This window comes from Streptomyces sp. NPDC093544, assembly GCF_040683495.1.
Lineage (GTDB): Bacteria > Actinomycetota > Actinomycetes > Streptomycetales > Streptomycetaceae > Streptomyces.
Genome location: NZ_JBFBEA010000034.1, coordinates 1 through 57,671 on the forward strand (window position 1 = coordinate 1; position 57,671 = coordinate 57,671).

At 69.8% G+C, this 57,671-nt stretch carries 45 protein-coding genes and 2 tRNA genes (1 of these 47 running past the window's edge); 34 read left to right on the forward strand and 13 right to left on the reverse strand.

What is annotated here, in order from left to right:
* Positions 1 to 88: 88 nt before the first annotated feature.
* The 3 genes from AB0N66_RS36735 to AB0N66_RS36745 form a co-directional block, all read right to left on the reverse strand.
* Positions 89 to 316: a DUF3107 domain-containing protein gene (locus AB0N66_RS36735; protein ID WP_365443291.1), complete on the reverse strand. Its 228-nt coding sequence runs from the start codon at positions 314 to 316 to the stop codon at positions 89 to 91.
* Between the two features lie 231 nt (positions 317 to 547).
* Positions 548 to 1,189 carry a TetR/AcrR family transcriptional regulator gene (locus AB0N66_RS36740; RefSeq protein ID WP_365443293.1) on the reverse strand — a complete coding sequence of 214 codons (642 nt, stop codon included), beginning with the start codon at positions 1,187 to 1,189 and terminating at the stop codon, positions 548 to 550.
* A 291-nt stretch (positions 1,190 to 1,480) separates the two neighbouring features.
* On the reverse strand, positions 1,481 to 1,699 hold the full coding sequence (locus AB0N66_RS36745; RefSeq protein ID WP_365443295.1) for a hypothetical protein: 219 nt from the start codon (positions 1,697 to 1,699) through the stop codon (positions 1,481 to 1,483).
* Positions 1,700 to 2,028: 329 nt separating this feature from the next.
* On the opposite strand from AB0N66_RS36745, the gene AB0N66_RS36750 reads away from it, so the two are divergent.
* The 12 genes from AB0N66_RS36750 to moeZ all read left to right on the forward strand — a co-directional run bounded on the left by AB0N66_RS36750 (position 2,029) and on the right by moeZ (position 17,296).
* Entirely contained in the window at positions 2,029 to 3,054 is a 1,026-nt protein-coding gene (locus AB0N66_RS36750; protein WP_365443297.1) for an alpha/beta hydrolase, read from the forward strand.
* Between the two features lie 233 nt (positions 3,055 to 3,287).
* Complete coding sequence (locus tag AB0N66_RS36755) at positions 3,288 to 4,604, forward strand: DUF3152 domain-containing protein (protein WP_365443417.1); 1,317 nt, start codon at positions 3,288 to 3,290, stop codon at positions 4,602 to 4,604.
* A gap of 56 nt (positions 4,605 to 4,660) precedes the next feature.
* Positions 4,661 to 4,753 (forward strand): Ms4533A family Cys-rich leader peptide, encoded by a 93-nt coding sequence (locus AB0N66_RS36760; RefSeq protein WP_365443299.1) that lies wholly within the window; start codon positions 4,661 to 4,663, stop codon positions 4,751 to 4,753.
* A 229-nt stretch (positions 4,754 to 4,982) separates the two neighbouring features.
* Complete coding sequence (locus AB0N66_RS36765; RefSeq protein ID WP_365443300.1) at positions 4,983 to 6,701, forward strand: ABC transporter substrate-binding protein; 1,719 nt, start codon at positions 4,983 to 4,985, stop codon at positions 6,699 to 6,701.
* A 4-nt stretch (positions 6,702 to 6,705) separates the two neighbouring features.
* Positions 6,706 to 7,698, forward strand: coding sequence for an ABC transporter permease (locus tag AB0N66_RS36770; protein WP_365443302.1), 993 nt, complete (start codon positions 6,706 to 6,708; stop codon positions 7,696 to 7,698).
* Positions 7,695 to 8,759 carry an ABC transporter permease gene (locus tag AB0N66_RS36775; protein ID WP_365443304.1) on the forward strand — a complete coding sequence of 355 codons (1,065 nt, stop codon included), beginning with the start codon at positions 7,695 to 7,697 and terminating at the stop codon, positions 8,757 to 8,759. The genes AB0N66_RS36770 and AB0N66_RS36775 overlap by 4 nt, the downstream gene beginning before the upstream one ends.
* Before the next feature lie 77 nt (positions 8,760 to 8,836).
* Entirely contained in the window at positions 8,837 to 10,438 is a 1,602-nt protein-coding gene (locus AB0N66_RS36780; protein ID WP_365443419.1) for an ABC transporter ATP-binding protein, read from the forward strand.
* Between the two features lie 190 nt (positions 10,439 to 10,628).
* Positions 10,629 to 12,383 carry a DUF3492 domain-containing protein gene (locus AB0N66_RS36785; RefSeq protein WP_365443306.1) on the forward strand — a complete coding sequence of 585 codons (1,755 nt, stop codon included), beginning with the start codon at positions 10,629 to 10,631 and terminating at the stop codon, positions 12,381 to 12,383.
* Positions 12,383 to 13,807, forward strand: coding sequence for a hypothetical protein (locus AB0N66_RS36790; protein WP_365443308.1), 1,425 nt, complete (start codon positions 12,383 to 12,385; stop codon positions 13,805 to 13,807). The genes AB0N66_RS36785 and AB0N66_RS36790 overlap by 1 nt, the downstream gene beginning before the upstream one ends.
* 550 nt (positions 13,808 to 14,357) lie before the next feature.
* On the forward strand, positions 14,358 to 15,317 hold the full coding sequence (locus AB0N66_RS36795) for an NAD-dependent epimerase/dehydratase (RefSeq protein WP_365443310.1): 960 nt from the start codon (positions 14,358 to 14,360) through the stop codon (positions 15,315 to 15,317).
* Entirely contained in the window at positions 15,305 to 16,054 is a 750-nt protein-coding gene (locus AB0N66_RS36800; RefSeq protein WP_365443312.1) for a spherulation-specific family 4 protein, read from the forward strand. Before AB0N66_RS36795 ends, AB0N66_RS36800 begins: the two co-directional genes overlap by 13 nt.
* Before the next feature lie 63 nt (positions 16,055 to 16,117).
* On the forward strand, positions 16,118 to 17,296 hold the full coding sequence (gene moeZ, locus AB0N66_RS36805; RefSeq protein ID WP_365443314.1) for an adenylyltransferase/sulfurtransferase MoeZ: 1,179 nt from the start codon (positions 16,118 to 16,120) through the stop codon (positions 17,294 to 17,296).
* A gap of 62 nt (positions 17,297 to 17,358) precedes the next feature.
* Here moeZ and AB0N66_RS36810 read toward each other — a convergent pair whose 3' ends face one another.
* The 3 genes from AB0N66_RS36810 to AB0N66_RS36820 all read right to left on the reverse strand — a co-directional run bounded on the left by AB0N66_RS36810 (position 17,359) and on the right by AB0N66_RS36820 (position 23,557).
* Positions 17,359 to 18,912 (reverse strand): alpha/beta hydrolase, encoded by a 1,554-nt coding sequence (locus AB0N66_RS36810; protein ID WP_365443316.1) that lies wholly within the window; start codon positions 18,910 to 18,912, stop codon positions 17,359 to 17,361.
* A 116-nt stretch (positions 18,913 to 19,028) separates the two neighbouring features.
* Positions 19,029 to 20,573, reverse strand: coding sequence for an alpha/beta hydrolase (locus AB0N66_RS36815; protein ID WP_365443318.1), 1,545 nt, complete (start codon positions 20,571 to 20,573; stop codon positions 19,029 to 19,031).
* 119 nt (positions 20,574 to 20,692) lie between these two features.
* Complete coding sequence (locus AB0N66_RS36820) at positions 20,693 to 23,557, reverse strand: lysylphosphatidylglycerol synthase domain-containing protein (protein ID WP_365443320.1); 2,865 nt, start codon at positions 23,555 to 23,557, stop codon at positions 20,693 to 20,695.
* A 186-nt stretch (positions 23,558 to 23,743) separates the two neighbouring features.
* Here AB0N66_RS36820 and AB0N66_RS36825 point away from each other — a divergent pair, with 186 nt between their 5' ends.
* The 5 genes from AB0N66_RS36825 to nudC all read left to right on the forward strand — a co-directional run bounded on the left by AB0N66_RS36825 (position 23,744) and on the right by nudC (position 34,287).
* Entirely contained in the window at positions 23,744 to 24,109 is a 366-nt protein-coding gene (locus AB0N66_RS36825; RefSeq protein WP_365443322.1) for an MGMT family protein, read from the forward strand.
* 306 nt (positions 24,110 to 24,415) lie between these two features.
* Positions 24,416 to 27,967, forward strand: a complete 3,552-nt coding sequence (locus tag AB0N66_RS36830; RefSeq protein ID WP_365443324.1) for an ATP-dependent DNA helicase — start codon at positions 24,416 to 24,418, stop codon at positions 27,965 to 27,967.
* A 332-nt stretch (positions 27,968 to 28,299) separates the two neighbouring features.
* On the forward strand, positions 28,300 to 31,806 hold the full coding sequence (locus AB0N66_RS36835) for an ATP-dependent DNA helicase (RefSeq protein ID WP_365443326.1): 3,507 nt from the start codon (positions 28,300 to 28,302) through the stop codon (positions 31,804 to 31,806).
* Positions 31,807 to 31,816: 10 nt separating this feature from the next.
* On the forward strand, positions 31,817 to 33,229 hold the full coding sequence (locus AB0N66_RS36840) for a dipeptidase (RefSeq protein ID WP_365443328.1): 1,413 nt from the start codon (positions 31,817 to 31,819) through the stop codon (positions 33,227 to 33,229).
* Between the two features lie 110 nt (positions 33,230 to 33,339).
* The gene (gene nudC, locus AB0N66_RS36845) at positions 33,340 to 34,287 is read left to right on the forward strand and encodes an NAD(+) diphosphatase (protein ID WP_365443330.1); all 948 of its coding nucleotides are present in this window, start codon (positions 33,340 to 33,342) and stop codon (positions 34,285 to 34,287) included.
* A gap of 82 nt (positions 34,288 to 34,369) precedes the next feature.
* Here the strand turns inward: nudC and AB0N66_RS36850 are convergent, their stop codons facing one another.
* Positions 34,370 to 34,612, reverse strand: a complete 243-nt coding sequence (locus AB0N66_RS36850) for a mycoredoxin (RefSeq protein WP_365443332.1) — start codon at positions 34,610 to 34,612, stop codon at positions 34,370 to 34,372.
* Between the two features lie 183 nt (positions 34,613 to 34,795).
* On the opposite strand from AB0N66_RS36850, the gene AB0N66_RS36855 reads away from it, so the two are divergent.
* The 5 genes from AB0N66_RS36855 (at position 34,796) to AB0N66_RS36875 (ending at position 38,707) form a co-directional block, all read left to right on the forward strand.
* Positions 34,796 to 36,994 carry an ATP-dependent DNA helicase UvrD2 gene (locus tag AB0N66_RS36855; RefSeq protein WP_365443334.1) on the forward strand — a complete coding sequence of 733 codons (2,199 nt, stop codon included), beginning with the start codon at positions 34,796 to 34,798 and terminating at the stop codon, positions 36,992 to 36,994.
* A 162-nt stretch (positions 36,995 to 37,156) separates the two neighbouring features.
* A complete protein-coding gene (locus AB0N66_RS36860; RefSeq protein WP_365443336.1) occupies positions 37,157 to 37,480 on the forward strand; it encodes a hypothetical protein in 324 nt (107 codons plus the stop codon).
* 174 nt (positions 37,481 to 37,654) lie between these two features.
* The gene (locus AB0N66_RS36865) at positions 37,655 to 38,023 is read left to right on the forward strand and encodes a WhiB family transcriptional regulator (RefSeq protein ID WP_266832302.1); all 369 of its coding nucleotides are present in this window, start codon (positions 37,655 to 37,657) and stop codon (positions 38,021 to 38,023) included.
* Entirely contained in the window at positions 38,020 to 38,343 is a 324-nt protein-coding gene (locus AB0N66_RS36870; protein WP_365443338.1) for a hypothetical protein, read from the forward strand. The genes AB0N66_RS36865 and AB0N66_RS36870 overlap by 4 nt, the downstream gene beginning before the upstream one ends.
* Before the next feature lie 139 nt (positions 38,344 to 38,482).
* On the forward strand, positions 38,483 to 38,707 hold the full coding sequence (locus AB0N66_RS36875) for a hypothetical protein (RefSeq protein WP_365443340.1): 225 nt from the start codon (positions 38,483 to 38,485) through the stop codon (positions 38,705 to 38,707).
* Positions 38,708 to 38,718: 11 nt separating this feature from the next.
* Here the strand turns inward: AB0N66_RS36875 and AB0N66_RS36880 are convergent, their stop codons facing one another.
* Both AB0N66_RS36880 and AB0N66_RS36885 read right to left on the reverse strand, forming a co-directional pair.
* Positions 38,719 to 40,083 (reverse strand): AarF/ABC1/UbiB kinase family protein, encoded by a 1,365-nt coding sequence (locus AB0N66_RS36880; protein ID WP_365443342.1) that lies wholly within the window; start codon positions 40,081 to 40,083, stop codon positions 38,719 to 38,721.
* Positions 40,076 to 41,257: a TOMM precursor leader peptide-binding protein gene (locus tag AB0N66_RS36885; protein ID WP_365443344.1), complete on the reverse strand. Its 1,182-nt coding sequence runs from the start codon at positions 41,255 to 41,257 to the stop codon at positions 40,076 to 40,078. Before AB0N66_RS36885 ends, AB0N66_RS36880 begins: the two co-directional genes overlap by 8 nt.
* 218 nt (positions 41,258 to 41,475) lie before the next feature.
* Between AB0N66_RS36885 and AB0N66_RS36890 the strand changes: the two genes are divergently transcribed.
* From AB0N66_RS36890 to AB0N66_RS36905, 4 genes are all read left to right on the forward strand, one after another.
* Positions 41,476 to 42,072, forward strand: coding sequence for a M48 family metallopeptidase (locus tag AB0N66_RS36890; protein ID WP_365443345.1), 597 nt, complete (start codon positions 41,476 to 41,478; stop codon positions 42,070 to 42,072).
* A 146-nt stretch (positions 42,073 to 42,218) separates the two neighbouring features.
* Positions 42,219 to 43,934: a TerD family protein gene (locus AB0N66_RS36895; protein ID WP_365443347.1), complete on the forward strand. Its 1,716-nt coding sequence runs from the start codon at positions 42,219 to 42,221 to the stop codon at positions 43,932 to 43,934.
* An 11-nt stretch (positions 43,935 to 43,945) separates the two neighbouring features.
* Complete coding sequence (locus AB0N66_RS36900) at positions 43,946 to 44,626, forward strand: AIM24 family protein (protein ID WP_266832316.1); 681 nt, start codon at positions 43,946 to 43,948, stop codon at positions 44,624 to 44,626.
* Between the two features lie 16 nt (positions 44,627 to 44,642).
* Positions 44,643 to 45,398, forward strand: a complete 756-nt coding sequence (locus AB0N66_RS36905; protein WP_365443349.1) for an AIM24 family protein — start codon at positions 44,643 to 44,645, stop codon at positions 45,396 to 45,398.
* A 55-nt stretch (positions 45,399 to 45,453) separates the two neighbouring features.
* Here AB0N66_RS36905 and AB0N66_RS36910 read toward each other — a convergent pair whose 3' ends face one another.
* Both AB0N66_RS36910 and AB0N66_RS36915 read right to left on the reverse strand, forming a co-directional pair.
* Entirely contained in the window at positions 45,454 to 45,975 is a 522-nt protein-coding gene (locus tag AB0N66_RS36910; RefSeq protein ID WP_365443351.1) for an NUDIX hydrolase, read from the reverse strand.
* Entirely contained in the window at positions 45,972 to 47,429 is a 1,458-nt protein-coding gene (locus AB0N66_RS36915; protein WP_365443353.1) for a zinc-dependent metalloprotease, read from the reverse strand. Before AB0N66_RS36915 ends, AB0N66_RS36910 begins: the two co-directional genes overlap by 4 nt.
* Positions 47,430 to 47,620: 191 nt before the next feature.
* Between AB0N66_RS36915 and AB0N66_RS36920 the strand changes: the two genes are divergently transcribed.
* From AB0N66_RS36920 to AB0N66_RS36935, 4 genes are all read left to right on the forward strand, one after another.
* Positions 47,621 to 48,733: an SDR family oxidoreductase gene (locus AB0N66_RS36920; RefSeq protein WP_365443355.1), complete on the forward strand. Its 1,113-nt coding sequence runs from the start codon at positions 47,621 to 47,623 to the stop codon at positions 48,731 to 48,733.
* Positions 48,734 to 49,031: 298 nt separating this feature from the next.
* Complete coding sequence (locus AB0N66_RS36925; RefSeq protein ID WP_365443357.1) at positions 49,032 to 49,493, forward strand: molybdenum cofactor biosynthesis protein MoaE; 462 nt, start codon at positions 49,032 to 49,034, stop codon at positions 49,491 to 49,493.
* Positions 49,494 to 49,644: 151 nt separating this feature from the next.
* Positions 49,645 to 49,953, forward strand: a complete 309-nt coding sequence (locus AB0N66_RS36930) for a hypothetical protein (RefSeq protein WP_365443429.1) — start codon at positions 49,645 to 49,647, stop codon at positions 49,951 to 49,953.
* 87 nt (positions 49,954 to 50,040) lie between these two features.
* The gene (locus AB0N66_RS36935) at positions 50,041 to 51,135 is read left to right on the forward strand and encodes a PDZ domain-containing protein (protein WP_365443359.1); all 1,095 of its coding nucleotides are present in this window, start codon (positions 50,041 to 50,043) and stop codon (positions 51,133 to 51,135) included.
* A 24-nt stretch (positions 51,136 to 51,159) separates the two neighbouring features.
* Here the strand turns inward: AB0N66_RS36935 and AB0N66_RS36940 are convergent, their stop codons facing one another.
* Complete coding sequence (locus AB0N66_RS36940) at positions 51,160 to 51,702, reverse strand: PPA1309 family protein (RefSeq protein ID WP_365443361.1); 543 nt, start codon at positions 51,700 to 51,702, stop codon at positions 51,160 to 51,162.
* Positions 51,703 to 51,866: 164 nt separating this feature from the next.
* Here AB0N66_RS36940 and AB0N66_RS36945 point away from each other — a divergent pair, with 164 nt between their 5' ends.
* From AB0N66_RS36945 to AB0N66_RS36960, 4 genes are all read left to right on the forward strand, one after another.
* On the forward strand, positions 51,867 to 54,809 hold the full coding sequence (locus AB0N66_RS36945; RefSeq protein WP_365443421.1) for a UPF0182 family protein: 2,943 nt from the start codon (positions 51,867 to 51,869) through the stop codon (positions 54,807 to 54,809).
* A 43-nt stretch (positions 54,810 to 54,852) separates the two neighbouring features.
* Positions 54,853 to 54,926 (forward strand) — tRNA-Met (locus AB0N66_RS36950).
* A gap of 229 nt (positions 54,927 to 55,155) precedes the next feature.
* Positions 55,156 to 56,970: a tetratricopeptide repeat protein gene (locus tag AB0N66_RS36955; protein ID WP_365443363.1), complete on the forward strand. Its 1,815-nt coding sequence runs from the start codon at positions 55,156 to 55,158 to the stop codon at positions 56,968 to 56,970.
* A 189-nt stretch (positions 56,971 to 57,159) separates the two neighbouring features.
* Positions 57,160 to 57,233 (forward strand) — tRNA-Met (locus tag AB0N66_RS36960).
* A gap of 72 nt (positions 57,234 to 57,305) precedes the next feature.
* Here AB0N66_RS36960 and AB0N66_RS36965 read toward each other — a convergent pair.
* Positions 57,306 to 57,671: the 3' portion of a Fur family transcriptional regulator gene (locus AB0N66_RS36965; RefSeq protein WP_365443365.1), read on the reverse strand. The gene runs 51 nt beyond the window's last position; the window shows 366 of its 417 coding nt (coding positions 52-417); its start codon lies beyond the right edge, outside the window — the gene reads right to left on this strand; its stop codon occupies positions 57,306 to 57,308.

The window sequence follows — 57,671 nt, forward strand, 5'->3', positions numbered from 1 at the left end:
CCCGAACACGCGGGCACCGCACGGTAACCGCGGGGGGTGGGGCCGGGTGGCGCTGCCACCGGGCCCCTCCTCCGTCTGTTCGCCAGACCTACAGCGCGCTGAATCCCACCTTGCGCTGGGTGGGCTCGCCGAGCTCCACGTACGCGAGGCGGTCGGCCGGAACCAGGACCTTGCGGCCGTGGTCGTCCACGAGGCTCAGCAGCTGCGACTTGCCGGCCAGCGCGTCGGACACCGCGCGCTCGACCTCTTCCGGGGTCTGACCGCTCTCCAGAACGATCTCGCGGGGCGCGTGCTGCACGCCGATCTTGACCTCCACGGCTTTGTCCCTCCGACGGTCAGTGATGTGCGCGTGTGTCCGCGCCGTACGCAGCACACATTAGCCCGGTGAGGGGATGCGCATGCTCCGCCCAAGAACGCCAGGAGCGAACAGCGGGCGGGAACAAACGGGCGGCCGATGGTGACCGGCGCGAACGGGTCGGTGATGATCCGTCCGCGCGGGTCGGTCGTGATCCGTGCGCGCGGCTCAGTGGTGACCTGTTCGCACGGATCAGTGGTTATCCGTGCTGTGCAGTGGGAAACCCGCGATGCCCCGCCAGGCCAGCGAGGCCAGCAGCTGGACCGCATGCTCGCGCGGGACGCTGCGGTCGCTGTGCAGCCAGGACCGGGCCACCACCTGGGCCAGGCCGCCCAGGCCGGAGGCGAGGAGCATCGACTCGTCACGTGACAGGCCGGTGTCCTCCGCGATGACCTCGCAGATCGCCTCGGCGCACTGGTGCGTGACCTTGTCCACGCGCTCGCGGACCGCGGGTTCGTTCGTCAGGTCCGACTCGAAGACCAGCCGGAAGGCGCCGCCGTCGTCCTCGACGTACGCGAAGTAGGCGTCCATCGTCGCGTGTACACGCAGCTTGTTGTCCGTGGTGGACGCGAGTGCCGTCCGTACGGACTGGAGCAGGGACTCGCAGTGCTGGTCCAGCAGGGCGAGGTACAGGTCGAGCTTGCCCGGGAAGTGCTGGTAGAGGACCGGCTTGCTGACGCCCGCTCGCTCGGCGATGTCGTCCATGGCGGCCGAGTGGTACCCCTGCGCAACGAATACTTCCTGGGCGGCGCCGAGGAGCTGGTTGCGTCGGGCACGGCGCGGCAGGCGAGTGCCCCGCGGGCGCGCCGCCTCTGTCTGCTCGATGGCTGTCACGCCGCCTCCCAAAATTGTCCACATGCGGTGAGCGCCGCGCCGCCATCGTACTTTTCGGTAACCGTGGTGTGCGCGGTGCGAGCGCACAATTTCACGTACCGGACGCCGAGCGATAACGGCACACACAGTGCCGAACGGGGGCGAGGCGGGCGCTTCGAGCTCTCGGTGGCCTGATGACCGGCCTGATGACCGGCCTGATGGCTGGGCTGATCAGCGGCTCCCTTCCGGGACGGCCGCGTCAAGGGTGGCCGTGGTGACAGTGCCGGCGGTGGCCGGGTCACCGGCGGGCCGTCACCGGTAGTCGTCCTCGTCGAGTGCTACGACCCTGGCCTGCTCGGCGAGGTCCCCCTCGTCCGCGTTGGCGGGGTCCCCGACCGTCGTCAGGTCGTCCTCCTGCGGTTCCAGGCCCGTGCGCTGTTCAGCCGCGTCGGCCTCGGGGTCCTCTGGGCCGAGCTCCTCGGGCTCGTCCTCGTTCGCGAAGGTCTCGGGGTCTGTGGGGTCCACTGTCATGATTCCTCTTCCCGAGCGGTGCGGGTGTTCCCGAGCGGTGCGGGTGGTCCCGACCCGGTGCGCGTGCGCTCCGGGTCGAGATGCGCCCTCGTGCGAGATTCCCTCCCGTACGAGATACGAGTGCCCTCGTCTGAGCCTAGGAGACACTCGATCGGGGCGCGATGCGATCGATTCGCCACTTGCTCGCGATCCGGCACGGCGAATATCGGCGATCTGTGACGCCGAATGTGGCCGATCGGTGGCGCCGAATGTGGACGATCCGTGACGCCGGACGGATCTGTGACGGCGAACACACGAACCACTGCGTGATCGTCTCGTAACATTGCCGCATGTCTTCGACCGAGCTGCCCTCCGTGCTGGCCGCCACTGTCACACCGAAGGTCGGTGCCGTCAGGGTCGCGGCGGGTGAGCGGCTGAGGTCGGTCGGCCTGCCCGGGATCACGCTGACGGTGCGGTCGAGGCCGCCCGTCCGTGCGGGACTGCCGCCCGCGTTGTACGTGCATGGCCTCGGCGGTTCCTCGCAGAACTGGTCGGCGCTGATGCCGCTGCTCGACGACCTCGTGGACAGCGAGGCCCTCGATCTGCCCGGCTTCGGGGACTCGCCGCCGCCGGACGACGGGGACTACTCGGTCACCGGGCACGCGCGCGCGGTCATCCGTTACCTCGACGCGTCCGGCCGCGGGCCCGTGCACCTCTTCGGGAACTCGCTCGGCGGCGCCATCACCACGCGCGTCGCGGCCGTACGGCCCGATCTCGTCCGCACCCTGACGCTGGTCGCGCCCGCGCTGCCCGAGCTCCGGGCGCAGCGCACCGCGTGGCCGACCGTGATGATCGCGCTGCCCGGGGTGGCGGGGCTGTTCACCAAGCTCACCAAGGACTGGAGCGCCGAGCAGCGTGTAAGCGGGGTTCTGGCGCTCTGCTACGGGGATCCCGGCATGGTGACGCCCGAGGGGCTCCGCGAGGCGGTCGAGGAGATGGAGCGGCGGCTCGCCCTTCCGTACTTCTGGGACGCCATGGCGCGGTCGGCGCGCGGCATCGTGAACGCGTACACGCTGGGCGGCCAGCACGGGCTGTGGCGCCAGGCCGAGCGGGTCCTCGCGCCGACGCTCCTCATCTACGGAGGCCGAGATCAGCTCGTCGCCTACCGCATGGCCCAGCGCGCCGCCCGCGCCTTCCGCGACTCCCGGCTGCTGACGCTCCCGGACGCGGGGCATGTCCCGATGATGGAGTACCCGCAGACGGTGGCCACGGCCTTCCGTGAACTCCTCACGGACTCCGGCGAGTTGACTTCGGCGTTGGCTCCATCGGGCCCATCGGCTTCATCGTCGTCGTCCGCCGCCGGTGCGGGGAGCTGAGGCGGGTCGTGGGACGTCATAGCCGTCGGGGGCGGGCCGACAACAGCGTCGACAAGACCAAGAAGGTCGACGACGCCAAAAACGTCAACGACAACGTCAACAACAACGTCAGCAGCGTCGACAAGGTCGGCAACAGGGATGCCTCGGAGCTGGCCGGTGTGCCGGTGGCAGGTCCCGGTGCGGCCGGCGGTGCGAGTGCGGGGGCGGCTTCGGCGCAGGGTGCGGTGGGTCCGATGCCTCCGATGGGCAGGGCACCGGCTCGCGGGATCCCGCGTCTCCCGGACGGGACTCCGGCGCATGGTGTGCCCCGTTTCCCGGACGGGACTCCGGCGCATGGTGTGCCCCGTTTCCCGGACGGGACCCCGGCACACGGTGTGCCCCGTTTCCCCGACGGGACGCCCGCGCACGGTGTCCCCCAGGTGCGCGGAGGTCACCCCGAGCCGCGTGAACCGGGCGGTGCCTGGGGGCAGTTGAGGGGTGGCGTTCCGCAGGGTGGCGGTCCGCCCGGGCATTCCGGCCCACGGATACCACCACAGCGCCAGACGGTCGCGCCGGGCCTCCTGCAGGACCACGTCAACGCCTTCGACGGCGCCTTCGGCGAGGACGACGACGTCTTCGCGCCCCGCACCGGCGCCCCGCGTCGCGGCGACCCCTACAGCTCCGTCACCGACTGGGACGACTGGGACACGGACGCCGACGAGAAGCGGCTGCCGGAGGGCGAGGAGCCGGGGAAGGGCAAGAGCGGCAAGGGGCGGACGTTCACCGGGATCGCGGCGGCCGCCGTCACCACCGTGCTCGCCGTCATCGTGGCCGGCCAGGTGGCAAGCGGGCGTGAGGACGCCGGGAGCGAGGACACCGGCGTACGCGCGCAGTCCGCCAGTGGTGGCGGCACCGGACTCCTCGACGTCCCGGTGTCACCGGCTCCGTCGGTGACACCGAGCGCGGCGCCGCTGACGTACGCCCAGAAGATGGCGAAGAAATACGCGCTCGGCGCGACCCTCGACGGATCGGGGGAGTTCGACGCGGTCCCCGGGCTTGCCAAGGCACCCGGCAAGGGACAGAAGTTCACGTATCGCGTCGACGTGGAGCAGGGGCTCGGTCTCGACGCCACGCTCTTCGCGCAGGCCGTGCAGAAAACGCTGAACGACGACCGGAGCTGGGCCCACAACGGCAGCCGTACCTTTGAGCGGATTTCCTCCGGGGAGCCCGATTTCGTGATTACTCTGGCGAGCCCGGGCACCACCGCCGAATGGTGTGCCATGTCCGGCCTCGATACGACCGAGGACAATGTGTCCTGCGACTCGGCGTCGACCGAGCGCGTCATGATCAACGCATACCGCTGGGCGCAGGGCTCCGAGACCTACGGTGACCAAATGCAGGCATACCGGCAGATGCTGATCAATCATGAGATCGGTCACCGGCTCGGCTACAGCCACGTCACCTGCGACAAGGACGGCGAACTCGCCCCCGTGATGCAGCAGCAGACCAAATTCCTCGACCACGACGGGATCCACTGCAAGGCCAACCCCTGGCCCTATCCCGGGAGTTGATCTACGCCCCAGGCGTCACATTGACATGCGGCGAAAGTTCGTTCATATTTTTGCGCATGTCGCCTCGTCACGTCTCTGCTCGCGCCGCCATTGAGCTGGCGCTCATCGGCGTGACCGCGCTCTGCGTGGCCGACATTCTCTGTCGCTGACGCCCGCTTCTGTCGCGCGCGTCGGTGCTCTTTCCTTCTCCGGATCCCGGAGGACCTTCTCCGGGATCCGGAGGGGATCCCGGACACGGACCGGTAAATCACTGATGGCACACCGGTAAACAGGTGTCCCTGAAATTCGGCGCGCCGCAGAGGCGATCTCCGCGGCTTTTCCTGCCCGTGGCGACGTCGTCGTGCGGCATTTTCCGAATTACCTGAGGGGTCTGTTTCCATGCGTCATCCGTCCGTCATAGCGCGCCGAGTGGCCGCCGTATCCGTCAGCCTCGCCGTGGCAGCGGGTGCCGCAGCCTGCGGGCCTGAGGACAACGATGCCAACGCGGGAAGCGGCGACGCCAAGCCGCAGAAGGGCGGCACGCTCAACGTCCTGAACTCGAACCCGCAGGACGACTTCGACCCCGCGCGGCTCTACACCTCCGGCGGCGGCAACGTCCCGTCCCTCGTCTTCCGTACGCTCACCACACGCAACCGCGAGGACGGGGCCGCAGGCGCCCAGGTCGTCCCCGACCTCGCCACGGACACGGGCCGCCCGAGCGAGAACGCGACCGTGTGGACGTACACCCTCAAGAAGGGCCTCAAGTACGAGGACGGCACGGCGATCACGTCCGCCGACATCAAGTACGGCATCGAGCGCTCCTTTGCCGCCGAACTCTCCGGTGGCGCCCCTTACTTGAGAGACTGGCTGATCGGCGGCGCCGACTACGAGGGGCCCTACAAGGACAAGAAGGGCCTCGACTCGATCGAGACGCCGGACGATCTGACCATCGTCTTCCACCTCAACAAGCCCGAGGGCGAGTTCCCGTATCTCGCCACGCAGACGCAGTTCGCGCCGGTTCCGGAGGCCAAGGACACCGGCACGAAGTACGAGGAGCACCCGGTCTCCTCGGGGCCGTACAAGGTCGTCTCGAACGAGAACGACGGCGAGCGGCTGGTTCTGGAGCGCAACGAGTACTGGTCCGCCTCGACCGACGCCGAGCGCAAGGCCTATCCGGACAAGATCGACGTGCAGTCGGGGATCGACTCGTCGGTCATCAACCAGCGGCTGTCCTCGTCCCAGGGCACGGACGCCGCCGCCGTCACCACGGACACCAACCTCGGCCCGGCCGAACTCGCCAAGGTCAGCGGCGACAAGGAACTCGCCGCACGCGTCGGCACCGGGCACTTCGGCTACACCAACTACATCGCCTTCAACCCGAAGGTGAAGCCGTTCGACGACCCGAAGGTGCGCGAGGCGATCTCGTACGCCATCGACCGTACGTCGGTGATCAACGCGGCGGGTGGTTCTTCGCTGGCCGAGGCCGCGACGACGTACCTGCCGAACCAGGAGTCCTTCGGCTACACGGCGTACGACCACTTCCCGGCCGGCGCTTCGGGCAACCCGGAGAAGGCCAAGGAGCTGCTGAAGGAGGCCGGTTACGAGAACGGGCTCACGGTGACGCTCACGCACTCCAACGCCCAGGACTTCGAGACCAGCCCAGAGATCGCGACCGCGATCCAGGACGCTCTGAAGAAGGCCGGGATCACCGTCAAGCTCGACGGTCTCGAGGACAACGACTACAGCGACAAGATCCACAGCGTCAAGACCGAGCCCGGCTTCTTCCTCGCCCACTGGGGTGCCGACTGGCCCTCCGGCGGTCCCTTCCTCGCCCCGATCTTTGACGGGCGGCAGATCGTCGAGGACGGCGCCAACTTCAACACCGGTCTCCTCAATGACAAGTCGGTCAATGACGAGATTGACGCGATCAACAAGTTGACCGACCTTGACGAGGCCGCCAAGCGCTGGGGTGCACTCGACAAGAAGATCGGCGAGCAGGCGCTGACCGTGCCGCTGTTCCACCCGGTCTACAAGCGGCTGTACGGCAAGGACATCAAGAACGTCGTGATCAGCGACTGGACCGGTGTGCTGGACATCTCCCAGGTCGCGGTGAAGTAGCGCCGTGAGTGACGTACTTGTCGCTTCCAAGGTCCCCGGGACGGACGCATCCGTCCCGGGGGTTTCGGGGGCTCGTCAGTTCTGGCGGCGGCTGCGTACGCGGCGTGCCGCCCTCGTCGCGGCCGCCGTCGTCGCGCTGCTCGTCCTGGTCGCGCTCGCCGCACCGCTGCTCACGGCGATCGAGGGCCAGGACCCGACCACCTTCCACCCTGGTCTGGTGGACTCCGCCCGTGGCGGCGTGCCGGTCGGCACGCTGGGCGGCGTCAGCGGTGACCACTGGCTCGGCGTCGAACCGCAGACCGGCCGTGATCTCTTCGCACGGCTCGTGTACGGCGCCCGCGTCTCCCTCGGAGTCGCGTTCGCGGCGACCGTGGTGCAGGTCTTCATCGGTGTCGTGGTCGGTGTCGCGGCCGGCCTCGGCAATCAATGGGTTGATCAACTATTGAGCCGCATCACGGACATCATCGTCGCGATGCCGTTGATGATCATGTCCCTTGCGCTGCTCGCGATCGTGCCCAGCAGCTTCCCGAGGCCCTTGCTGGTCGCGCTCATCATCGGCCTGGTCGCCTGGGGCTCGACCGCGAAGATCGTGCGCGCGCATACGTTGACACTCAAGAAGCTCGACTACGTGGCGGCCGCCCGGCTCAGCGGCTGGGGCTCCTGGCGCGTCGCCCGCCGTGAGCTGCTGCCCGCGCTTGCCGCGCCCGTCATCACGTACGCGGCCCTGCTCGTCCCCCTGAACATCACCGTCGAGGCGGCGCTCAGCTTCCTCGGTGTCGGCGTGAAGCCGCCGACTCCTTCCTGGGGGCAGATGTTGACCGCGGCGGACGTCTGGTACCAGGCGGCGCCGCAGTATCTGCTGCTTCCCGCGGGGTCGCTGTTCATCACCGTGCTGGCGCTGACCGTCCTCGGCGACGGGGTGCGCACCGCCCTCGACCCGCGCGCGGCCTCGCGGCTGCGCGTGGGCACGGGGCGCAAGCGGGAGGCCAAGGCATGAGCGGCCTCAGCGGTTTCGGGGGCTTCACGGCGCTGCGCGGCTTCAAGGGGTTGTCCCTGGGGGGCAGTGGTCTCCTGGGCTTCGTCGTACGCCGCCTGGTCGGTGCCGTCGTCACCCTGCTCGCGATCTCCGTGATCATCTACCTCGTCTTCTACGTCGCCCCCGGCAACGTCGCGCAGATCACCTGCGGTCCGCGCTGTTCGCCCGCCCAAGTGCAGCAGGTCGCCGAGCAGTTGAAGCTCGACGACCCGCTCTACCTGCGCTACTGGCACTTCCTTGAGGGCATCTTCGTCGGCCATGACTACTCGACGGGTACGTCGGTGGAGCACTGCGACGCACCCTGCCTCGGGCTCTCGTACCAGAGCGACGAGCAGGTCACCCAGCTGATCTGGGCGAAGCTGCCCGTCACCTTCTCGCTGGTGATCGGCGCGACGGTGCTTTGGCTGATCCTCGGCGTCGGCACGGGCGTGCTGTCCGCCTGGCGGCGCGGCCGGATCACCGAGCGCGTACTGACCGGCATCACGCTCGCCGGTACGGCCACGCCGGTCTTCGTCATCGGCCTGGTGCTGATGATCGTCGTGTGCGGGCAGCTCCAGTGGCTGCCCTTCCCGCAGTACGTGCCCTTCACCGATGAGCCCGAGCAGTGGGCGTGGAACCTGTTGCTGCCCTGGCTGGCCTTCGCGCTGATCGAGGCCGCCAAGTACGCCCGCCTGACCCGGGCGTCGATGCTGGAGACGCTCACCGAGGACCATGTGCGCACCTTCCGCGCGTACGGAGTGCGCGAGCGCTCGATCATCGGGCGGCACGCCCTGCGGGGCGCCCTCGCGCCGGTCATCGCGCTGACAGCCAACGACTTCGGGTCGTCGATCGGCGGCGCCGTACTCACCGAGACGATGTTCGGACTGCCCGGCCTCGGGCGCGAACTCGTCCACGCGGTGAACGTCGTCGACCTGCCGGTGGTCGTCGGCATGGTCCTGGTCACCGGCTTCTTCGTGGTCCTGGCCAACGCCGTCGCGGACGTGCTGTTCGCGGTGGCCGACCGACGGGTGGTGCTGTCGTGAGTTCTGATGTCAGTCATGGCGACAGTCATGGCGACAGTCATGGCGATGGTTATGGCGATGGTTATGGCGACAGCCTTGTGGAAGTCAGCGGCCTCACGGTCGAGTTCGGGGGCCTGCGCGCCGTCGACGGGCTTTCCTTCCGGCTGGAGAAGGGTACGGCGCTCGGTCTGGTCGGTGAGTCCGGCTCCGGCAAGTCCACGGTCGCGTCCGCCCTGCTGGGGCTGCACCGGGGCACGGGGGCGCGCGTCGGCGGCGCGGTGCGCGTGGCCGGCGTGGACGTCCAGGCGGCCTCCGACGACGGACTGCGGCGGCTGCGCGGTGGCAAGGCCGCGATGGTCTTCCAGGATCCGCTGTCGTCCCTCGACCCGTACTACGCCGTCGGTGACCAGATCGCCGAGGTGTTCCGGGTGCACGCGAAGGCCTCCCGGCGTGCGGCACGCGCGCGTGCCGTTGAGGTGCTCGACCGGGTCGGCATCGCGGACGCCGCGCGCAGGGCGCGTTCCCGGCCGCACGAGTTCAGCGGCGGTATGCGCCAACGCGCGCTCATCGCGATGGCGTTGGCGTGCGAGCCGGAGCTGCTGATCGCGGACGAGCCGACGACCGCCCTCGACGTGACCGTGCAGGCCCAGATCCTCGACCTTCTGCACACGTTGCGGGAGGAGACAGGTATGGGGCTGCTGCTCGTCACGCACGACGTGGGCGTCGCCGCCGAGAGCGTCGACGAGGTGCTGGTGATGCGGCACGGTCGCGCCGTCGAACACGGGGCGGTCGGCACCGTTCTGAGGGCGCCGAAGGAGGCGTACACGCGGGAACTGCTGAGCGCGGTGCCCAGTGTGGACGCGGCGCGGGTGGCGGAGGGGGCAGTTGAGGGTTCCGGCTCGGACGACGAGGTGGTCCTCGAAGCCGTCGGACTGCGGCGCGAATTCGGCCGGGGGACGCGGCGGTTCACAGCCGTGGACGACGTGTCGCTCACGATTCGGCGGGGGGAGACCCTCGGCGTCGTGGGGGAGAGCGGCAGCGGCAAGACGACGCTGGGGCGGATGCTGGTGGGGCTCCTGGAGCCGACGTCCGGGTCTGTCCGGTACGAGGGCCGTGAACAGACCGGGGTGAGTCCCGCCGTACAGATGGTCTTCCAGGATCCGGTGTCCTCGCTCAATCCCCGGCGCAGTGTGGGGGAGTCCATCGCTGACCCTCTTCGCGCGCGTGGAGAACGGGACGAGGGGCGCATTCGGGGGCGTGTACGGGAGTTGCTGGAGCGCGTGGGGCTCGAAGGGGCGCACTACGACCGCTATCCGCACGAGTTCAGCGGCGGACAGCGCCAGCGCGTCGGCATCGCGCGGGCGCTCGCGGCCGAGCCGCACGCCATCGTGTGCGACGAACCGGTTTCCGCGCTCGATGTCACCACCCAGGCCCAAGTGGTCGCCCTGCTCGCCGAACTGCAACGGGAACTCGGGCTCGCCCTGGTTTTCGTGGCGCACGACCTCGCCGTCGTACGTCAGGTCAGCGACCGGGTGGCCGTGATGCGGCGCGGGCGCATCGTCGAATACGGACCCGCCGATGAGGTGTACGAGTCCCCGCGGGACCCGTACACGAAACAGCTGTTGGCCGCCGTACCGGTACTCGATCCGGAGGTCGCGGCGCAGCGCCGAACCGCCCGCCGGGCACTGGCCGCGGTCTAGCGAAACGTAACTGCTTGATCCCTTAGCGCGACGGAACGCGACGTGCACGGGAAAGTTACGACCGTTCACCCCTTTTGGTGGCGCGATGGACAACCGTCCGTCGCGCCACCGCCATATCCGCATACGTTCGTCCCGCTGCGAGTCGCCGGGTCAACGGCGGCTCCCTATAGGGGAGATCGGGGGTGCACACGTGCGCATCGGACTGCTTACGGAGGGTGGCTATCCGTATGTGAGCGGTGACGCCAGGCTCTGGTGCGACCGGCTCGTACGCGGGCTCGGGCAGCACGAGTTCGACATCTACGCGCTCAGTCGTAGCGAGCGCCAGGAGGACGAGGGCTGGATCGAGCTGCCGCCGCAGGTCAGCCGGGTACGGACGGCGCCGCTGTGGATGGCTGAGGACGACGGCGTGGTGTACGGGCGGCGGGCGCGGCGGCGGTTCGCCGAGGCGTACGGGGAGTTGGCCGCGGCGGTGTGCGAGGGGTCGGGGGCGGCGGTTGCCGACACGGGGACTTCTGGCGGCGCGGGGTCCTCTGGCGGCGCCGGTGCTCCTGCCGAAGCTGAGGCGGACCGTTTCGGCAGCGCGCTGTACGAGCTCGCCGAACTCGCTCGCGACGAGGGCGGCCTGATCGGGGCGCTTCGCTCCGAGGGGGCCGTGCGTGCGCTGGAGCGCGCGTGTCGCGCACCCGGCTCACTCCGTACCGCACGCGCCGCACGTGTGCCCGATCTGCTCGCGGTCGCCGCCCATTTCGAACGGGCGCTGCGCCCCTTGTCCCTCGACTGGTACGAGGGTGACGGGCTCGACTCGGTCGACCTGTGCCACGCGACCGCCGGCGGTACGGCGGCCCTGCCCGGCCTCCTCGCGCGGCACTTCTCCGGGGTGCCCCTGCTCGTGACGGAGTACGGCGTGCAGCTGCGGGCGCACTACCTCGCGTCCGCCTCCGTCGGTGACGCTCCCGCCGTGCGGGCGCTGCTCGCCGCGTTCCACGGCAGGCTCACCGGCGAGGTGTACCGGGCGGCCGCTCTCCTCACGCCCGGGAACACACACGCCCGCCGCTGGCAGGAGCGGTGCGGCGCCGACCGCACCAAACTGCGCACCGTCTACCCCGGCATGGAGGCCTCCCGCTTCGCGGAGGTGGGGGAGAACACGGAGGCCGCCGGGTACGCGGACCCCGACACGCTGGTGTGGGTCGGCCGTATCGAACCCGCCAAGGACCTGATCTCGCTGCTGCACTCCTTCGCGGATATCCGCAAGGAGGAGCCGAAGACGCGGCTGCGGATCGTCGGAGCGCCCGCCGACGGAACGGAGGGCGCGACCTACCTGGCCCACTGCAAGGCATTGGCCGCCCAGCTCTTCCCCGACGAGGCGGAGGGCGTCCACGCGGTCGGCGACAACCCGGTGTCGTTCGAGGAGATCGGCGGCCCGGAGGTCCCCAGCCTCCCGGAGGCATACGCCTCCGGGGCCGTGATCGTCCTGTCCAGCGTCGTGGAAGGCTTCCCGATCAGCCTCGTGGAAGCCATGTTCTGCGGTCGCGCCACCGTCTCCACGGATGTGGGCGCGGTCGTCGAGGTCATCGGCGGTACGGGGCTTGTGGTGCCGCCGCGCAATCCGCGGGCGCTCGCCGAGGCGTGCGTGGCGCTGCTGCGCGACCCCGAGCGCCGTGAGCGCCTCGGCGCGGCCGCCCGCGCACGCGCCCTCGAACTGTTCACCGTCGAGCAGAACATCGCGGCATTTCACAGCATTTACCTGGATATCGTCTCGCACTCCCCGATGCGGCGCGTCGTTGTGGACGAGGCGGGTGCGCCGCTCCCCTTCGGAGTTCCTGCGGAGGCCCACGTGCCCGGCCGCTGGACCGAGGCCCGCCTGATGCCCACGGGCCGACCGCGCTGGGCGGCGGGCGCTCCGGTGCGCGCGACGGTTTCCGTCCCCGCCGGGGAGGGCGCGTGATGAACGAACTCGGAGAGCTGGACCGGCCGGGGCGGCCGAGCAGCCCCGGCGCCTGGGACGCGCGGTCGGAGGAGTGGCTTGTGACGGGGGTTGGCGAGATGGACGTACGGATTGAGAGCGAGGAGAGGGAGGCGGCGTCGGAGGCGGAGGCGACTCCGGGAGGGACGCGCGGGGCGCACGGGGGTGTGGAGGGCACGGACGCGGATGCGAGGGGAGTGCGCGAGGGCGCGGGTGGCGTGAGCGAGCCTTTTGATGAGACTCGTGAGCCTCTTGAGGGGGTTCGTGAGGCGCTTGAGGAGGTTCGTGAGGCGCTCGGTGGGGCGCGCGACGGAGAAAGCGGCGCCGCACGCAAAGCCAGTGGCCGGCGCGGAGCCGTGGACCCGGTAAAAGCTCTGATGCACCGGCACCGGGAGCTCTGTGAACGGGCCGTGGACCCGCTGGAGATCGCGGCGGGCCTTGAGACGCACGGGGTGACCGACCGGACCGCCGCACGGTTCCGGCACCGGGACGTGTTCTCGCTCGCCGAGGAGTTGTACGCGCGCGTGCCCCGGGACGGGGAGCCCACGCAGCGCTCCGCGCCCGCCGGGCGTTCGGGGGTGCGCGCCGACTGGGCCGCGCTCGCCCTGCTGCCGGGCGCCCTGTGCGCGGCAGCCGTGATCGGGGTGCGGATCACCGAAGGGCAGCCGCGGATGGTGGTCGCCGCGGTCGGCACCCTCGCCCTGGCGCTCGGCCTGCGCGTCGCCCTCCGCCGTGGCCCCCTGAGTGTCACTCACCACACGACGAGCGGCACCCGCGCGTGGACATGCTGGCTGATCGCGTACGCCCTTCTCGGCGACGGACTGTTGAGCGCCGGTGTCGAAGGTGGCCCCGACGGCCCATGGCCGCTGGCCACCGCACCCGTCCTTGCCCTCGCCCTGGCCTGCGCCCCGGCCGCCTGGTGCGCCCACCTCTTCGCCGTACGCGCCGGCCGCAGGCTCACCGCCAGCCGCGGCCTGGAGGAGTTCGCCGCCTCCGTACAGCCCCTGCTCCTCGGGGTGTTCGGGCTCTTCCTCTGCGCCCTCGGCGGGCTGCTCGCACTGTGCGGGGCCGCGCTCGACGAGCCTGCCGCGTACGCCGGAGCCGGTGCCCTCGGCGCGCTGCTCCTGCTCGCCCGGCTGCTCGCGGCGCGGGGCTTCACCCACGCCCCGGCCGTCGTCCTCGCCGCCGCGGGCGCCGTCGAGGCGACCGCCCTGGCCACCGTCTTCGCGGGCCGCCTCCCGGGCTGCGCGTTCCTGTCCGTGCCCGTCGACACCGTCGTCGCCGCCTGGGGACCGGGCGGCGTTCCTGCCTTGGTGTGCGGTGCGGCCACCCTCGTCCTCCTGATCCACTCCACCCGCACTCTGACCCGGGCCTCGGCCCACGCCCTGCCCTGCGGGGCGGCATGAGCCGCCGACGGCGCGGCGAGCGCCCTGCCCCGACGACCGGCTCACGGGCAGACCGGAGCCTCGGCCCGCGGGCAGACGCGAGGACCGGCTGGCGTGCGGATCTGAAGGCTGGCTCAGCGGCAGACCTGAGGACCGGCGCGCAGGTACCCCCGAGGACCGGCTCACGGGCAGACCGGAGCGTCTGCCCGCGGGCAGACGCGAGGACCGGCTGGCGTGCGGATCTGAAGGCTGGCTCAGCGGCAGACCTGAGGACCGGCGCGCAGGTACCCCCGAAGACTGGCTCGCGGGCCGACCTGAACGTCGGCTCGCGCGCAGCCCCGAAGACCGGCGCACCGCAATCGGTGCCGTGTGCCGCGACCCGAAACCTGGCTCACGGTGCCCCCCACCGCTGTGAGCCGCGCCCGGCGGACGGGGCTCGTCCCCCGTTCCGGGCCTATCGCTCCCGCGGGGCCGACACCGCGGGCCCTCTCCCTGACTCACGGCATCACCTCGAAGGAGAACGCAAGATGATCACCTCCCGAACCGGAGAATCCGCCCCGGGAGCTGCCCGATGAGGGTCCTGCTGATCGGAGCCAACGGATACCTCGGCCGCTTCGTCGCCGACAGGCTGCTCGCCGACCCGGCCGTGCAGCTCACCGCGCTCGGCCGGGGCGACGACGCCGACGTACGGTTCGACCTCGCGTCCGGCAGCCCCGGCGCGCTCACCCGCTTCCTGGACGCGGTGCACCCCGGAGTCGTCGTCAACTGCGCCGGCGCCACCCGGGGCGGCGCACGTGAACTCACCCGGCACAACACCGTCGCCGTCGCCACCGTCTGCGAGGCCCTGCGCCGCAGCGGCTGCGGCGCACGACTGGTGCAGCTCGGCTGCGGCGCCGAGTACGGACCCAGTCAGCCCGGCTCCTCCACGGCCGAGGACGCCGTGCCACGCCCGGGTGGCCCGTACGGCGTGAGCAAGCTCGCCGCCACCGAACTCGTCCTCGGCTCCGGCCTGGACGCCGTCGTACTGCGGGTCTTCTCGCCCGCGGGGCCCAGTACCCCGGCGGGCTCCCCGCTCGGCCGCCTCGCCGAGGCCCTGCGCCGCGCCATGCAGTCCGGCGACGGCGAACTCAAACTCGGCGGACTCGGCGTCCAGCGCGACTTCATCGACGTCCGCGATGTCGCCCGTGCCGTCCACGCCGCCTCGCTCTCCGCCGCCCAGGGCGTCATCAACATCGGCTCGGGCCGTGCCGTACGCCTCCGTGACGCCGCCGCCGTCCTCGCCCGCGTCGCCGGCTACGGCGGCGCACTGCACGAACTCGACGGACCACCCAGCCCCATCAGGCCGACCATCGGCCACCCCCGCCCCGAACCGGACCACGCGGCCCCGGTCGCGTACCCCTATCCGGACGGCTGCGGCAGCTGGCAGCAGGCCGACGTGCGCACCGCACGTGACCGGCTCGGCTGGCGGCCCCGGATCAGCCTCGAAGAATCCCTCGCAGACATCTGGATGGAGGCGGCATGCCGTATCTGACCAGCACCGTAACGGGCACCGCGAGCACTGACTTAGGCCTGGGCTTCGGCATCCCCGGCTATGCGCACCCCCTCGTCGCTCCCATGGAATGGGGCGAACTCACCCGCCCCGGCACCCCCTTGCACTGGGTCGTCCTGAACGTGGCCGACGGTCCCGGCAGCCGCCCCGACCCGCACTGCCTGGAGGCCGCCGGACGGCTGCGCAACGCGGGCGTCCGGGTGCTCGGGAACCTGGACACCACATATGGCACACGCACCTTCGGCGAGCTGGTCTCCGACGCGCACCGGTATCTCGACTGGTACCAGGTCGACGGGTTCCTGCTCGACCGCTGCCCCACCGAGCGCGCAGCCCTCCCCGAGGTCCGCCGCACGGTCACCACACTCCGCGCGCTCCTCGACGGGGCACACATCGTGCTGGGCCACGGCAGCCACCCGTATCCCGGGTATGCCGAGAACGCCGACCAGTTGGTGACCTTCGCCGGCCCCTGGAGCGACTACCGCTGGTCGCAGGTCGCCGAGTGGACCGCCGACTATCCGCCCGAGCGCTTCTGCCACTTCGTGCACGGCGTACCGCGCGGCCATCTCGAAGAGGCGCTGCGCATCGCCCGCTGGCAGGGCGCCTCGACGATCTACTTCACCGACCGCACGGACCGCGGCGGCCGCGTCGACCCCTGGGAGAACCTGCCCGGCTACTGGGACGAAATCGTCTCGCGGATCGGAACGGGTGTCTCGGAATGAAGAAGGGCGTGGCAGTGTTACCGGGAGAGCATCTGTAGTGATTGACCGACCAACGGAGTCCCCGTGTCGCTGCCACCCCTGGTCGAGCCCGCCGGCGAGCTCACCGTAGACGAGGTCCGCAGGTACTCCCGCCACCTGATCATCCCCGATGTGGGCATGGACGGGCAGAAGCGGCTGAAGAACGCCAAAGTGCTCTGTGTGGGCGCCGGCGGCCTCGGATCGCCGGCGCTGATGTACTTGGCCGCCGCGGGCGTGGGCACGCTCGGCATCGTGGAGTTCGACGAGGTCGACGAGTCGAACCTGCAGCGCCAGATCATCCACAGTCAGGCGGACATCGGCCGCTCCAAGGCCCAGTCGGCCCGCGACTCCGTCCTCGGCATCAACCCGTACGTGAACGTGGTCCTGCACGAAGTGCGGCTCGAAGCCGAGAACGTGATGGACATCTTCAGCCAGTACGACCTGATCGTCGACGGCACGGACAACTTCGCGACCCGCTACCTGGTCAACGACGCGGCGGTGCTCCTCAACAAGCCGTACGTATGGGGCTCGATCTACCGCTTCGACGGCCAGGCCTCCGTCTTCTGGTCCGAGCACGGCCCCTGCTACCGCTGCCTCTACCCGGAGCCCCCGCCCCCCGGCATGGTCCCCTCCTGCGCCGAGGGCGGCGTCCTTGGCGTGCTGTGCGCGTCCATCGGCTCCATCCAGGTCAACGAGGCGATCAAGCTCCTCGCGGGTATCGGTGAGCCGCTGGTCGGCCGCCTGATGATCTACGACGCCCTGGAGATGCAGTACCGCCAGGTCAAGGTCCGCAAGGACCCGGACTGCGCGGTCTGCGGTGAGAACCCGACCGTCACCGAGCTCATCGACTACGAGGCCTTCTGCGGCGTCGTGTCCGAGGAGGCCCAGGAGGCGGCCGCCGGTTCGACGATCACTCCCAAGCAGCTCAAGGAGTGGATCGACGACGGCGAGAACATCGAGATCATCGACGTCCGCGAGATCAACGAGTACGAGATCGTCTCGATCCCCGGCGCCAAGCTGATCCCGAAGAACGAGTTCCTCATGGGCACCGCCCTGGAGACCCTTCCGCAGGACAAGAAGATCGTCCTGCACTGCAAGACGGGTGTCCGCAGCGCGGAAGTCCTCGCCGTCCTGAAGTCCGCGGGCTTCGCTGACGCGGTGCATGTCGGCGGCGGCGTGATCGGCTGGGTCAACCAGATCGAGCCGGACAAGCCGGTGTACTGAGCAGTTGGTCTTCCGATGGCGGGGGTTGCGGGCACCGAGGGTGTCCGCAACCCCCGCCATCGTCATGAACAGACCTTGCCGTCCTTCGGCACCGTCCCGTTCAGCAGGTAGCTGTTCACCGTGGAGTCGACGCAGTCGCTCCCGCTCCCGTACGCCCCATGTCCCTCGCCCTTCCAGGTGAGCTCCACGCCGACGCCCTTGCCCAGCTCGTCGGCCATCTTGCGGGCGCCCTCGTACGGCGTCGCCGGGTCCCCGGTGTTGCCGACGACCAGGACGGGCTCGGCTCCCGGCGCGCTGACCTCCGGGTTGTCGTACTGACCGGCCACCGGCCAGTCGTGGCACCAGCCCGCCGTGTCCCAGCCCAGGAAGTCGCCGAAGACGGGCGAGATCTTCTCGAACTCGGCCAGCTGCTGCTTCGTCTCCTCGGGAGTCGGCCGCTGCTTGTCGTCCAAGCACGATATGACCCGTTGTGAATGCGTCGTCGTGCCGTAGTTCCCCGAGGAGTCACGGTCGTTGTATCCGTCGGCCAGCGCCAGCAGCTCCGAGCCGTCCCCGTCCTCGGCCGCGTTCAGAGCGCTGGTCAGTGTCGGCCAGCCCTGCTCGCTGTAGAGCGGCAGGACGATCCCGGTCAGAGCCAGTGTCTGGTTGAGCTCGCGTCCGGATGAGGCCGGCAGCGGATTCGCGTCGATCCGCTCCAGCAGGTCCGTGATCTTCTGGGAGCCCTGCTTGGGGTCCTGGCCCGTGGACGTGAGGTAGTTGTCCAGGGCGCGCTGGAAGCCCAGAGCCTGGTTCTTGGCATGGCCCACGGTGTCGGCGCTCGGGTCGACGACGGCGTCCAGCACCAGGCGTCCCACGTTCTTGGGGAACAAGTGTGCGTAGACGCCGCCGAGTTCGGTGCCGTACGAGATGCCGAAGTAGTGCATCTTCTGGTCGCCGAGGACCTGACGCATCAGGTCCATGTCGCGGGCCGTGTCGGTCGTCGAGACGTGTGACAGCAGCTTGCCGGCTGCCTTCTCGCAGCCCTTGCCGAAGTCGGTGGCGTCCTTGAAGTACGCCGTCTCCTCAGCCGCGTCGTCCGGTGTGGCGTCCACCGACTCGGCGGCCTGGATCTCCTTGTCGCTGCGGCAGCGCACGCCCTCACTGGCGCCGACCCCGCGCGGGTCCCAGCTCACCAGGTCGTACCGGTCGTGGAGCTGGCCGACGGCGCTCTCGTACGCGGGCATCGTCGAGACGCCCGAGCCGCCGGGACCACCGAAGTTGAAGAGGAGTGAGCCGATGCGGTCGCTCTGGTCGCCGCTCGCCTTCGAGCGGATCAGCGCCAGGCCGATCGTCTCGCCGTCCGGCTTCGCGTAATCCAGCGGCACCTTGAGCGTCGCGCACTGCCAGCTGCTGCCCGGCGCGGGGGAGTCCGAAGTGGCCTTGCAGCGGCCCCAGTCGAGCTTCTGCGAGGTGAGTGAGGCGGGCAGCCCGGACGGTGTGGAGGAAGAAGGCGCGGCGGCCGACGGGCTGTCGCTGTTCTTCCCCTCGTCCTCGCTGTCACCGGACGAGCCTCCGCTACAGCCGGCCACCAGCAACGCGGCGGCGGCCGCGGCCGTCCACCGTGCGAATCGCGTCATGAGCTTCCCCCCTTGCCCGTGATCCGCCGGAAGTCGCGGATCACATGCAGGCAATATTAGGCGCCCACGGACTGCGACCGTCGCGCCCTGTGGATAACCCTTTGACCTGCGGCTTTCTAGGAGCAGACGGTTCCCGCCGACGGCACGGTCCCCTCCAGCAGATAGCCGTTCACCGCGCTCTGCACGCACTTGTTCCCGCTGTCGTACGCGCCGTGCCCCTGCCCCTTGTACGTCAGCTCGACACCGACTCCCTTGCCCAGTGCGTCCACCATTTTCTTCGCCCCCTCGTACGGCGTCGCCGGGTCGCCGGTGTTTCCGACGACGAGGATCGGCGCCGCACCGGAAGCGCTGACGTCGGGGTGGTCGGCGGCGCCCGCCACCGCCCAGTCGGTGCAGCTGACCATCCCCCAGGCCAGATAGTCGCCGAACAACGGCGAGGCGGCCCGGAACTCCGGAAGCTTCGACTCCACATAGTCGGAGGTGTACCGCGGCTTGTCGTCCGCGCAGTTGATGGAGACGTTCGCCGCGGTGATGTTGCTGTACTGCCCGTTCTGGTTGCGCCCGTTCATCGAGTCCGACAGCAGCATCAGCACCTTGCCGTCACCGTCGTACGCCTGCTCCAGGCCTTCGGTCAGGTACTCCCAGAAGTCCTTGGAATACAGCGCCTGCGCGATGCCGTTGGTCGCGGCGGTCTGAGTGAGCTGACGCGGGAAGACACCAGGGATCGGCTTGCTGTCGAGGTCCGCAAGGAGCTTCGCGATGCGGTCCTTGACGTCCTGCGCGGTGTCGCCGATCGGGCAGTCCTCGGTCTTCGAGGTGCAGTCGTCGGCGAAGTTGTCGAGCGCGAGCTGGAAACCCTCCGCCTGCCCCAACGAGCCCTGTTCCGACGTCTGCGTCGGGTCGACGACCGCGTCGAACACCGCCCGTCCCACGTTCTTGGGGAACAAGTGTGCGTAGACGCCGCCGAGTTCGGTGCCGTACGAGATGCCGAAGTAGTGCAGCTTGTCGTCGCCGAGCGCCTGACGCATCAGGTCCATGTCCCGGGCCGCGTCGGTGGTGCGCAGGTGCGGGAGGGTCCTGCCGGAGTTCTTCTCGCAGGCCGCGTTGAAACTCTTGGTGTTCTCCAGCAGTTTCTGCTGCTCGGCGGTGTCGTCCGGCGTGGCGTCCTGCTGGAAGTACTCGTCGAGCTGGTCGTCGCTCTCGCATTTCACGCCGGCGCTGCGGCCGACCCCGCGCGGGTCGAAGCTCACCAGGTCGTAGCGGGTGCGCAGCTTCGCGTAGTCCTCGCCGAAGGCGGGCAGCGTGGTGACGCCGGAGCCGCCGGGGCCCCCGAAGTTGAAGACGAGGGAGCCGACGCGCTTGCTCTGGTCGCCGCTCGTCGTCGCCCGGATCAGCGCGAGGCCGATCGTGTCGCCCTTGGGCTCGGCCCAGTCGAGGGGTGCCTTCAAAGTGGCGCACTGCCACTGCGTACCGCCCGGAAGAGGCGAGGGAGCATCCCCGCCGCCCTCGGACTCTGACGGCGCCGGGCAGTCCTTCCAGCTCAGCTTCTGGGCCGTCAGATCCTCGTCCTTGGAGTCGTCGCCGCAGCCCGTCATCAAGGAGGACAACAGAACTGCGGTGAAGGTCAGGGCGGCGGCGCGCAGCTGGGAAGGGTTCGGCATGCTCCCCATCCTGCGGTCGTGCGAGGCGGGGCGCTCGGGGCGCGAGCCGTGTGGGTGAGGACGCGCTGTGTCGCACGCGAGATGGCCCGTACGGTGCGCCGTGATCCGCCTGACAAGCTCTAGAGCGCGCCCTTGCGCGTCAGGTGGTTGAAGAACAGCCACCCCGGCAGCACCGGAATCCACAGAGTCAGCAGCCGGTACAGGAGTACGGCGGGTGCCGCGACCTCCTTAGGGAGGCCGACGGCGATCAGACCGACCGTGAGGGTCGCCTCGACCGCGCCGACGCCTCCGGGGGTCGGCGCCGCCGAACCGAGCGCGTTACCCGCGAGGAAAACGACGGCGACGCTGGCGAGGCTGAGGGTGTGCGTCTCCTCGTGGCCGAACGCGCGGATCGACGCGTCCAGGCACATCACGAAGCAGGCGGTGAGCAGCAGCATGCCGCCGATGCCGGTGATCAGCTTCTGCGGCCGCTGCAGCACGTCGAGCATGCGAGGGATGACGCCCGCGAACAGCGACCTCACGCGCGTGGAGACGAATTTGCGCAGGAACGGCACCGACGTGACCACGAGAACCAGTACGGCGACGGTGAGCAGACCGGCGATGACCGTGCGGGACGGCGACAGGGACGGTGTCTTCTCGGTTCCGGTCAGGTAGCCGAAGGAGAGGAGCATCAGGACGTGGCAGCCGAGTCCGAACAGCTGCGACGCGCCGACGCTGGCCACCGCGAGCCCGGGCCGCACTCCGGCGCGTTGTAGGAAGCGCGTGTTCAGGGCCACACCGCCGACCGCGGCGGGCGCCACGATCTTCACGAACGAGCCCGCCACCTGGGCTGCCACGGTGCGCAGGAACGGGACACGCTCGGGCACGAACCCGAGCAGACTCATCGCGGCCGCGAAGTAGCTCAGCGCCGAGAACAGCACCGCCGCGGCGACCCAGCCCCATTCGGCGCTGTCGAAGAGGGTGCCGAACTCGATATGGGTGAGCTGCGTCAGCAGGAAGTACGCGCCGATCGCGCCAGCGATGAAACTGAGCAGAGTGCGTGGCCGGATCCGCTCCAGGCGGACGGGTTCGACCGGTGCCTGCGGCCTGATCAGCAGCACCTGGTGGCGGATCTGGGTGAGCAGATCCTCCTCGCGCGCCTCGTCCAGTGCATCGTCGATCGCCCGCTTCTCGGCCCGCTGCTCCGCCCGTACGGCCTTCTTGTCCGGCTTTTCCAGTACGGGCGCGGTGTGTTCCTTGGCTTCCTCGGCGCGGGCGAGTCTGTCCAGCCGGGAGGCCTCCAGAACCGCATCGCGCTCGCGTTGGGCGCGCTCCCTGGCGAGTTTGCGCAGCGTCGCGCGCGTGGCGCGCGAAAGCGCGATGGGCTGGAGCATTGGCAGACAGTCGGCGACGGTGTCCGGGCCGAGTACGCCGACCGCCGAGGCCACCGCGCGCTCGGCGCCCACGCGAAGCCCCAGCGTGGTGACCAGCTGAGCGACGTCCACGCGCAGCAGCAGGTCGCCGGCGGCGATCTCGCCGCCGCGCAGATCGGTGAGGATCACCGTGCCGGAACGATCCACCAGAATCGCGTCACCCGCGAGCCGGCGATGCGCGATGCGCCGGGACTGCAGCGCCTGTACCTGATGCCAGGTGTCGCGCAGGAGGTCGTCGGTGATGAGCTCGTCAGGCAGGGAGTCGAGGGTGCGGCCACCGGTGTGCTCGTAGACGAGCATCACGGCGTCCGGGCCGAGTTCGGAGGTCGCGATCAGCTTGGGCGCGTTGGCCCCGGCCGCGATGGCCGCGTACGCGAGGAGGGCCTCCTGCTCGAGGGCTTGGCGCAAGGACTGGAGGCTGCGGCGTGTGGTGATGCCGCGCAACGTGAGCCGTCGCCACACTCGGTAGAAGAAACCCTGTGCCTGCTGCTCGCGGTCGACCACCGTGACGTCCAGTGGTCGGCCGTCCTCCAGGGTGACGAAGTAGCGTCGGCCGCGGTCGCCGTTCTCCGTGGCGACCTCATGCGCCTCCTCGCGGGCCGCCGTCACCGGGTGGAAGCCGACGTGCCGCAGTCCCGCCATCAGCGTCCGCCCGGTGGGCCGCACGTTCGGCGAGCCGACCGCGTACAGCGTCCCGTACGCGACGGTCCAGCCGATCAGCACCGTCAGGATGATCGAGAACGGCGTCGTATAGCCGGTGACCAGCATCGAGAAGGCGTCCAGGAGCAGCACCACCCACAGCACCGCGCGCCAGCGGGGTCGGCGGGACATGCCGACGGCCGTCATGTACGCGATGACCGGCGCGAGATAGCCGTGCACCGGGTCGGTGAGAGCGTGGATGTCGCCCGGTGAGGGCTGGGTGAGCGCCTCCTGGATGGAGTTCGGGGCGGCCTTCGCGACCCACAGGTCGGTGGCGAGTGTCACGCCGTGCGCGAGGACCGCGGCGAGGACGCCGTCGGCGATGCGCAGCCCGTCCCGCTTGATCAGCCGTTCGATCGCGAACGCGACCGGCACCAGGAGGATCGCGATGCTCGACGCCAGACCCGCGATCTTGATCAGTAGATCGGGTGCCTGGCCCGTGCCCTTGTTGATGTCCTGTTCGAGCCCGGATGTGGTGCCGTGCGCGAACGCGGCGATGGCGAGCAGCAGGACGATCGCGAGGATCCCGACCAGGAGGCGCATCAGATCGGAGGGACGGTGCACGCGCGCGGGGAGCAGCGGTTCGTCGCCCTCGACCTCGTCGTTGTGGACTTCGTCCACGCAGTCGGCGTCCCGCTCGACCTGCTTCTTCTCGTCGTCGTACGTCTTTTTGAATGTCTTGGGGGCGAGATCGTCGTCCGTCTTGGTGAGGGGCTCCGCGTGCGAGTTGGTACCGGGCGCTTCGTCAGCCTTGGACGCGGGCTCGGTCGTCTTCTCGGCCGAGTCCTTCCCGTCGGCTTCGCCGGTGTCCGGGCGCGACGAGGCCGCGGAGGTGCTCTCCGCGTTTTCGGGGTGCACGCCCTGCTGCCTCATGGACTCTTCTTGATCTCGTATCACCGGTCACCGCCCGCACGATGGTGGCATGCCCCACCGACACACGGGGGCATCAGGGTGCAAATGCGGGGGCGCACAGTCTCCCCCAGGCACCGCCTCGGAGCGAGGAATACGCACAGTCTTCACCGCGTCACATTGTCGGTGGGGTGGTGCAGGATGGGGCGGATGAGCGAGGAGAGCCTTCCGGCGGACGACCTGCCGGAGTACGCGGAGCGGGTCCTTGAGGTCGCCGAGCTGATCCCGCCCGGGCGCGTGATGACGTACGGGGACGTCGCCGAGTGGCTGGAGGAGGGCGGGCCGCGCCAGGTGGGCCGTGTGATGGCCCTCTACGGGGGAGCGGTTCCGTGGTGGCGTGTCATACGCGCGGACGGTGTGCTCCTCCCGGGCCACGAATTCGAGGCGCTGGCCCACTACCGCGCGGAGGGGACTCCCCTGAAGGAGGCGAGCAGGTCGTCCGAGGGGCATCTGCCGCGCGTCGACATGAGACGGGCGCGATGGGACGGCGGCGAACGCGCGGAGAGTCACACCTGACAGCTTCCGGTATCGGACGGGCGGAGGGGGAACCTGTGGCCCGTACGGGGGAAGCGAGGCACTTCCGTGACATGACGTACGTTCGAGGAACGGGGGACGCACGGGGTCTACGGGAAGAAGGGGAAGCCCTCCTTCCACAGTGCTCACCGGCGTAGCGTCGTCGACGCGCATCCCTCTCACCCCGCGGCCACCGCCCCGAACACTCGGCAGTCCGCCCACCCGTCGCCCGATCACCACCCCCGTAACGACGGCGCTCAGCGTCGACAGTGACGATCCCCAGCACAACCACCAGGACCGGCGAACCACGTGAGCTCCTCTTCCTCCACCAGGCGCCCGTCGCACCCACATGTGCGACAGGGGACCCGCGGTGCGTACCGACTGATGCGTACCCCGCCGGTCCGAGTGGATCCCCCTCGTCTGGACGCAGGACAGCGCTCGGTGGTTGACCACAAGGGCGGACCACTGCTCGTTCTCGCAGGTCCGGGCACTGGGAAGACGACCACGCTGGTCGAGTCCGTGGCCGCCCGGATCGCCCGCGGCGGCGATCCGGAACGGATTCTGGTGCTGACCTTCAGCAGGAAGGCGGCCGTCGAACTGCGCGACCGCATGGCGCTGCGCATAGGCGCCGCGCACGCCCCGCGGGCGACCACCTTCCACTCCTTCTGCTACGCACTTGTCCGTGCCCACCAGGACAGCGAGCTGTTCGTGGAACCCCTCCGGCTGCTGTCGGGTCCGGAACAGGACGTGGCGGTGCGCGAGCTGCTCGCGGGGCAGCCCGATCTTGAGCGCCTGGGTCTCGCGCATGTGCGCTGGCCGGACGATCTGCGTGCCTGCCTGACCACACGAGGCTTCGCCGACGAGGTCCGCGCGGTCCTGGCCCGCAGCCGCGAGCTGGGCCTGAGCCCTGATGCCCTGGACGCCTTCGCCGCCCGCATCGGCCGCCCCGACTGGGGCGCCGCCGCAGCCTTCCTTGCCGAGTACCTCGACGTTCTCGACATGCAAGGAGTGCTCGACTACGCGGAACTCGTCCACCGCGCGGTGCTGCTCGCCGGGCGCCCCGGTGTCGCCGAACGCCTGGCCGCGCAGTACGACGCCGTCTACGTGGACGAGTACCAGGACACCGACCCGGCGCAGGTACGACTGCTGCGGGCCCTCGGGGGCGGTGGCCGCACCCTCGTCGCCTTCGGCGACCCCGACCAGTCGATCTACACCTTCCGTGGCGCCGATGTGAACGGCATCCTGGACTTCCCCGACGCCTTCCCGCGCGTGGACGGCCGCCCGGCGCCGGTCGAGGTCCTCAGGACGTCCCGCCGCTCGGGCGCCGCCTTGCTGGCAGCCACCCGGCTGCTCACCCAGCGCATGCCGCTGACCCGCCTTCCGGCGGAGAAGGTCCGGGCCCACCGTGAGCTGTCCCCGGTTCGGGACGGCGGCCGGATCGAGGTCTACACGTACCCGACGTCCGGCACGGAGCTGGACAACATCGCCGACATCGTGCGCCGTGCCCATCTGGAGGACGGCGTCCCCTGGAGCGAGATGGCCGTCCTGGTGCGCGCCGGCTCCCGCACGATCCCGACGATCCGACGTGCGCTCACCGCGGCCGGGGTGCCACTCGACATCGACGGCAACGATCTGCCGCTGCGGCACGAGCCGGCGGTCGCACCGCTGCTGACGGCGTTGCGGGCGGTGGCTCGGGCGGAGCTTGGTGCGGACACCGGCTCCGGCGCCGAGATCGACGTACCCGTCGAGATCGACGTACCCGCCGGGGGCGCCGCAGGAGACTTGCCTGCGGAAGAAGGCGTACTCGCAGAAGAAGCTGCGGGAGACGTACCTGCGCAACCAGGTGCATCTGCGGAGGAAGCCTCAGGTGACGTACCTGCGCAGGAAGACGCATCCATAGAGGAAGCCGAGAGCGCCGGCTCGCGCGAGCGTCATGAGCCCCAAGAGGCGGCTGTATCGGCCGAGCCGGAGCCGGAACCGCAGACCCCATGGCTCGACACCGAAACCGCCCTCACCCTGCTCGCCTCACCCCTCGCCAGCATGGACGCCTCCGACCTGCGGCGTTTGGGCCGCGCACTGCGCGAGGAGGAGCGCGCCGCCGGCAACCACGTGCCGCCGCCCTCCGACGAACTGCTCGCCCGCGCGCTGGCCGAGCCTGAGCGGCTCGTCGCGCACGACCCGGCATACGCCCGCGGAGCCCAGCGCCTCGGTGCGCTGTTGCGGAAGGCACGGGAGCGCCTCGCGGGCGGTGGGACGGCCGAGGAGGCGCTCTGGGACCTGTGGGAGGGCACACCGTGGCCACAGCGTCTGGAGCGGGCTGCCAGGCGCGGCGGCGCGGCCGGGCGCAACGCCGACCGCGACCTCGACGCCGTGTGCGCGCTGTTCGCGACCGCGACCCGCGCCGAGGAGCGCACAGGCGGCCGCGGCGCCCTCAACTTCCTGGAGGAGATCGAGGCCCAGGACATCGCCGCAGACACGCTCACCCGCAGGGCCGTACGTCCCGACGCCGTGCGTCTGATGACCGCGCACCGCTCCAAGGGCCTGGAGTGGCGCCTCGTCGTCGTGGCGGGCGTCCAGGAGGGGCTGTGGCCGGACCTGCGTCGCCGCGGGTCTCTTCTGGAGGCCGACCGCATCGGACGCGACGGCCTAGCCGAACCCCTCACGCCCGGAGCGCTCCTCTCCGAAGAGCGCCGTTTGTTCTACGTGGCCGCCACGCGCGCGCGTGAACGCCTCGTCGTCACCGCGGTGAAGGCCCCCGCCGACGACGGAGACCATCCCTCCCGCTTCCTCACCGAACTCGGCGTCGAGCCCAAGGACGTCACCGGGCGCCCGCGCCGCCCGCTGTCCGTTGCCGCGCTGGTCGCCGAACTGCGCGCCACGACCGTCGATCCTCGTGTCTCGGACACCCTCAGGCAGGCCGCCGCCCACCGCCTGGCCAAGCTCGCCGCGCTCGGCGACGAGGACGGCCGCCCTCTGGTGCCGTCCGCGCACCCCTACCGCTGGTGGGGCCTGTACGAGCCGACCGAGAGCAAGATCCCGCTGCGCAACCGCGACCAGCCCGTCGTGCTCTCCGGAAGCGCTCTCGACCAGCTTGCCAACACCTGCGCCCTGCAGTGGTTCCTGGGGCGCGAGGTGAAGGCCGACGCGCCGGCGACCGCCGCCCAGGGCTTCGGCAACGTGGTGCACGTCCTCGCCGACGAGGTCGCCTCCGGACGTACCCCGGCCGACCTGACCGTCCTCATGGAGCGCCTCGACTCCGTGTGGAACGCGCTCGCCTTCGACGCGCCGTGGAAGTCCGCGCAGGAGAAGGAGCACGCGCGCGCGGCGCTCGAACGCTTCCTGAAGTGGCATGTGATGGACCGCACCGGACGTACGCCGGTGGCCAGTGAGCACGACTTCGACGTGACTCTCGAAGCGGGCGACTACGAAGTACGCATTCGCGGCTCCATGGACCGCGTCGAGGCGGACGCCGAAGGCCGTGCCTACGTGGTCGACTTCAAGACCGGCAAGCAGGCACCGAGCGCCGCCGAGGTGGCGCACCACCCGCAACTCGCCGTCTACCAGCTCGCCATCAGCGAGGGTGCCGCCGACGACGCCTTCGACGGTGTACGGCCCGAGCCCGGCGGCGCGGAACTCGTCCAGCTGCGCCAGGGCGCCGCCAAGAAGAACGGTGGCGAGACCCTCCCCAAGGTGCAGGCCCAGGAGCCTCTGGAGGGCGAGTGGGTCGGCGACCTGCTCGCCACCGCCGCGGGCAAGGTCCTCGACGAGCGGTTCTCGCCCACGACCGGTCAGCACTGCACGCACTGCGCCTTCCGGGCGTCGTGCAGCGCGCGGCCCGAGGGGCGGCACGTGGTCGAGTGACGGGGGCGTCGAGCAGTGGCGCGGGTGTGGTCAGATGACGCGGACGCCGAACAGCGACGCTGGTGTGGTCAGATGACGCGGACGCCGAGCAGCGACGCTGGTGTGGTCAGATGACGCGGACGCCGAGCAGGGACGGATGCGTGGTCGAGTGGTGCGTGTGCGGTCAGGTGACGCGTGCGCGGTCAGGTGACGCGTTCGTGGTGAGTGACGCGTGCGTGGTCACGTGGTGCGTCGTGCGTGACGTATCGCACCACCCGTGCTGACCAGCGCATCCTTCGGCCCCACCGCCGATGTGGCCCCCGCTGTCAGTGGGCGCCGCTAGCCTCTCTGACGTGCCAGCCCGTATCACCGACCCCGAGCAGCTCAAAGAGCTCCTGGGCATCCCGTTCACCCCGGAGCAGACGGCCTGCATCACCGCACCGCCCGCCCCGCAGGTGATCGTGGCCGGAGCCGGTTCGGGCAAGACCACGGTGATGGCGGCGCGCGTGGTGTGGCTGGTCGGCACCGGACAGGTCGCCCCCGAGCAGGTCCTCGGCCTGACGTTCACCAACAAGGCTGCCGGTGAACTCGCCGAGCGAGTCCGCAAGGCGCTGATCAAGGCGGGCGTCACAGACCCGGACGCGATCGACCCGGACAACCCGCCGGGCGAGCCGGTCATCTCCACGTACCACGCCTTCGCGGGCCGCCTGCTGACCGACCACGGCCTGCGTATCGGGCTCGAACCGACGTCCCGCCTGCTGGCCGACGCCACCCGCTACCAGCTCGCCGCACGCGTGCTGCGCGAGGCACCGGGACCCTACCCGGCGCTCACCCGCTCCTTCCCGGACCTGGTCGGCGACCTCCTCACGCTCGACTCCGAACTCGCCGAGCACCTTGTACGCCCCGAGGACCTGCGCAGGTACGACGCCGAACTGCTGCGCTCCCTGGAGGGTGCAAAACTCACCAACGCCGACCTCCGCAAGGTCCCCGACGCGGCGGCGGCCAGGCGCGAACTCGCCGAACTGGTGGGCCGCTACCGGGCGGCCAAGCGCGAACGCGATCTCCTCGACTTCGGTGACCAGATCGCTCTGTCCGCCACCCTGGCCCGCACCCGCCCCGAGGTCGGAAACATCCTGCGCGACGAGTTCCGCGTGGTCCTGCTTGACGAGTACCAGGACACGTCCGTGGCCCAGCGCGTCCTGCTCGCCGGTCTCTTCGGCGCCGGCACGGGGCACCCGGTGACCGCGGTCGGCGATCCCTGCCAGGCGATCTACGGCTGGCGTGGCGCCTCCGTCGCCAACCTCGACGACTTCCCCGAGCACTTCGCGCACCCCGACGGGCGCCTCGCGACCCGCCAGGCACTCAGCGAGAACCGCCGAAGCGGGGGGCGCCTCCTGGACCTCGCCAACGGCCTCGCCGAGCCCCTGCGCGCCATGCACGCGGGCGTGGAGGCACTCCGTCCCGCCCCCGGAGCCGAGCGCGACGGCCTGGTCCGCTGCGCGCTGCTGCGGACCCACGCCGAGGAGATCGACTGGCTCGGCGACTCGATCGCCCATCTCGTACGAACCGGAAAGGCGCCAGGCGAGATCGCGGTGCTGTGCCGTACGGCGACCGACTTCGCCGAGATCCAGGGCGCCCTCGTCGCCCGTGACATCCCCGTGGAGGTGGTCGGCCTCTCCGGGCTGCTGAACCTCCCTGAGGTCGCCGACCTCGTCGCCGTCTGCGAGGTCCTCCAGGACCCCGGCGCCAACGCCTCCCTCGTACGCCTGCTCACCGGCCCCCGCTGGCGCATCGGCCCGCGCGACCTTGCCCTCCTGGGGAGGCGCGCCCGCCTTCTCGTGACCCACGCGCGCGTGGGCGCCGACGACGACCCGGACCGCCGGCTCGCCGCGGCCGTCGAGGGGGTCGACCCGGCCGAGGTGATATCGCTCGCGGACGCGCTCGACACGTTCCTGGAGATGCCCATCGAGGCAGAAGGGGACGACGACGGACTGCCCTTCTCACCGGACGCGCGCGTGCGTTTCGCGCGGCTCGCCGCCGAGCTGCGCGAGCTGCGCCGCTCGCTCGCGGACCCACTGATGGACGTCCTGCACCGGGTGCTCGCCGTCACCGGCCTTGAGGTCGAACTCTCCGCGTCCCCGCACGCGCTGGCCGCCCGGCGACGCGAGACGCTGTCGAACTTCCTGGACGTCGCCGCGTCCTTCGCCGCGGGCGACGGAGAGGCGAGCCTGTTGGCCTTCCTCGGTTTCCTGCGGACCGCGGCGCAGTACGAGAAAGGCCTCGACAACGCCCTCCCCGGCGGCGAGAACACCGTCAAGGTGCTCACCGCGCACAAGTCCAAGGGCTTGGAATGGGACGTCGTCGTGGTCCCCGGCCTGGTCACCGGCACCTTCCCCAGCACCCAGGGCCGCGAGAAATGGACCGCCCAGGGCAAGGTCCTGCCGCACGAGCTGCGCGGAGACGCCGACACCCTGCCCGACATCGAAGCCTGGGACGCCAGGGGCATCAAGGCCTTCCACGAGGCCATGAAGGACCACCAGCACACCGAGGAACTCCGCCTCGGCTATGTCACCTTCACCCGCCCCCGCTCACTCCTGATCGGCTCCGGCCACTGGTGGGGGCCCTCCCAGAAGAAGCCACGCGGCCCCTCGGACTTCCTGCACGCCCTGTACGAGCACTGCGCGGCCGGACACGGAGACATCGAGGCCTGGGCGGACGAACCCGCCGAGGACGACGAGAACCCCGCCCTCCACGACGCGTCCGCCGATCACGCCTGGCCGCTTCCGCTCGACGACGCGGCACTCGCCCGCCGCCGCGCGGCCGCCGAGACCGTACTCGCCCACCTGGAGCGGGTCGCGTCCCACGAGGAGGTCCATCCAGGGGTCGCCGCCCACGAAGTGTCCTCGTCCTCGTACGAGGACCCTGAGTGGCCGCCTCCGCCCGAGGACGACGAACCGCCCGACCTCGACCTTCAGGAGGGGGACGGTGCCGACTGGGACTCCTGGACGGCGGACCGCCCGAAGGTTCCGCACCAGGCACAGGCCCCCGAGGCCCGTCCTCACCCCGAGGGCCCGGAGCGCCTCACGCCCGAGGAATCCCGCACGCTCGCCTCCTGGGACCGAGACCTGGACGCGCTCACCGGAGAGCTCCTGCGCGCCCGCGCCGGCGTCACGGACGTACCCCTGCCCTCATCGCTCACCGCGTCGCAGGTGCTGCGCCTGGCGGCCGACCCGGACGGATTCGCGCAGGAGCTGGCCCGCCCCATGCCGCGCCCTCCCCAGCCCGCCGCGCGCCGCGGCACCCGCTTCCACGCGTGGGTGGAGTCCCGCTTCGAAGCGCTGCGACTGCCCATGCTGGAGCCCGAGGAGCTGCCCGGCAGCGACGCCGAGATCGCCGACGAGCGCGACCTGGAGGCTCTCAAGGACGCCTTCGAACGCACTCCGTACGCGCACCGCACTCCCTACCGCGTCGAGGTTCCCTTCCAGCTCGCCATCGCCGGCCGCGTCGTGCGCGGCCGTATCGACGCCGTCTACAGGGAGGCCGATGACAACGGCGACGGCAACGGCGCGGTCGGCGGGGAGGGCGGCGACGGCGCGACGTACGAGATCGTGGACTGGAAGACCAACCGCAGTCGCACAGCGGACCCCCTCCAGCTCGCGCTCTACCGCCTCGCCTGGGCGGAGCAGCAGGGTGTGCCCCCGGAGGCGGTCAAGGCGGTGTTCCTGTACGTCCGCAGCGGAGAGGTCGTACGACCGGACGACCTTCCGGACCGGGCCGCACTGGAACGGCTGCTCATGGACGACCCACAGGAAGAGGCATCCGGGGAACCACCGGACGAACACGCCTCTGTGGGCGGATAGGCTCGTGGTCATGAGCAAGCCCGTTGACAACGCCGTCAGCACCGTACGGACGTACATCCAGAACCACCGCGCCGCCTTCCTCGACGATCTCGCCGAGTGGCTGCGCATCCCCTCGGTGTCGGCTCAGCCGGATCACGCCGCGGACGTACGGCGCAGCGCCGACTGGCTTGCCGCCAAGCTCCGGGAGACCGGCTTTCCCACAGTCGAGGTCTGGGCGACCGACGGGGCCCCGGCCGTCTTCGCCCAATGGCCTTCCGAGGACCCGGAAGCCCCTACGGTCCTGGTCTACGGCCACCACGACGTGCAGCCCGCCGCCCGTGAGGACGGCTGGGACACCGAGCCCTTCGAGCCGGTGATCCGCGGAAACCGCCTGCACGCGCGCGGGGCGGCCGATGACAAGGGTCAGGTGTTCTTCCACACACTCGGCGTTCGTGCCCACCTCGCCGCCACCGGGCGCACCGCTCCCGCCGTACACCTCAAGCTCCTCATCGAGGGCGAGGAAGAATCCGGCTCCCCGCACTTCCGTGACCTTGTCGAGGGGCGCGCGGAGCGGCTCGCGGCCGACGCCGTGATCGTCTCCGACACCGGTATGTGGTCCGAGGACACCCCCACGGTGTGCACCGGCATGCGCGGCCTCGCCGAGTGCGAGATCGAGCTGTACGGGCCCGACCAGGACATCCACTCCGGATCCTTCGGCGGCGCCGTGCCCAACCCGGCCACCGCAGTCGCCCGCCTCGTCGCTGCCCTGCACGACGGCCAGGCGCGCGTGGCCGTACCGGGCTTCTACGAAGGCATCACCGAACTCACCGACCGCGAGCGCGAGCTCTTCGCCGAGCTGCCCTTCGACGAGGCCGAGTGGCTGCGCACGGCCAGGTCGACGGCCTCCTACGGAGAGGCCGGCCACACCACTTTGGAGCGGGTCTGGGCCCGTCCGACCGCCGAGGTCAACGGCATCGGCGGCGGCTACCAAGGCCCCGGCAGCAAGACGATCATCCCGTCCTCGGCGATGGTCAAGCTCTCCTTCCGGCTGGTCGCGGGACAGGACCCCGAGCACATCGAGAAGGCCGTACGCGCGTGGGCCGCCGAACACGTACCCGCGGGCATCCGGCACGAGATCACGTTCGGAGCGGCCACCCGCCCCTGTCTGACGCCCCTGGACCACCCCGCCCTGCGGTCCGTCGTACGCGCCATGGGCCGCGCCTTCGAGCAGCCCGTCCGCTTCACCCGAGAGGGCGGCTCGGGGCCCGCGGCCGACCTTCAGGAAGTCCTCGGTGCCCCGGTGCTCTTCCTGGGCATCTCCGTCCCGTCCGACGGCTGGCACGCCCCCAACGAGAAGGTCGAACTGGACCTCCTCCTGAAGGGCGTCGAAACCACCGCCTACCTGTGGGGCGATTTGGCCGAGAACTGGCACGAGGCACACTGAAGAAGGCATCTCCGAAGAAGGCGATCAACGCCCTGAACAGCCCCCTCCACACCCGCCCTGCTGAACCGCCCATCGAAATAACCGTTACACCGGGGGAGTTGGAAGCACCCGTGACCACCTGGACCGACCACAGCGCCGACCGTCCCATCTCGCTCACCGCCCCGAGCGGCATCGACCGGGCCGCCCACCACCGGCTCGACGAGGCCTGGCTCGCCGCGGCGTGGAGCCACCCCACCACCCGCGCCTTCGTGGTCTCCGGCGGCCAGGTCCTGATCGACGAGGCGGCCGACGGCACCACCGAACTGGTGATGACCCCCTCCTTCGAGGCGCCGCTCACCGAGGCACACCGCTACTTCCTGGGCACGGACGATGACGGTGTGAGCTATTTCGCACTCCAGAAGGACGCGCTCCCCGGCCGCATCGACCAGTCGGCACGTTCGGCGGGACTGCGCGAGGCGGGACTACTGCTGTCTCCCCGCGACGCGGGCCTCATGGTGCACGCGGTCGCCCTGGAGAACTGGCAGCGGCTCCACCGCTTCTGCTCACGCTGTGGCGAACGCACCGTCATCGCGGCAGCCGGCCACATCCGCCGCTGCCCGGCCTGTGGCGCCGAGCACTACCCGCGCACCGACCCGGCCGTGATCATGGCGGTCACGGACGACGAGGACCGCATCCTGCTCGGCCGCCAGGTGCACTGGCCCGAGGGCCGCTTCTCCACACTCGCCGGCTTCGTCGAGCCCGGTGAGTCCATCGAGCAGTCGGTGCGTCGCGAGGTCTTCGAGGAGGCCGGTATCACGGTCGGTGAAGTCCAGTACGTCGCCAGCCAGCCCTGGCCCTTTCCCTCCAGCCTCATGCTGGGCTTCATGGCCCGCGCCCAGTCGTCCGAGATCAACGTCGACGGCGAGGAGATCGAAGAGGCCCGCTGGTTCTCCCGCGAAGACCTACGGGCCGCCTTCGAGTCCGGGGAGGTGCTGCCTCCCTACGGGATCTCGATTGCGGCCCGTCTGATCGAGCTCTGGTACGGCAAGCCCCTGCCGACCCGGGGATCGACCGCCTGACACCGACGCGACGGCCGGCTCGGGGACCGGCCGCCTGACGTCGGCCACACGTCCGACGCGGGCGCCGGTCGCATGATGCCGACTACGCGCCGATCTTCTGCTTGACCTGCGCCAGCGAAGGGTTCGTCAACGTCGAACCGTCCGGGAAGAGAACGGTGGGAACCGTCTGGTTTCCGCCGTTCGCCTTCTCCACGAACGCCGCGGACTGCGGGTCCTGCTCGATGTTGATCTCCTCGTACGTGATGCCCTCGCGGTCCATCTGGCTCTTCAGCCGACGGCAGTAGCCGCACCACGTGGTGCTGTACATCGTCACAGTGCCCGGCATGTCGATTGCGCTCCTTTACGGCGTCGGGATGCGTGGTCGCGTCAGGGGAACGTACGTGACCCGGCCGCCATTCCCGTGGGAGTACCTCGGCGGGACTCAACGCCTGCCGCATTAGTACGACTGCGGGTGTCACCTGTGGACAACCAGGCTCACCCGTCCCCGGCGACCTGGCAGCATGGCGGGGTGACAGCAGCAACGCACTCCACACTCTTCCCGCAGGTTCCGGACTCGGCCGACGCGGTGCTCGACGGGCTCGACCCCGAGCAGCGCGAGGTCGCCACCGCCCTGCACGGACCGGTGTGCGTGCTGGCGGGCGCCGGCACGGGCAAGACGCGGGCGATCACCCACCGCATCGCCTACGGGGTGCGCGCCGGGATCCTCCAGCCCTCCAGCGTGCTGGCCGTCACGTTCACCAACCGTGCCGCGGGCGAGATGCGCGGCCGTCTCAGGCAGCTCGGCGTCGGCGGCGTCCAGGCCCGGACCTTCCACTCGGCCGCGCTGCGCCAGCTCCAGTACTTCTGGCCGAAAGCGGTCGGCGGCAGCCTGCCCCGGCTTGTCGACCGCAAGATCCAGCTGGTCGTCGACGCGGCAGCTGCCTGCCGCATCCGCCTCGACCGGGGCGAACTGCGGGACGTCACCGCCGAGATCGAGTGGTCCAAGGTCACCCAGACCATCCCCGCCGACTACGCGGCCGCCGCCGCCAAAGTCGGCCGGGTAGCCCCCCGCAACCCGGCCGAGATCGCCCAGCTCTACGGGACCTACGAAGACCTCAAGCGCGACCGCGGGGTCATCGACTTCGAGGACGTCCTGCTGCTGACGGTCGCCGTCCTTCAGGACCGCCACGACATCGCGGAGCAGGTCCGCGCCCAGTACCAGCACTTCGTGGTCGACGAGTACCAGGACGTCAGCCCCCTCCAGCAGCGTCTGCTGGACCTGTGGCTCGGCGAGCGCGACAGCCTCTGTGTCGTCGGCGACGCCAGCCAGACGATCTATTCATTCACCGGTGCAACTCCTGACCACCTTCTCGACTTCCGCACCCGCCACCCCGGAGCCACCGTCGTCAAGCTCGTACGCGACTACCGCTCCTCGCCCCAGGTGGTCCACCTCGCCAACGGCCTGCTCGCTCAGGCCCGTGGCCGGGCCGCCGAGCACCGCCTGGAGCTGATCTCCCAGCGGTCGCCGGGCCCCGAACCCGTCTACGCCGAGTACCCGGACGAGCCCGCCGAGGCCGAGGGCGCCGCCCGCCGCATCCGCGACCTCATCGCGTCCGGCGTCCCCGCGGGCGAGATCGCGATTCTCTTCCGTACGAACTCCCAGTCCGAGCTGTATGAACAGGCACTCGCCGACGCCGGGGTGCCCTACCAGCTGCGTGGCGCCGAGCGGTTCTTCGACCGCCCCGAAGTGCGCAAGGCGGGCACCGCCCTGCGTGCCGCGGCCCGGTTCGGAGGCAACGACTCGCTCCTCGACGATGTCATCGACCTGCCCTCACAGGTCCGCGCCGTGCTGTCGGGCGAAGGATGGACCAACCAGCCCCCTGCCGGCTCCGGCGCGGTCAGAGAGCGCTGGGAATCGCTGGCCGCCCTTGTCCACCTTGCCCACGACTTCGCGGCGGCGAAGGAGGGCGCCACCCTCGGAGATCTGGTGGCAGAGCTCGACGAGCGCGCGAGCGCCCAGCACGCGCCGACCGTCCAGGGCGTCACCCTCGCTTCCCTGCACTCAGCCAAGGGACTGGAGTGGGACGTCGTCTTCCTGGTCGGCGTCGCCGAGGGCATGATGCCGATCACCTATGCAAAGACCGACGAACAGATCGAGGAGGAGCGCCGCCTCCTCTACGTCGGCGTGACCCGCGCCAGAGAGCACCTCTGTGTCTCCTGGGCGCTGTCCCGCTCACCCGGCGGCAGACCGAACCGCCGGCCCAGCCGCTTCCTCGACGGGCTGCGCCCAGGCTCGGTCACCACGGTGGCGGGCCGGAGCGGTAGTGGGGGCCCGGGAGGTATCGAGCGAGGTATCGGTAGCAGCGGCGGCACAGTCGTGCGGCGGTCGGTCCGGACCCCTGCCCGCTGCCGGGTCTGCGGCCGCACCCTGACCGACGCCGGTGAGATGAAACTGATGCGCTGCGAGGACTGTCCGTCCGACATGGACGAGGGCCTCTACGAGCGGTTGCGGGAGTGGCGGGCGGTGCAGGCGCAACGCAGTGGGCAGCCCGCGTTCTGTGTCTTCACCGACAAGACGCTGATGGCTATCGCCGAGACCGTGCCCGACGACGAGGGCGAGCTGGCTCGGATCCCTGGCGTCGGAGTCCGCAAGCTGAACCGCTTCGGCACCGATGTTCTGGCCATCTGCGCAGGTCAAGAAGTCGGAGGGGGCGATGAAGGTGACTGATACGAACTCGTCGAAAAAATAGTTTGCGCATGCCCCAGCAAGCCCCATAGGTTCTTAACACGGAACGGCGGCCTTCTCCGAGGCCCTGGTTTCGTGCTGTACTTAATAACCGTCGGACCGGCTCACCCCGATCCCCCTAGACGCCGAGAGGAGGCGATTCCAGTGATCAGCATCACCACGAGCTTCATCAGCACCGTCAAAATGACCGATCCCTCGGTCGCCTCCATGTGCCTGCTCGGCGTCTCGAACCTGGGCACCGGTCTGTCCGGCAATCCTGCCGTCCGTCCGGCGTCCCCCGTGTCTCTCTCGGGTCTTCCCGTGAGTGAGCGCAATGAGCGACCGATCCAGGCACTGGAAGCAGCAGTAGTGGCAGAGGCGCGTGCCTATGCCTTCGCCGCAGCCGGTGCCGGATCCCTGAAGCAGACGAAGCAGCACCACACGATGTGGGCCTTCCGTGGGCCTGAACCCTGGAGTGATCCAGCCTGATTCTTGATCAGGCCGGCGCCTTCAGGGCCGCGGAACCCCACCCGGGATCCGCGGCCCTTCTGTTTGTCCCCGACCGGGGACGGCGGAGCGAAGGGGCCTCGGGACAAGAAAAGAACCCGGTACCAGCCGCCAACCGGCCAACCGGCCGGCACGACCAGACGAGGAAGACGAACCGTGCAACTCGAAGCGCACGCCCCGTCCGTACCGCCTTCCGAAACGATCCCCCCGCCCGGCCTCACGGAGGACTCCACCTTGATCCCGCTCACTGCGCTCACCGCGCTCGACGACGCCATCGAGAACCTCGGCGTACCCGTCCCCTGCCGTTCCTACGACCCGGAGGTCTTCTTCGCCGAGTCGCCGGCCGATGTCGAGTACGCCAAGTCGCTCTGCCGCACTTGCCCGCTGGTCGAGGCCTGCCTCGCCGGTGCCAAGGAGCGGCGTGAGCCCTGGGGCGTCTGGGGTGGCGAGCTCTTCGTCCAGGGTGTCGTCGTGGCCCGCAAGCGGCCGCGTGGCCGCCCGCGCAAGAACCCGGTCGCGGCATGAACATCCGAGGAACGATCGACCGCCCGCTGACGAACGACCCCAAGAAACAGGCCCCGATGAAGCCGTCCACGAGCGAGCCGGCCGGCTCCGCGATTCCAGACTTCACCACCACCGACGCGAAGGACTCGCGTCAGAACAGGACCCGAGAGATGCAACTCATTCCAGAAGCCCTGGCTCGTGCGCATATGCACGAGCGACTGCACGAGGCCGAGCGGGAACGCCGGGCCATGCGCCTGGTGACCGCCCGCCGGATGCAGCGTCGTGCCGAGCGCGCGTCGATGCGTGCTCGGCGTGCGCTGGCCATGGCGGTCATGCAGTAGCCGACGGCAGTCGCAGGCATAGAAGCAGGAAGTAACTCCTCGCGGGGGTCGGTCCGTCCGGACCGGCCCCGCAGTGCGTCCGGGCGTCTGCGGTGCGTTGCGTCCGGCGAACCGTCGATCACGGCGATATCGTCGCCGGGTGACGAGTCTTCCCGGGGACAGTGACAGCACCGGCTCAGCGCAGCGGCCCGACGTTGCCGAGGCCCAGCACATCGTGTGCGCTCGCTGCGGAACCCCGGCCGACGGCCCCCAGTCGACGTGGACCTGTTCCGTGGAGAACGGCAGCCGCCACTACTTCTGCGACAACTGCGCTCGCACGCATCTGAGGGCGATCGAGGGGCGGCTCGACTCCGCGTGGTGGTAGACCGCGCCTCGTCAGGCTTCGGCGGCCTGCTCCCTCTCGTCCGCCGCCTCCTCCTCCGGCAGGAATCCGGGCAGCCACTCCTCCAGCTCATCGCGTAGCCGGACGGTCGCACCCAGTTGGCACAGGACACCGATGGTGCTCAGGGTCACGCGGTGTATCAGGAGATACGACGGGGGCAGGTTGAGCCGCTTGCCCAACTGGTGGGCGGGGGAGCGAGGGTCGCCCACGCGGGCGGCCTGGCTGCGCATCCAGCCTCGGGTGAAGGTGAACTCGTCCGCCTGGGCCGGTTCGATGATCGGCAGGAGATAGTCCAGGACCGCGTCGGGTTCGAGCTCAATGGACTCCTTGACGAAGCCCTCCTCGCAGAGCAGCTCATAGACCGCCTCGGCGTCGCCGTCGAGGGTCAGGCGGAGGGACTCGCCGATCGTTGAGGGCAGGCCGCCGGGGAGGCGGTCCACCGTGCCGAAGTCCAGGACGCCCAGTCGCCAGCCACTCTTCTCGTCCGGCAGGAGACGGAAGTTGCCCGGGTGCGGATCGGCGTGCAGCAGTCCGGTGCGGGCCGGGCCGGAGAAGAGGAAGCGGGCCAGCAGCTGGCCGGCGCGGTCCCGCTGTTCCTGGGTGCCGTTGGCGATCACCTCCGACATGGGTACGCCGTCGATCCATTCGGTCACCAGAACCTGGTCGCACTGGTGGACCACCGCCGGTACGAGGACATCCGGGTCGCCCGCGAACTCGTCCGCATGGGCCTTCTGGGCCTGCGCCTCCAGTCCGTAGTCGAGCTCCTCGGACACCCGGTCGCGCAGCTCCGCGATCAGCGGCTTGATGTCCATTCCCGGGATCAGGGGGCCCAGGAGCCTGGCGAACCGGCTGAGCTGGGTCAGATCGGACAGCAGGGCCTCGCCCGCTCCGGGGTACTGCACCTTCACCGCGACCTCTCGGCCGTCATGCCACACCGCGTGGTGCACCTGGCCGATGGAGGCCGCAGCGGACGGCTTGTCCTCGAACTCGAGGAACAACTCGGGCCACTCCTTGCCGAGCCGCTCCTCCAGCACGGAGTGCACGGTGCGTGTCGGCATCGGAGGCGCCGCCTCCTGGAGCTTCGTCAGCGCCGCGCGATACGGCCCCGCGACCTCTTCGGGCAGCGCCGACTCGAAGACGGACAGTGCCTGCCCGAACTTCATCGCGCCGCCCTTGAGCTCACCGAGCACCTTGAACAGTTGCTCGGCCGTGCGCTGTTGCAACTCGCGGCCGACGATCTCCGCCGACTTCCCGCCGATCCGTTTGCCCAGCCCCCAGGTGGCCCGCCCGGCGAAGCCGAGTGGCAGCGCGGCGAGTTTGGCCGTACGGGTGACTGCCTTCCGGGGAAGATCAGACATGCGCCCTCCAATTACCGGACAGCCGAGCCGCGTACGGCTGTTGCCCCGCCATTGTCTCGTGTGGCTCCCCGTCTTCCGAGGCGCGCTCCCCCTTCTTACCTTTCTCCGTGGCGCCGCACAGGCATGCGGGATGTGGCCAGACCGGCCTGGCATGCCAGTCGAACCCCGGTACGGACGCTTCCCAGCGTGCCCCGGCGCTGGACGGCAGCTCCCCGTCGAGGAAGGCCAGCGCGTGACCCGCGGCCATTCCGGCGACACCGGCCGCCAGTGCGAGGTCGCACGCCGGGACCTGGCGCGCCTGCCCGGAGCGCCACTGCGCGACCAGCCGTGGCCAGGTCGGGTCACGGTCGGCGCGTCCCTGGTCCAGACAGCCCGCGCAGCCCGTGTCACCAGGCAGGACCAGGGGGCCGACCACTCCTGTGCCCTCCACGACGCCCGCGTACAGATGTGGTGTTCCCGAGCTGATCAACGGCTCGGCGGCTACCGGGTCGGGCGCGTGGACGGCGAGACCGTCTCGCGGGGTGAGGATCACCAGCGACAGTCCGACCTTCTCCTCGTCCGGGAGGGTCCGCGGTGGACGCGCCGGTGCCGCTCGGCGTACCGCCCGCCGGGCTGCCTCCTCCCGGCGTTCGCCGATGGACTCGGCGGGCAGTCCGCCCGGCGCGACGTCCCACGGTTCGACGCAGCCGCTGTCGCGGACATCGACCTCGCCCACGCCCGCCCCGGCGAGCAGCGAAGCAAGGATCACCCCCACCCGGCCGGCACCCTGCACCTGTACGCGCAGTGAGCGCCGGGCGGCCAGCCGTTTCATACCTTCGCCCGGTTCGGGGGCGACGAGGGAGAGGGACGCGAGATCGGGGCGCAGCCGGTCGAGGACCGCCTTCTTCTTACGCAGGGCGTCCGCGGCCGGGCCGCCTCCCGTGTTGTCATCCAGCAGGCCGGACCGGGCGAGCCGCTCGAGCAGTCCGTCGACATGCCCGTCGGGAAACCCCATCTTGCGCCCTTCCTCGCGGAGGAGCGGCAGCCCGCGTGTCCCGTTGAGGAGATCGAGGAAGCTGCCCGTCGCCGTGTCCACCGGGCCAAGGATTATCGCGTGCGCGGGCGCCATCCCGAACTGGACGGTGTTGAGATCTCGCCAGCCGCGCCGCAGCGCCGGCTTCACGATCGGATGCATGACCTACCCCCGTACTCCGTGGATCGTCCCCGTGTGTCGGCGGGTGTGGGTCCCGCTTCGCCGACCGAATGCCAGCATGCTCTTCGCCGCCCGAGGGTGCCGAAAGTTATCCACAGGCGGCGGTATACGTCGTACAAATCGAGCACACAGGGTGCGGATCGGCATCGAACCGTCCAGGGGACGGGACTTCCCTCATGTGCAGCGGGTAACGTCGGAGCGTGCCCGCCGACCCACTGCACCGCGCCGGAAACCCACAGCGCAGTACGACGAGCCCGCCGCCAAGCGGCTCGGGGGCGAGCGCGATCGAGGTCCGCAGGAGCGCGCGAAGGCGCAGAACGGTCTCCGCGTACCGCGAGGGCGATCGCACCATTGTGCTCATCCCCGCCCGGATGTCCGAGGCGGAGGAACAGCGCTGGGTGACCGTCATGCTCGACAAGCTGGCCGCCCAGGAGAAGAAGAGGGTGCCCTGTGACTCCGAGCTGACCGAGCGTGCCGCGCGTCTGTCGGGTCAGTACTTCGACGGCCGGGCCCGGCCCACCTCGGTTCGCTGGGTCACCAACCAGAACACGCGCTGGGGCTCCTGCACACCGGCCGAGGGCAGTATCCGTCTGTCGCACCGGTTGCAGGGCATGCCCGAGTACGTCGTCGACTACGTACTCGTCCATGAACTCGCGCACCTTCTGGTGCCCGGTCACGGGCCCCGCTTCTGGCGGCTTCTGGAGGCGTATCCGCGTACGGAGCGTGCTCGCGGCTACCTCGAAGGGGTGGTGGCCGCCGATCGGCTGCCCCATCCGCCCGCGACCCGCGACGAGTAGGGGCCGGTCCACCCGCGCCGAAGTTGGTCCGTCCGCACCGAAGAGGCGGTTGTGTACCGGGTTCGTACCGGCTTCTTCCACTGTCAGAGTTTGCCGTTAGCCTGACGCGACGCACTTGCATTCGGGATGGGGGACGGTCGTTACGCATGGCCAGGGAATTCCAACGCGGCCACAAGGCCAAGATCAGTGACCTCACCGCGGGCACCGATCTGTACGTAGGTGTGCAGATCGCCGGCCCCGGACTGACCTTCGACATCAGTTGCTTCGGTCTGGACGCCGACGAACGGCTCTCGGACGAGCAGTACTTCGTCTTCTTCAACCAGCCGAAGTCCCCTGAGGAGTCCATTCAGCTCCTCGGCGCCCAGGCGGGTGACACCGAGTCCTTCCGTGTCACGCTCGACAGGATCCCGGCGAAGATCCAGAAACTGTCGTTCACCGCGACCCTCGACGGCGGCGGGCAGATGTCCCAGGTCGCCCCCGGATATCTCCGCATCGTCGCGGGCGGCGAGGAGGTGGCCCGGTACCCGTTCAGCGGCGCGGAGTTCTCCACGGAACGTGCCGTGATGCTGGGCGACTTCTATCTGAAGGACGTCTGGCGATTCGCCGCCGTGGGACAGGGCTTCGACGGCGGGCTCGACGCGCTGCTGAAGAACTTCGGCGGCGAGGTCGCCGAAGAGGAGCCTGCCGCACAGCCGCCGCAGGCCACCGCCGCGCCGTCCTTCGCGCCGCCGGCCCAGGCCACCGCGCCCCCCGCGTTCGGCGCGTTCGGCGCGCCGAGCACACCGGCACCCGTCCCGCCGTCCTCCGCGCAGGGCTTCGCGCCGCCCGCGGGAACGACACCGCCGCCCGCTCCGGCACCCGCGCCCTCGGTGCACGCCGCCCCGACCATCGTCGCGCCCCTGCACACTCCGCCAGGCGGAAGCGTGCCGCCGCCGGGCCCCGCACCGTACGTGCAGCCTCCGGGGCAGCCCGGTCCGCCGCCGGGCTACGGTCAGCAGCCTCCTGGCCAGACGGCTCCGCCGCCGCCCGGCTATGGCCAGCAGGCCCCGCCCGCGCCTCCGGGCTACGGCCAGCAGGCTCCCACGGCGCCTCCCGGCTATGGTCAGCAGCCGCCGTACGGCCAGGTCCCGGGGCAGATTCCCGGCCAGCCGGGTGCTCCTTCCCCGTACGGCGTTCCCCAGGGAGCCCCGCAGGGCGGTGCCGGTGTGTCCGCCGCGTTGCAGGCCTTCAAGGAGACGCCCACCGGCCAGCGCTGGACCCAGCAGAACAAGAAGCTGGTCCGCGTCGATCTCGGCGCGGGTGGTGACCAGGCCGTCCTGGCGCGTCAGGGCAGCATGGTGCTCTACCAGGGCAAGGTCGACTTCAGCTACAAGGGCGCCGGCTTCGCCGGGCGGATCGTGGGCAACGCGACCGGCCAGGAGATGCAGCTGATGCGCTGTTCGGGTCGCGGCCAGGTGTTCCTCGCCGAGAACGGCTCCCATGTGCACCCCATCGAACTCCAGGGCGACGGAATCTGTGTGTCCGCCGAGAGCGTCCTCGCCTTCGACGAGACGCTTCAGTACGAAGTCCGCAGGATCGAGGGGCACGGCATCCCCGGGGGTGCGCTTTTCACGATGCAGTTCCAGGGGACCGGCACGATCGTCGTGAAGACCCACGGAGCGCCCGTCGTACTGCCCGTCACGCCCACGACGTTCGCCGACTGCAACGCGGTAGTCGCCTGGTCCGCGGCCTCCCAGGTGATCGTCTCCAGCCAGGTACGGATGCGCCGGAACGCCTACCCCGGCGACACCGGGGAGAGCGTGAACCTCCAGTTCCGCGGCGCGCCCGGCAATTTCATCGTCGTCCAGCCGTACGAGGTCTGAGGGAGCCCGTCATGAACCAGCCACTCTCGGGCTTCGCCCCGGCACCCGTCACCGCCCGCATGGAGAACCACGGCAACCACATGCTGAAGGTCGCCATGCAGACCGGAAACGACCTCCTCGCGCGCGTGGGGTCGATGGTCGCCTACGAAGGGTTCGTCCAGTACGAGCCCAACCCGCCCGCCGTACGCCAGATCGCCCGCGACTGGGCCACCGGTGAGGGCGCGCCTTTGATGAAGGCCTCCGGCGACGGCCTGCTCTATCTCGCCGACTACGGGGCGAACGTCGTCGTCATCAACCTCAACGGGGACGCGATCTCCGTCAACGCGACGAACCTGCTCGCCTTCGACGCCCACCTCACGTGGGGCGTCGAGCGCGTCAAGGGGCTCGCCAAGTTCGCCGGACAGGGCCTGTGGAACACCAAGATCTCCGGGCAGGGCTGGGTCGCGCTGACCTCCCGGGGCAAGCCGATCGTCGTGGACTGCGGCGGCGGTGAGGACGAGACATACGTCGACCCGGACGCGCTCGTAGCCTGGTCCCCGAACCTCAAGGTGAAGGGCAAGCGCAGCTTCAAGGCGCAGTCGCTGATCGGACGCGGCAGCGGCGAGGCCTTCCAGATGGCGTTCTCCGGGCAGGGCATCGTCGTCGTCCAGCCCAGCGAGGACAGCACCGACCGTCTCCGAGTCCGGGGCTGAGGGGGAGCAGGACATCATGCAGAGCCCGCTTTTCGGCTACAACGAACAGCAGACCCAGGAGCGCTACAGCCTGCAGAACTCGCAGATGCTGCGCGTCGTCCTGGAGGGCCACGACGACATCCTCGCGCGCAAGGGCACCATGGTCGCGTACCAGGGGCTCGTCGAGTTCGACGCCGAGTACCAGAACAGCGGCCAGCAGCGGTCGCGCGCGTACACCGGCGAGGGCCTCGACCTGATGCGCTGCCACGGGCAGGGGACCGTCTACCTGGCGAACCTCGCCCAGCATGTGCACGTGGTCGACGTGGACCAGGACGGTCTCACCGTCGACAGCAGCTACGTCCTGGCGATGGACTCCTCGCTGCACCACGAGGTCATCGCCGTGGACAGCCAGTACGGCATCTCCGGATCGGGCAAGTACCAGCTCAACATCACGGGTCGCGGCAAGGTCGCGCTGATGACCTCCGGGATGCCGCTGCTGATGCAGGTCACGCCGGACAAGTACGTCAACTGCGACGCCGACGCCATCGTGGCGTGGTCCACGAGCCTGCGGGTACAGATGCAGGCCCAGACGCACTCCTCCGGAGTGTTTCGGCGCCGTGGCAACACGGGCGAGGGCTGGGAACTCAGCTTCCTGGGGCAGGGCTACGCGCTCGTCCAGCCCAGCGAGCTGCTGCCGCCGCAGAACGCCGTGATCGGCCAGGGAGTGCGCGCCCAGTACGGCATGGGGCAGCAGGGTGCGCACGCGCAGAACCAGGGCAACGCCTGGAGCTGAGCGTCCAGGAAGCACGGGTAAGGGGCGACCGCCATGGCGGTCGCCCCTTACCCGTTCACAGCCGCGCGCGGGTCGCTTCCAGGAGTCGTACGACCGACTCGTCGGCCACGCCCGCGACCTCCTCGTACGCGAACCAGCGCAGGTCGAGCGACTCGTCGCTGATCTCCTGCACGGCTCCCGGCGCGGCCACCACGGCGTACTGGACGTCGAAATGGCAGTGGCAGGGCGGCGGGATCGGATGCCGGTCGAGCCGGACCGGACCGCCGGGGAGCAGTTCGAGAGCCGCGATGCCCGACTCCTCGGTGGCCTCACGCAGAGCCGCGGCCTCCAGAGTGGCGTCCTCCGGCTCGCAGTGACCACCCATCTGGAGCCACATGCGCAGCTTCTTGTGGAGGGTCAGCAGTACGCGGCCGTGCCCGGGATCGATCACGAGGGCGCTCGCCGTGATGTGCCCGGCCGTGCAGGCCTTCCACATACCGTCCGGATACGCCGCCAGATGATCCAGGTACGCCTGGCGCAGCCCTTCCTGGTCCTCGTAGCTCTTGAGTACGAGGACCGCGTCGTCGTACAGGCTCACTCGGCGTCGTCGCCCTTGTCGTCGTCCTTCTTCAGGTTCGGCTTCTCGCCGGAGCCGGAGCCCGACCCGGAGCCGGACGCGGAACCGTCCGCCGCCTCGCCGAGCATCTTGTCGAGCTCGGAGAAGTCCAGCTGCTCGCGGTGCACGAAGCCGTCCGGGTCGTCCAGGTCGGAGGCGGTGGGGAGCATGTCCGGGTGGGCCCACAGGCCGTCACGCCCGTCGACACCGCGCGCGTCGGTGAGCGAGGCCCACAGACGGGAGGCGTCCCGCAGACGGCGCGGGCGCAGCTCCAGGCCGATCAGCGTGGCGAAGGTCTGCTCGGCGGGACCGCCCGAGGCGCGACGGCGGCGCAGCGTCTCACGCAGCGCGTCGGCGGACGTCAGACGCGGCTTGGCGGCCGCGTGCACGACCGCGTCCACCCAGCCCTCGACGAGCGCGAGAGCGGTCTCCAGACGGGCCAGCGCGGCCTTCTGCTCCGGAGTGTCCTCCGGCTGGAACATGCCCTGCTGGAGCGCGTTCTGAAGCTCCTCCGGGTTCTGCGGGTCGAACTGGCCGACCACGTCCTCCAGCTTGGCCGTGTCGACCTTGATCCCGCGCGCGTAGCCCTCGACAGCGCCGAACAGGTGCGAGCGCAGCCACGGCACGTGCGCGAAGAGGCGCTGGTGGGCGGCCTCGCGCAGGGCGAGATAGAGCCGCACCTCCTCCTGGGGGACGCCCAGGTCCTTGCCGAACGACTTGATGTTCAGCGGCAGCAGCGCGGCCTTTCCCGCCGGGCCGAGCGGCAGGCCGATGTCACTCGAACCGACGACCTCGCCCGCGAGCACGCCCACGGCCTGCCCGATCTGCGTACCGAACATGGCGCCGCCCATGGAGCGCATCATGCCGATGAGCGGGCCCGCCATGGCCTGCATCTCCTCCGGCAGGACCTCGCCCATGGCCGCGCCGACACGCTCGGCGACCGGGTCGACGAGCTCCTTCCACACCGGCAGGGTCGCCTCGACCCACTCCGCGCGGCTCCAGGCCACGGCGGAGCCCGCGCCGGACGGCAGGGAGGTCGCGTCGTCCAGCCACAGGTCGGCCAGGCGCACGGCCTCCTCGATCGCGGTGCGCTCGGCAGGGCCGACGCTCGCGTCCTTGATGCCGTCAGAGGTGCCCTGGGAGACCGTCTGGCGGGCGATCTGCTTGGCCATGTCCCAATTCACCGGACCGCCCTCGTACGAGAGCATCTGGCCCAGCTGCTGGAACGCGGCGCCCAGGTCATTGGGGTTCATGGAACCGAACATGGCTGCGAGCGGATTGTCGGCGCCGGGGCCGCCGGCTCCGGGGAATCCCCCGAAACCGAACGGGTTGGCCGGTCCCTGACCACCGCCGCTCTCCTGGTCCTTCTTCTTGCCCTCGTCGCCGTTCTCCGGCTCCTCCGGCGGAAGGCCGAATCCGAATGGGGTGTCACTCACGGGATTCCTCGGCTGGTAAGGCCGCCGGTTCGTTCCCCGACGGCGGCTTGCCCGACAACACCCAGCGTAGACACCTCAGCCCGATCGGGCCTCGGTGCTTCGCCGACTCTCCGCCTGCGGCAGGATGGATGCCACCTGGTACGCACGCGTCACGCGCGTCCGTTACTGAAGACAACCGCTGGAGACGCCCGGTGAGTTCCCCAGATCCGCAGGTTCGCGCAGCGCGAAACCACTCAACCAGCCCGGCAGCGCGCGGGCCCGTCGTCGCGGTCACCGGCGCCGCGTCCGGTGTGGGTGCGCTGCTCACCGAGCGGCTCGCCGCCAGCGAGGACATCAAGCAGGTCATCGCCATCGACGAGCGGCGCGGCGAGTGCGCGGCCGCCCAGTGGCACATCCTGGATGTCCGCGACCCGGTGATCGCCGAGAAGCTGCGCGGGGCGGATGTCGTCGTGCACCTCGCGCTCGACCTGGATCTGGAGTCGGACGCGGCGGCGCGGACGGCTTACAACGTCCGGGGGACGCAGACGGTGCTCACGGCTGCCGCCGCGGCCGGGGTGCACCGGGTGGTGCTGTGCACCTCCGCGATGGTCTACGGGGCGCTGCCCGACAACGAACTGCCCCTCTCCGAAGACGCCGAACTGCGGGCGACGGCCGAGGCCACGGGCGTGGGTGACCTGCTGGAGATCGAGCGGCTCGCGCGACGTGCGCCGCGCGCGCATCCGGGACTCAATGTCACCGTCGTACGGCCCGCTGTGCTCGTCGGCGGCACCGATACGGCTCTGACCAGGTACTTCGAGTCTCCTCGGCTGCTTGTGGTGGCGGGGTCGCGGCCCGCGTGGCAGTTCTGTCACGTCGAGGACCTGTGCAGTGCTCTGGAGTACGCCGTCGTGGAGAAGGTGGAGGGGGAGTTGGCCGTCGGGTGTGACGGGTGGCTGGAGCAGGAGGAGGTCGAGGAGCTGAGCGGGATCCGGCGGATGGAGCTGCCGTCCGCGGTCGCTCTCGGCGCGGCTGCTCGGCTGCACCGGATCGGGCTCACTCCCTCGCCGGCCGGGGATCTGGCCTACTCGATGTATCCCTGGGTCGTGAGCGGGAGTCGGCTCCATGACGCCGGGTGGCGGCCTCAGTGGACCAACGAGGAGGTCCTCGCGGAGCTGCTGGAGGAGGTCGCCGGGCGGCACACCGTGGTCGGGCGGCGGCTCGGGCGCAAGGACGCGACTGCGGCGGGGGCCGCGGGGGCGACGGTGGCGTTGTTGGGTGCGGCTGCGGTGGTGCGGCGGGCTCGGAAGGCTCGGCGGCGGATCTGAGTGTCCGGCCAGGGGGCCCTGTGCGGTTGCGGCGACCGGGCCCTGTGCGGTTGCGGCGACCGCGGTTGATTGACGCCCTGCGGCCTGTGGCTGTGCCGGCGTAGAGGCGTTTTTCGCCCCCTCCGCCCCTGCCCGTCCCGTTTCTGGGGGCTGCCGCCCCCAGGCCCCCGCTTTCGGCCTGGACGGCCTCGTCCTCAAACGCCGGACGGGCTGAAAGATCCCCAGTCGGGGCTGAAAGATCTCCGGCCGGGGTGAAACGGTATTCCTTGGTGTCATCGGTGTGCGGCACGATGGGCGTATGGCACCTATCTATGACCATCCCGGTGAGCAGGGCGCGCAGGATCCTATTCGGCTGCTCGCGATTCGGGAGGAGCCGTTGTCCCTCGACGAGGTCTTCCGGGCCGTGGGGGACGATGCCGCCGGGGGGACCGCGTTGTTCGTGGGGACGGTGCGGAATCATGACGGGGGTGCCGATGTCGACGAGCTGGGGTATTCGTGTCACCCGAGTGCGGAGGCCGAGATGCGGCGGGTCGCCGAGAAGGTGGTCGCCGAGTACCCGGTGCGGGCGCTGGCCGCCGTCCACCGGATCGGGGACCTGGGCGTCGGGGATCTCGCTGTCGTCGTCGCAGTCTCGTGCCCGCACCGGGGTGAGGCGTTCGAGGCGTGCCGCAAACTCATCGACGACCTGAAGCACGAAGTGCCGATCTGGAAGCATCAGAAGTTCTCGGACGGCACGGAGGAGTGGGTCGGGGCCTGCTGAGGGTTCACCGGAGTCGTCGGCCGACTTCTTTCACCGACATGTCATCCGTCCTCCGGTTGCGTAACCGACCCCCGGGCGTGAGCGTTGACACTGCTGATGGTTAATCTGCTGATCAGTCAGTTGCGGTCGGTCACGGGGTTGGGAGGTCCGCATGGCGGCGCTCGCCTGGTTGCTGATTCCGCTTTTGGCTGCGATCGGTGCCGGACTGTGGGGTAGTTGGGCCAGCCGGAACCGCAAGACCGCGGGAGACGGCATCGAGCTCGACGGTTACGCACGCTTCCGCGCGGCCATGGAAAGGCCCGAGGCCGTGGACAGGTATGAGGTTGTGGAGAGGCCCGGCGTCGCCAAGACGTCCGTGGCTGTCACCGAGACGAAAACGTCCGTGGCTGTCACCAAGACGCGCGTGGCTGTCGCCAAGACGTCCGTGGCCCTGGAGAAGTCCTCCTCCGACGCCGTCTGACGCTCCGAGGCTCGCAGGCCGAAGTCAGGGCCCCCGTACGGACGGCCCCGACGGTGCGTTGACAGCACCGTCCCGTAATGTCGTGGCATGCCACGCCGCACCGCGACGATGCTCGCCTCCACCCTGATCCTGATCGCGCTCCTGTGCGCGGGAGTGTTCATCAAAGTGCCGTACGCGGAGATGTCGCCGGGCCCGACCGTGAACACCTTGGGCGATCACGACGGCGAGCCGGTGCTGCAGATCACCGGGCACAAGACCTACCCGGCCACCGGGAATCTCAATATGACGACCGTCCGGGTCACCAGCGCCGACTACAACATGAACCTTGTGGAAGCGGTCTACGGCTGGCTGGCGCACGACAACAAGGTGGTCCCGCACGACACGCTCTACCCCGACGGCAAGACGGAGGAGCAGTCGACGCAGGAGAACGCCGAGGAGTTCAGCCAGTCCCAGGAGAGCGCCAAGGTCGCGGCCCTCGAGGAGCTGGACATCCCGGTGCAGTCCTGGGTGATCGTCTCCACGGTCCTCAAGGACTCCCCGGCCGAGGGCAAGCTGCACGCCGGCGACGTGATCAAGGCTGTCGACGGTACGACGGTGAAGGCGTACGACGACGTCGCGAAGCTGGTCACCAAGCACAAGCCGGGCGAGAAGGTCGTCTTCACGATCGTGCCCGCCAAGGCCCAGGCCGCCGCCGAGAAGGAGCACAAGACGGCGACCGAGACCGAGGACATCACGCTCACCACCAAGAAGTCCGACGACGAAGGTGAATCACGCGCCATCGTCGGCATCTCCGCCGGGACCGACCACACCTTCCCGTTCACCATCGACATCAAGCTCGCCGATGTCGGCGGACCGAGCGCGGGGCTGATGTTCGCGCTCGGAATCGTGGACAAGCTCACCCCGGGCAACCTCACCGGCGGCAAGTTCGTCGCCGGCACCGGCACCATCGACGACGCAGGCAAGGTCGGCCCGATCGGCGGCATCGAGATGAAGACGGTCGGCGCGCGGGAGAAGGGCGCCCAGTACTTCCTGACGCCCGCGGACAACTGCGCGGACGCTGCCAAGGACACCCCCAAGGGGCTCACGCTCGTCAAGGTGAACACCATCGACGACGCGATGAGCGCCCTCAAGGACATCAGCTCCGGCAAGACGGCCGACTTGACGGAGTGCACCACCAAGTAGTCCGAAGGCAAGGAGTCCGAAGGACTACTCCGCGAACGTCGCCGACAGGGCCTCCGCGAGTCCCGGCACCAGGCCCGAACCCGTGAGCACCTCCGTCGAGGCGTCTTTCTCGCGCAGGCGCAGCGCGGAGTCGCGGGTGCCGTCGCGCAGCACACCGACCGTCATGCGTACCTCCTGACGGTCCGGGTGCTCGGCGACCCACCTCGTGAGCTTCTTGTCGCTGAGGCCCTCCGGGACGGAGGCCTCGGCGGACGGCGGCAGCATCAGCCGCTCCACGGTGAGCGCGCAGCCGACCACGGCGTCCGGCCAGGCAATGGTGCCGAGGAACTCGTCCAGCGGCTTGTCGGCAGGGATTTCGTCCTGCTCGATGGGGGTGAGACCGGTGGTCTCCGGCTCGTCCTGCAGGCCGAGCTGGGCCGCGAGGCCGGGTTCCTGGGTCCGCAGCCGAGCGGTGTCTACGAGGGCGAAGAGGCGAGCGGGCTGGTCCCAGCCGAGGCCGGAGGCGTACTCGTCGATCTCGAGTACGGCCCGGGTGAGCGGGCTCGCTGCCATGGGAGTGTTGGACATGGTCACAATCCTGCCTCGTTAGTACCCGGAAACGGGAACCGAGTAAAGCGTGAGTAAGTTGCATAGATGAGGCCCCACGATCACGGAGCCTGACGAATGGTCCACGATCACGGGGACCTGACGGACCAACAGCGAACTTCGAGGTGCGCACCTTGGCTTTCCAGATGCCGGACCGCGGCGGAGGCCCGACGGGGCCACGGATCAGAATGGGCCGACCGTCCCGGCGTGTCCGGACCCTGCTCATGACACTGGGCGTGCTGGCCGCACTGGCCATGGCCTTCGTCATGTTCGCGGGGTTCTGGACGGACTGGCTCTGGTACCGATCGGTTCATTACTCCTCCGTTTTCACGACCACGCTGTGGACCAAGATCGGGCTCTTCTTCGTCTTCGGTCTTCTCATGGCGGCCTCGGTCGGTGTGAACATCTGGCTGGCGCACCGGCTGCGCCCGCCACTGAGTGCCATGTCGATGGAGCAGCAGAGCCTCGACCGGTACCGGATGGGGATCGCGCCGTACAAGAGGTGGCTGCTGTTCGGCATCACGTCCCTGGTGGGGCTGATCGCCGGCGCGTCCGCCTCGGGCCAGTGGCGTACGTGGCTGATGTGGGTGAACGGGGTTCCCTTCCACCAGAAGGACGCTCAGTTCGGCCTCGACATCTCCTTCTACACCTTCGACCTGCCCTGGTACCGCTTCCTGCTCGGCTTCGGCTTCGCCGCCATCGTGCTCTCGGTGATCGCAGCCGCGCTCACGCACTACCTGTACGGAGGGCTGCGCGTCACCAGCCCGGGGGCGCGTGCCACGGCCGCCGCCACCGGGCATCTCTCGGTGCTGCTGGGCCTCTTCGTCGCGCTGAAGGCGGTCGCCTACTGGCTCGACCGGTACGGACTCGCCGTGAAGTCCAGTGACTTCAAGGCGACCGACAACTGGACGGGTCTCAGGTACGTCGACGCCAACGCCTATCTGCCGGCCAAGACGATCCTCTTCTGCATCGCCGTCATCTGCGCGCTGCTGTTCTTCGCCACCCTGTGGCGGCGCACCTGGCAGCTGCCCGTCATCGGCTTCGGTCTGATGGTGCTCTCCGCGATCCTCATCGGCGGCCTGTACCCGGCGATCGTCCAGAAGTTCCAGGTCCAGCCGAACGAGCAGGCCAAGGAAGCGCCGTACGTCGACAAGAACCTCAAGGCGACCCGGGACGCCTACGGGATCGAGGGCACCGACGTCACCGAGTACGCGGGCACGAGCGAGACCAAGGACACGACCAAGCTGCGCGAGGACGCCGACACCACGGCGAGTATCCGCCTGCTGGACCCGAACATCGTGTCGCCGGCGTTCCAGCAGTTGCAGCAGATGAAGAACTACTACGCGTTCCCGACCAACCTGGACGTCGACCGGTACACCGTGGACGGCACGGACCAGGACACGGTCATCGGTCTGCGCGAGCTGAACCTGGCCGGCATTCCGAAGAACAACTGGATCAACGACCACTTCCGTTACACGCACGGATACGGCGTGGTCGCTGCCAAGGGCACCACGGCGACCTCCGGAGGCCAGCCGTTCTTCACCGAGTCCGACCTGCCGTCCCAGGGTGACCTCGGCACGTACGAGCAGCGGGTCTACTACGGCGAGAAGACCACGCAGTACTCGATCGTCGGCGGTCCCCAGAAGGAGATCGACTACTCCGACGACGACGGCGAGAAGACCACCAGCTACACGGGCAAGAGCGGGGTCAACCTCTCGAACCCGATCAACCGGGCCGCGTACGCGGTGGCGTTCAGCGAGCCGCAGATCCTCTACTCGGGTGCGATCGGTGAGGGTTCGCGGATCCTGTACAACCGCACGCCCAAGGACCGTGTCGAGGCGGTGGCCCCCTGGCTGACCATCGACGGTGACGCCTATCCGGCCGTGGTCGACGGGAAGATCCAGTGGATCGTCGACGCGTACACGACCACCAACGGCTATCCGTACGCCTCCCGCACCACTCTGGGCGACACGACGGCGGACTCGCTGACCGCGACCAACAACCAGCGTGCGGTGGTGGCCCAGCAGAACCAGGTCAACTACATCCGCAACTCGGTGAAGGCGACCGTCGACGCGTACACCGGAGAGGTCAAGCTCTACCAGTGGGACACCGAGGACCCGATACTGAAGACCTGGATGAAGGCCTTCCCGAACACGGTGGAGCCCAAGACCGACATCTCGGCCGACCTGATGGCCCATCTCCGGTACCCGCAGGACCTGTTCAAGGTCCAGCGCGAGCTGCTGACCCGCTATCACGTGAAGGACGCGGACACCTTCCTCAGCGGCAGTGAGGTGTGGCAGGTGCCGGACGACCCGAGCAACAAGTCGGGCGACGCGGTCCCGCCGTACTACCTGAGCATGGAGATGCCCGGACAGACGGCGCAGGCGTTCTCGCTGACGACGACGTTCACACCGAACGGCCGGGACAACCTGAGCGCCTTCATGTCGGTCAACGCCGAGGCGGGCACTCCTGACTACGGCAAGATCAGAATCCTGAAACTGCCAACGAGTGAACCAGTCGACGGGCCTAAACAGGTCCAGAGCCAGTTCAACTCCCAACCGACCATCGCCGAGTCCATCAGACTTCTGCAAGGTGGCGACTCGGAGGTCGAGTACGGCAACCTGCTGACGGTGCCACTCGACGGAGGACTGCTCTATGTGGAGCCCGTCTACGTACGCGGTGGTGGACTCAAATTCCCGCTGCTGCGCAAGGTGTTGGTGAGCTACGGGGGCAAGACCGCCTTCGAGAACACGCTCGACGAGGCGCTCAACAAGGTCCTGGGGACAGAGGGTTCGACCACAGAGCCACCACCCGACGAGACCACGGAGCCACCGCCGACGTCGAACAATCCGACGGTCCAAGAGGCGCTCAACGACGCTCAGAAGGCCTTCGACGAGGGCCAGGAAGCTCTCACGAAGGGCGACTGGGAGGCGTACGGCGTAGCTCAGAAGGATCTTGAGGACGCGCTGAAGCGGGCCGAGGATGCGCAGGCCAAGGCCGACGAGACCAGTGGCGGCGGCAGCAGCGCGAGCCCGAGCAGTAGCCCGAGTAGCAGCCCAAGCAGTAGTGCGAGCCCGGGCGGCGACTGAGTCAGGAGCCACCCCGCGCCGTGGTACGGTTGCAACACAACGGCGCGGGGTGGAGCAGCTCGGTAGCTCGCTGGGCTCATAACCCAGAGGTCGCAGGTTCAAATCCTGTCCCCGCTACTGAAAGTCGAAGGCCCGGATCCTGATCAAGGATCCGGGCCTTCGACGTGTGCGACAACGCGCGAGGCTTCCGCGGTGACCTGGCGACTCCCGTGAAGTGCTGCTCCAAACGGGGGGAGTTGGAAAATCCGTGTTTGACTTGTCTCTCTGTGGGCATGTCGACAAAACGCTGAAGTGACCTCACTGGCTGCGGTATACCAGGTGTACCCAGGTTGCAGGTGGTGCGACGATGGACGTTATGGGGGACAAGGCAACTCTGTTGGATACAGGGCGTTTTGTGCAGCCTCCCGACCGGGACGAAACCGGCGAGGCTGTGGAGGAAGCACGCCAACGGCTCGCCGCTGAAGCCGGCGATGTCGAGGCGATGAGTGTCCTCGGAGCGATGCTGCTGCGCCGCGGTGATCTCGACGGAGCCGAGCCGCAGCTGCGCGCTGCCACCACTGCCGGTGACCGCGCGGCCGCCAACAATCTGGGTGTCCTCCTGCACCAGCGCGGGTACGCCGACGACGCCGCCGGCTGGTGGCGGATCGCCGCCGTCGCGGGCTCCGCGGCCGCCGCGCACGCCCTTGGCCGCTACCACCGCGAGCGCGGTGACGAGCCCGCCGCCGAGTACTGGCTGCGCCAGTCCGCCGAGCAGGGGCACGCGCTGGGCGCGTACGCGCTCGCGGATCTGCTGGAGCACCGTGCCGACGTCGGCGCGGAGCAGTGGATGCGGGCCGCCGCCGAGCGCGGGCACCGCGAGGCCGCGTACCGATTGGCGCGGGCTCTCGACCGCAAGGTCGTGGACTCGGGCGCGGCCAGGCCCGACAGTGGCGTCATCGGTGCCGGCGGTGAAGAGGCCGAGCAGTGGTACCGGCAGGCCGCCGCACGCGGGCACCGGCGGGCCGCGCTGCATCTCGGGGCGATCCTGGAGAAGCGCGGCCAGCTCAAGGAGGCGGGGCGCTGGTATCTGACGTCCGCCAAGGATGGCGAGGCGCGTGCCGCGTGCGCGCTCGGGTTCCTGCTGCGCGACGCGGGCGACCCCGACAGCGCCGCCGTGTGGTGGCTGCGGGCTGCCCAGGACGGCGACGGGAACGCGGCCAACGCCTTGGGCGCGCTGCACGCCGAACGCGGCGAGACGCAGACCGCCGAGCGGTGGTACCGCGCCGCGATGGACGCCGGCGATGTGAACGGGGCGTACAACCTCGGGCTGCTCTGCGCCGAGCAGGGGCGCACCGCGCAGGCCGAGCAGTGGTACCGGCGTGCCGCGTACGCCGGTCATCGCGAGGCGGCGAACGCGCTCGCCATCCTGCTGCTCCAGGTCGGCGACGCGGCCGGGGCCCAGCCGTGGTTCTCCAAGGCCGCGGAGGCCGGGAGCGTGGACGCCGCGTTCAATCTGGGGATTCTGCATGCCGGGCGGGGGACCGAGGACGACGACGAGGCGGCGCTGCGGTGGTACGAGCGGGCCGCTGCCGCCGGGCACACCGAGGCGGCGCTTCAGGTGGCCATCGCGCGGCTGCGGGAGGGCGACGAGCGGGAGGCCGAGCGGCATCTGCGGGGCGCGGCTGGTGGCGGCAGCGCCGAGGCGGCGTACCGGCTTGCCGCCGTGCTCGACGCTCGGCGGCCGCCGGTGCCCGCGCATGAGCTGGGGGAGCCCGCGCAGGAGAAGAGCGAGTGCGAGGAGTGGTACGAGCGGGCGGCGACCCAGGGGCACCGGCGGGCGCAGGTGCGGGTCGGGATGCTGGCCGCCGCGCGGGGCGATGTGGTGGAGGCGGCTCGGTGGTATCGCGAGGCCGCGGAGGCCGGGTCGCGGAACGGGGCGTTCAATCTGGGGCTGTTGCTTGCTCGGGAGGGGAGTGAGCCGGAGGCCGCGGTGTGGTGGGAGCGGGCCGCTGACGCGGGGCATGGGCGGGCGGCACTTCGGCTCGCGCTGGTGTATGCGCGGGGCGGGGAGCTTGCCGAGGGGCAGCGGTGGGCCGACCGTGCGGTGTCTCTTGGGCCGGCTGAGGTTTCCGAGCGGGCGGCTCGGTTGCGGGATGCGTTGCGGGAGGAGTTGTCGGCGTGAGGGTGGGGCTGGGTGTGGGGTGTGGGTTCGGGGTCGGGTGCGGGGATTCTCTTCGCCCCCTCCGCCCCTGCCCGTCCCGTATCTGGGGGCTCTGCCCCCGGTCGCCCGAAGGGCTCGTCCTCAAACGCCGGACGGGCTAAAACGGATTTGCGCTGGTCCGCAAGGGTGACGTACTGTTCAGATCAACGGCGCGGGGTGGAGCAGCTCGGTAGCTCGCTGGGCTCATAACCCAGAGGTCGCAGGTTCAAATCCTGTCCCCGCTACTGAAAACCGAAGGCCCGGAACCACTGGTTCCGGGCCTTCGGTGTGTTTGCCGTCGGGATGGTGCGGGGTGGTCAGGCTGCCGCGCAGTTCGGGCAGAGGCCGCGGTAGGTCACCTCGACATCCGAGACCGTGAAGCCGAAGCGCTCCGAGTCGGGGAGATCGGTGAGCGGGTTGCCGTCCGGGTGCACGTCCCGGATCGCGCCGCACCGGGCGCAGACCAGGTGGTGGTGCGGACGGTGCGCGTTCGGGTCGTACCGCTTGGCGCGCTTGTCGGTCGCCACTTCCAGCACCTCGCCGAGTGAGACCAGCTCACCCAGCGTGTTGTAGACGGTCGCCCGGGAGATCTCGGGCAGCTTGGCGACGGCCCGTGCGTGCACCTCGTCAGCCGTCAGATGGACATGATCGCCGTCGAGGACCTCGGCCACGACGCGCCGCTG

Coding starts and splice junctions, on each gene's coding strand:
- AB0N66_RS36885 (WP_365443344.1), bottom strand. CDS start 41,257: ATGCATCCGATCGTGAAGCCGGCGCTGCGGCGCGGCTGGCGAGATCTC.
- AB0N66_RS36900 (WP_266832316.1), top strand. CDS start 43,946: ATGAACCAGCCACTCTCGGGCTTCGCCCCGGCACCCGTCACCGCCCGC.
- AB0N66_RS36820 (WP_365443320.1), bottom strand. CDS start 23,557: ATGAGGCAGCAGGGCGTGCACCCCGAAAACGCGGAGAGCACCTCCGCG.
- AB0N66_RS36790 (WP_365443308.1), top strand. CDS start 12,383: ATGAACGAACTCGGAGAGCTGGACCGGCCGGGGCGGCCGAGCAGCCCC.
- AB0N66_RS36870 (WP_365443338.1), top strand. CDS start 38,020: ATGAACATCCGAGGAACGATCGACCGCCCGCTGACGAACGACCCCAAG.
- AB0N66_RS36930 (WP_365443429.1), top strand. CDS start 49,645: ATGGCGGCGCTCGCCTGGTTGCTGATTCCGCTTTTGGCTGCGATCGGT.
- AB0N66_RS36850 (WP_365443332.1), bottom strand. CDS start 34,612: ATGCCGGGCACTGTGACGATGTACAGCACCACGTGGTGCGGCTACTGC.
- AB0N66_RS36810 (WP_365443316.1), bottom strand. CDS start 18,912: ATGACGCGATTCGCACGGTGGACGGCCGCGGCCGCCGCCGCGTTGCTG.
- AB0N66_RS36895 (WP_365443347.1), top strand. CDS start 42,219: ATGGCCAGGGAATTCCAACGCGGCCACAAGGCCAAGATCAGTGACCTC.
- AB0N66_RS36765 (WP_365443300.1), top strand. CDS start 4,983: ATGCGTCATCCGTCCGTCATAGCGCGCCGAGTGGCCGCCGTATCCGTC.
- AB0N66_RS36945 (WP_365443421.1), top strand. CDS start 51,867: ATGCCGGACCGCGGCGGAGGCCCGACGGGGCCACGGATCAGAATGGGC.
- AB0N66_RS36775 (WP_365443304.1), top strand. CDS start 7,695: ATGAGCGGCCTCAGCGGTTTCGGGGGCTTCACGGCGCTGCGCGGCTTC.
- AB0N66_RS36925 (WP_365443357.1), top strand. CDS start 49,032: ATGGCACCTATCTATGACCATCCCGGTGAGCAGGGCGCGCAGGATCCT.
- AB0N66_RS36755 (WP_365443417.1), top strand. CDS start 3,288: ATGCCTCCGATGGGCAGGGCACCGGCTCGCGGGATCCCGCGTCTCCCG.
- AB0N66_RS36815 (WP_365443318.1), bottom strand. CDS start 20,573: ATGCCGAACCCTTCCCAGCTGCGCGCCGCCGCCCTGACCTTCACCGCA.
- AB0N66_RS36940 (WP_365443361.1), bottom strand. CDS start 51,702: ATGTCCAACACTCCCATGGCAGCGAGCCCGCTCACCCGGGCCGTACTC.
- AB0N66_RS36905 (WP_365443349.1), top strand. CDS start 44,643: ATGCAGAGCCCGCTTTTCGGCTACAACGAACAGCAGACCCAGGAGCGC.
- AB0N66_RS36795 (WP_365443310.1), top strand. CDS start 14,358: ATGAGGGTCCTGCTGATCGGAGCCAACGGATACCTCGGCCGCTTCGTC.
- AB0N66_RS36825 (WP_365443322.1), top strand. CDS start 23,744: ATGAGCGAGGAGAGCCTTCCGGCGGACGACCTGCCGGAGTACGCGGAG.
- AB0N66_RS36800 (WP_365443312.1), top strand. CDS start 15,305: ATGCCGTATCTGACCAGCACCGTAACGGGCACCGCGAGCACTGACTTA.
- AB0N66_RS36880 (WP_365443342.1), bottom strand. CDS start 40,083: ATGTCTGATCTTCCCCGGAAGGCAGTCACCCGTACGGCCAAACTCGCC.
- AB0N66_RS36840 (WP_365443328.1), top strand. CDS start 31,817: ATGAGCAAGCCCGTTGACAACGCCGTCAGCACCGTACGGACGTACATC.
- AB0N66_RS36935 (WP_365443359.1), top strand. CDS start 50,041: ATGCCACGCCGCACCGCGACGATGCTCGCCTCCACCCTGATCCTGATC.
- AB0N66_RS36745 (WP_365443295.1), bottom strand. CDS start 1,699: ATGACAGTGGACCCCACAGACCCCGAGACCTTCGCGAACGAGGACGAG.
- AB0N66_RS36955 (WP_365443363.1), top strand. CDS start 55,156: ATGGACGTTATGGGGGACAAGGCAACTCTGTTGGATACAGGGCGTTTT.
- AB0N66_RS36750 (WP_365443297.1), top strand. CDS start 2,029: ATGTCTTCGACCGAGCTGCCCTCCGTGCTGGCCGCCACTGTCACACCG.
- AB0N66_RS36760 (WP_365443299.1), top strand. CDS start 4,661: ATGTCGCCTCGTCACGTCTCTGCTCGCGCCGCCATTGAGCTGGCGCTC.